We start from the raw sequence: 56760 nt of genomic DNA, 5'->3' as shown, positions 1-56760 counted from the left end.
AGCCCGGTCACCCGCAGGTCGCCCCGCACGGTGCGGACCCGGCCGCCTAGCGCGTGCAGCAGCGCGGAGGTGTCCGCGTCGTCGCCCTCCACCGCGAGCACGCCGCCGGGCCGCAGGTTGATCCGAATCCTGCCGAGCACCTGGTCACCGCGGTCGTCGTGGATGCTCAGGTCGCGGGCGCTGACCACCTCGTCGTTGCCCGGCCAGTCGGACAGCCGCAGCTCGTGCTGCAGCGCCTCGCCCTCCACGTCCAGCGCGGGAAGTCGGCGGGCCAGCCAGCGCGGCAGCCACCAGGCCTTGTCGCCGAGCAGCGCCATCACCGCGGGCACCAGCGTCATCCGCACCACGAAGGCGTCGACGAACACGCCGACGGCGAGCCCGAACGCGATGGGCTTGATGTTGGAGTCACCGTGCGGGACGAACGCGGCGAACACCGAGATCATGATGACCGCGGCGGCCACCACCACCGGGGCGACGTTGGTGAAGCCGGACTCGATGGCCCGCTTGGCGTCGCCGTGGTGGGTGTACTCCTCGCGCATCCGGGAGACCAGGAAGACCTCGTAGTCCATGGCCAGCCCGAACAGGATCGCCATCAGCAGGATCGGCATGAAGCTGATGACCCCGCCGACGTGCGACACGTTCAGCGGACCGGCCAGGTGCCCTTCGTTGAACACGAACGCGACCGCGCCGAAGGTGGCGCCGACCGACAGCAGATAGCCGAGCGCGGCCTTGACCGGCACCCACACCGACCGGAACACCATCGCCAGCAGCACCAGCGTCAGGCCCACCACGATGATCGCGAACGGCAGCAGCGCGTCGAAGAGCTTCTCGGACAGGTCGATGCCGATCGCGGTCACGCCGGTCACCGCGATGCCGGAGCCGTACACCTCCTCGAAGTGCGGGCTCATGTCGCGCAGCCGGTGCACCAGGTCGGCGGTCTCCTCGGCCTCGCCGCCGGTGGTCGGGACCACCTGGATGATGCCGGTGTCGATGGTCGGGTTCGGGGTGGCCATCGGCACCGCGGCGACGCCGGGCATCGCCCGGATCTCGTCGGCGATGCCGTTGACCACGCCCAGCGGGTCCTGGCTGCCGATGATGTCGGTGGTGATCATCAGCGGGCTGTTGAAGCCGGGGCCGAAGGTCTCGGCGATGTGGTCGTAGGTGTCGCGCGCCGGGGTGCCCACGGCCTGCGCGCCCGCGTCGGGCACCGACAGCTTCAGGTTCGCCATCGGCAGCGTGCACACGCCGAGACCGGCGATGACCACGACGATGGTGACCAGCGGCGCCTTGGTGACCGCCCGCACCCAGGTCAGGGCGAACGGGCGGCGCTCCCGCCGCGGCTTGGCGGCGCGGCGGCGCCGCACCTTGACCGGCCGCAGCCGCTCGCCGGCGAAGCTGAGCAGCGCCGGGATCATGGTCAGCGCCACCGCGACGCCGATCGCGATCGCGACCCCGGCCAGCACGCCCATCGTGGTCAGGAAGGTGATGCCGGGAACCGCCAGCGCCAGCAGCGCGATGATCACGGTGACCCCGGCGAAGATCACCGCCGAACCCGCGGTGGCCACCGAGCGCGCGATCGACTCGGTGACACCGACTCCGGCGGCCAGCTGCTCGCGGTGCCGCGACACGATGAACAGCGAGTAGTCGATGCCGACGGCCAGGCCCAGCATCATGCCGAGCATCGGCGCGGCGGAGGAGACCTCGGTGAGCGCGGTGGTCAGCAGCACGATCGTCATCGAAACGCCGACGCCTACCAGCGCGGTGACCAGCGGCATCACTGCGGCGACCAGCGAGCGCAGCAACAGCAGCAGCACGAGCAGCGCGACGACCACGCCGACCGCCTCGGTGGCGCCGAGCTCGGGCATGGCGTTGGCGAAGATGTCCCCGCCGACGTCCACCGAAGCACCCGCGCCGAGCTGCTGCTCCAGCGCGTCGGCCTCGCTGAGCAAATCGTCCTTGACCTGGTCGGGGACGTCCAGCGGCGGGAAGTCGAACTGCATGTTGATCAGGCCGGTGCGGCGGTCCTCGGTGACCTGGTTGCCGACCATCTCGTCCAGCGGGCTCATCGCCGCCTGCACGCCGTCCCACTCCGAGACGCGGTCGATGAGCCCCTCGAAGGCCTCCCGGGCCTGCGGCGAGTCCACCTGCTGGCCCTCGGGCACGGTGAACACCAGCTGCGCGCGCGAGCCGGTCATCTGCGGGAAGACGTTGTTGAGGTGGTCCAGCGCCTCCTGCGACTCGGCGCCGGGGATCTCGAGGGTGGTCTCCATGCCCTGCTGCAGGAAGAACGCGCCCCCACCCAGCACGGCGAGCAGTGCCAGCCACGCGACCAGCACCCATGCCCTGGCGCGGACCACGGCCCGCCCGAGTCGGTACAGCAAAGACGACAACCGGAACACTCCCGCAACGAAGACTCGATACACGGCGCATGCGATACGCGGCGCATGCGATACACGATGTATTCGATGCACACTGTATATTTCCCGAGATCCCCGGCGGCCACCTCGCGGGGGAAACTGTGAGGCGAAACACTGGGCAGGAGACTCGAGGTCATGACCGAGCAGCCACCACGACGCGAGACCCGTCGCCGAGCGGAGACCCGCCGACGGCTGGTCGCCGCTGCCCGGGACGTGTTCCTCGAACACAGCATCCGGGACACGCCGGTGGAGCTGATCTGCGAAGCGGCCGGGTTCAGCCGCGGCGCCTTCTACTCCAACTTCGCGACGAAGGAGGACCTGTTCCTCGCCGTCTACGAGGAGGAGATGGCCGCCCGCATCGACCAAACCCGCGAGATCATCGAGAAGGCCGTCGCCCCCACCGGGGAGCAGCGCTCGGTGCACGAGGCGATCGTGACGATCGGCGCGGCATGCGCGGAGTCGCTGGTGGCGGACAAGACCTGGTACCTCCTGCTGACGGAGTTCCGCGCGCACGCCCTGCGCAGCTCGGAACTGCGCCTGCGCGCGGGCGAGTACCTGGAGCAGGTCCACGAAGAGGTGGCGGCCCTGATGCAGCACGCCCTGGACGAGATGGGCATGCGCTCCGAGGTCGACACCCGGGACGCGGTCCGAGCCCTGATCGCGATCTACGACGCGGAACTGGAGAGGGCGGTCTTCAGCAACACCGACCCCAACATGGGCACCCTGTTCACGGAGATCTTCCCCCGAGTAGCAGCAGCCCTCATCGCCCCCCAGGAAACCTGAGCAACCAGCGAGCTGTCTCCCCGCGAGCGCACCCGTGCATGCGGGGCCGACCGCCCACGTGATGCCAGTGGGGATCGCACACCTGGTTCCACGGTGTGATCCCGCTGAGACCACACGACCTCCCGGCGTGCCACCGGTGTGTCGGGCACGCGACACGCCGGTGACGGCGCAGTTTCAATTGAAACTGCGCCCTTTGCCCACTCATGTTCGAGGTTTCAATTGAAACTGCGGTCCCGTCGCCCGGGACTACAGTTTCAACTGAAACTGTGAACCCTCGTGGTCACCGGGTGCGGAGGTAGGTGGTGAGCATGGTGACCAGTTCTTCTTCCAGGTGAGTGGGGTTGATCTCGCCGGGGGTGGCGATGAGGGGGTGGACCGTGTACTCCACTGTGGACGCCACCAGGTGGGTTGCGGTGTGCTTGTCCTGGACGTGTACCTCGGGGTGGTTGTTGAGCAGGTCGTGGAGGTTGGTGTGGATCTCCCGCTGGTGCTGGGCCATGAGCTCCAGGAGTTCGGTGGAGCGGGGGGCCTGGTCGGACAGGATGCGGAGGAGACGGGGGTCGTCGTGGTGGTTGTCGATCACCGCTCGGACGAAGGCGCGGATGATGTCCTCCAGCGGTTCCTCCTGGTGGCGGAGGGTTTCGGCGGACCGGTCGGCCTCCAGGTGGCGGGTCAGGAGTTCGGCCAGGATCGCGTCCTTGTTCGGGTAGTACTGGTACAGCGAGCCGATCGAGATCCCCGCGCGCTCGGCGATCCGGTTCGTGGTGCCCGCGGCGTAGCCGTGCTCGGCGAAAACGCGAGCAGCCGCGGTGAGGATGCGCTGCCGGGTCAGCTCCGCGCGGACCTGGCGCGGCTGTTTGCGCGGTTGGAGGCGGCGTTGCTCCGCGGCCATGGGACCCCCTGCGAATCGATGTGAAAGCGAGTAGCGAACAAGCCGAGCAATTGCTCATGATTGTGTCATGACCAGCAACAACACCGTCACGCGGACGCGTCCGCGGCGGATCTCCGCGGCCGCCGTCCGGGCTCGGCTCGGGGAGCCCGAGGCGATGATCGAGGCGAAGGTCCTGGACCACGTCGACCGGCACTCGCACCGCTTCATCGCGCACTCCCCGTTCCTGTCGATGGCCACCTCGGACGCCACCGGCCTGCCCGACTGCTCCCCGCGCGGCGACTACCCGGGGTTCGTCAAGGTCCTCGACGAGCGCACGCTCGCGATCCCCGACCGGCCGGGCAACAAGCTCGCCGACTCGTTCCGCAACCTCGCCGAGAACGACGGCATCGGCCTGATGTTCGTCGTCCCCGGCGTGCGGGAGGTGCTGCGCGTCAACGGTCGCGCGTACCCCACCGACGAACCGGACGTGCTCGCCCGGATGCGGATCGAGGGCAGGGACGCGGAGCTGGCCATCGTGGTGGAGGTGGCGGAGGTCTTCTTCCACTGCGGTCGGGCGCTGATCCGGTCCCGGCTGTGGGATCCCGCCAGCCAGTCCTTGGCCGACGAGTTGCCGCCCGCGGCCGAGGTGGCCGCCGAGCAGATGGGCGGGGTCGTCGACCGGGCGGCGATGGAGCAGGTCCTGGAAGCCGGTTACCGGCAGCTGTACTGAGGAGGCCCGACCATGCAGCGAACCATCCTCGAGGAGCTGGAGCCGGTCGCCGATGGCGTCGTCTCGCTCGTCCTGCGCGGTGCCGACGGCCCGCTGGCGCCCTGGGAGCCGGGCGCGCACGTCGACCTGGCCTTGCCCAACTGGCTGACCAGGCAGTACTCGCTGTGCGGGGACCCGGCCGACCGCGACCGCTACCGCGTAGCCGTCCGCCACGACCGGCTCAGCCGGGGCGGCTCGGAGTACGTCCACCTGTTCCTGCGCACCGGCCGCGCACTCGGGGTGTCGTTGCCGCGCAACAACTTCCCGCTGCTGCCCGCGCCGGACTACCTGTTCCTGGCCGGGGGCATCGGCATCACGCCGATCGTGCCGATGCTGACGGCGGCGGTTGAGGCGGGAGCCTCGGCGACGCTGGTGTACGTGGGCCGGGACGTGGCCACCATGCCGTTCGTGGCGGAACTCCGGGCGGCGCACGGAGATCGGGTGCGGATCCACGCCACCGAGCAGCACGGCAGGCCCGTCTTCGCCGAGCTGGCAAGCGCGCTCAGCCCGGAATCGCTTGTGTACTGCTGCGGGCCCGCGCCGATGCTCGACGCGGCCGAGGCGGCGTTCCCCGCGCAGCAGCTGCACATCGAGCGCTTCCGGCCGGAGCCGAAGCAGTTCGCCCCGAACGAACCGTTCGAGGTGCACTGCGCGCGCTCTGGGCGGACAGTGCTGGTCGGTGCCGAGGAGTCCGTGCTCAACGCGTTGCACCACGCGGGCCACCCGGTGCCGTCGGGTTGCCGCGAGGGGGTGTGCGGCAGCTGCGAGATCACCGTCCTGGACGGGGAGCCGGAGCACCGCGACGACATCGGGGCCGCGCCTGGTCGCATGTACTGCTGCGTCTCGCGCGCCCTCTCGCCCCGGCTGGTCGTCGACCTCTGAATCGTGCCCGTTGCCGTGGGTGATGGCGCGGTCGCCCTCGGAATTCGTTGCCAGAACTGGATTTCGGTCGGGGCGGAGGTATTGGAAACTTACTTCGGATGACGTATAAAGTAGCGCATGTCCGAGGTCATCGAGCGTTCCGCGCCCACTGGGAACGAGGCCCTGCGGCGCATCCGCACCGATGCCGTGCTCGCCGCGCTGCGGGAGCACGGGCCGGTTTCGCGCACTGAGCTCGCCGGGTTGACCGGTTACCGTCCGTCGTCGTTGACCGAGATCGTGCGCGAGCTGATGGGCAGCGGGCACGTCGTCGAGGTCGGTGCCGGGGACTCCTCCGGTGGGCGTCGGCCGCGGATGCTCGCGTTCAACCCCGCCGCCGAGTCGCTCATCGCCGTTTCCCTGGAGGGGGAGCAGGCGCGCGTTTCGGTGGTCGACCTCGCCGGGGAACTGCTCGGCGGGTACAGCCGGGTCATCGAGCCGGACGCGCCGCTGGACGGGCTGACCGACGTCATCCAGCTCGCGCTGGAGAAGCACCCCAAGCCCCGGCCCGGCCGCGTCGTGTTCTCGCTGCCTGGCGTGGCCACCGCGGAGGGGGCCGTGGCGCTGTCACCGGTGCTGGAGTCGTTGGGGGAGCGGTCGCTCACCGAGGAGTTGACCGAGCGGGTCGGGTTGCCCGTGCAGGCCTCCAACGACGTCAACCTGATCGCGCTGGGGGAGTGCGAGCGCGGTGCTGCGGCCGATGTGGACGACCTCGTGCTCATCTACGTCGGGTACGGCATCGGCGCCGCCATCCTCAGCGGTGGAACGCTCTGCCGCGGCGCCGCCGGGTTCGCCGGTGAGATCGGCTTCCTGCCCGCCGGGCTGCCGCCCGCGCCGCACAGCGGCGGGCGCGGCGAGTTCGAGCGGCGGTGGAGCGTCCCCGGGATCCGGCAGGCGCTGTCCGAACTGGACGGTCGGGCCACCGCCGCCCCGGTCGCCGAGCTGGCCGCTCGGGCCGGTGAACCTGCCGTAGCCGCGCTGCGCAGGCAGGTCATCGAGGCGTGGGCCTACGCCGCCATCGTCTGCGCGTGCGTGGTCAACCCGGCACGCGTGGTCTTCGCCGGAGCCGCCACCGAACTCGGGCCGGACGGGTTGGCCGAACTGGCCGCGCTCGTCGGTTCGGCGGCCCCGTCGGCACCCGAGGTCGTGTTCGCCGAGCTCGGGACCCGCGCGCTGCACATCGGCGCGGTTTCCCCATCCCTGATCACCCTGGCTGCCGACGCGCAGCCCACGCGCGAAGGATGACCATGCGCAGAATCCTCTCCCTCCTGGCCAGCGTGCTGGCGCTGGCCGTCCTGGCCACCGGGTGCGGGCTGAACGCCGCCGGTGGCGACTCCGGCCTGACCATCTACACCGCCCGCGACAAGGCGCTCGCCGAAGCCGTGGTCAAGGACTTCGAGGCCGCCTACCCCGAGTACCAGGGCAAGGTCCGGCTCCTCACGCTCGGCGCGCAGGAAGCCGCCGAGCGGGTCGCGGCCGAGCGCGGCCGCCCGCAGGCCGACATCTGGTGGGGCGGTTCCCAGCAGCAGTTCTCCCAGGCCGCCAACGACGGCCTGCTCGCCCCGGTGCCCGACCAGGTGCGCGACCGGATCCCGGAGCGCTACCGGGACCCCGAGGGCCGCTGGGTCGGCGAGATGATCCTCGCCGAGGTCGTCTTCTACAACGACCAGATGCTCACCCCGGAGCAGGCCCCCAAGGACTGGGACGACCTGATCAAGCCGGAGTACGAGGACAAGGTCGTCGTCCGCGACGTCGCCGCCTCCGGCACGATGCGCAGCATCTACTCGGCGATGATCAGCCGCAACAGCACGCCGGAGGACCCCGAGCCCGGCTACGACTGGCTGCGCGCGCTGGACGCCAACACCAAGATCTACGCGGCCAACCCGACCGACCTCTACCTGCGCATCCAGCGGCAGGAGGCGCCGATCAGCGTGTGGAACCTGCAGGACGTCATGCTGCAGCAGAAGAAGACCGGCGCCCCGTTCAAGCCGGTGGCCACCACCTCCGGCGTGCCGCAGCTGATCGACGGCGTGGCCAAGGTCAAGGACGGCCCGAACGCGGCCGCCGCCGACAAGTTCCTCGACTTCCTGCTCGGCGTGGACAAGCAGCAGCAGCTGGCCGAGGAGTACTACCAGATCCCGACCGTCGAGCAGGCCGGTGAGCCGAGCTGGCTGGCCCCGCTCGGACTGCACGAGATGCCGGTGGACTGGGAGCTCGCCGCGGCCAAGGAGTCCGAGTGGATCTCCTACTGGAGCGAGCACATCAAGAACCAGAACTGACGCTCGACCCGGCGGTGCGGGCGCCCCGGCCCGCACCGCCCGCCGACCCAGCCCCCCAGTCGTCCCGCCGCAGTTGCGGCAGAGCACGGAGCGACCAGCATGATCCCCGTTCGCCTCGATCGCGTCGGCAAGAGCTACGGCTCCGCCGCGCCGGTCGTGCACGACATCGACGTGACGATCGAGTCCGGTGAGTTCTTCACGCTCCTGGGCCCGTCCGGTTGCGGCAAGTCGACCACGCTGCGCATGATCGCCGGTTTCGTCACGCCCACCAGCGGCCGAATCCTGTTCGGCGGGCGCGACATCACCACCACCCCGCCGAACAAGCGGGGCACCGGCATGGTGTTCCAGAACTACGCGCTGTTCCCGCACTACGACGTCGCGCAGAACGTCGCCTACGGGCTGGTGACCCGCAAGGTCGCCAAGGCCGAGCGCGCCGAGCGGGTCGCCGCCGCGCTAGCCGCGGTGGGCCTGGAGGGCTACGCGGACCGGCGCATCGACCAGCTCTCCGGCGGCCAGCAGCAGCGCGTCGCGCTGGCCCGCGCGCTGGTCATCTCGCCGTCGGTGCTGCTGCTCGACGAGCCGTTGTCCAACTTGGACGCCAAGCTGCGCGAGGAGACCCGGGTGCAGATCCGGCGTGCGCAGCGGGACGCGGGAATCACCAGCGTCTACGTCACGCACGACCAGGCCGAGGCGATGGCCATGAGCGACCGGATCGCCGTGCTGGAGTCCGGCAAGCTGCACCAGGTCGGCACCCCGCGCGAGGTCTACCACCAGCCCGCGACCGCCTTCGTGGCCAAGTTCATCGGCGGCAGCAACGTGCTGGACGCCGAGGTCGTGGAGGTCTCCGGCGACCGGGCCGTGGTGGAGCTGGCCGGGTCCGGCGCGAAGCTGTCCGCCGGTGGCGCCGAGGGGACCAGCAGCGGCGAGCGGGTCGCGGTGTCGGTCCGGCCCGAGCACTTCGAGCTCACCGAGCCGGGGGAGGGCAGCTTCGACGCCGTGGTGCGCGCCGTGGAGTTCACCGGCGCGACCTGCCAGTTCGAGCTGCAGGCGGAGGACCTGGCGCTGTCGGTCGCGGTGCCGGACCGGCCCGGCCTGCCGCGGCCCGGTGACGGCGTGGGCCTGCGCCCCGACGCCGAGCACGCCTGGCTGGTGCAGCCGTGAGCGCCCCGACCGCGGCCCCGAAGGCGCGGCGCAGGCTGCCCGCGACCGACGGCGACCGGTTCGTCTACGTGCTGGCCATCCCGGTCGTGCTGGTGCTGCTGTTCCTGGTCGTCATCCCGATGGCGACCACGGCGGTCACCTCGGCGGGCGGCAACGGCTTCGCCACCAACTACGGCAGCCTGTTCGGCGGCAGCTCCGGGCAGGCGCTGCTGCTGTCGCTGGTGACCTCGCTGCTCTCGGTCTTCTTCTGCGGCGTGCTCGGCACGCTGCTCGCGGTGCTGCTGCACCGCTTCGACTTTCCCGGCCGCCGGGCCCTCTCGGTGTTCGCGGTGCTGCCGATGGCCCTGCCGCCGCTGATCGGCGCGGTGTCCTTCGTGCTGCTCTACAGCGAGACCGGCATCCTGCCGCGCACCCTCAGCGCGCTGCTCGGCATCGACCCGGCGACCACCTCGGTCAGCGGCCTGGCGGGCGTGGTCCTGGTGCACGCCTTCACCATGTACCCGTACTTCTACCTGTCGGTGTCGGCCGCGCTGGCCGGGATGGACGGGTCGCTGGAGGAAGCCGCGACCAACCTCGGCGCCGGTCGGGTCCGGGTGTGGCGCACGGTGCTGCTGCCGATGCTCACCCCGGCGCTGGTGTCCGGTGCGCTGCTGACGTTCATGATGTCGATGGCGTCGTTCACCGCGCCGCAGCTGTACAACGTGCAGACGCTGACGATGGAGATCGTCTCGGCGCGCACCTCCGGCAACGCCGCGCTCGCCGCCGCCCAGTCCACCGCGCTGTCGCTGGTGTCCATCGCGTTCCTGATGAGCATGCGCTGGTACCAGGGCCGCCGCGTGCACCGCAGCCTCTCCAAGGGCACCCCGAGCGCACGGCGGGCACCGGCCTCCGCGCTGGCGAAGGTCGCCGCCGCGCTGGGCAGCCTGCTGCTGACCGTCGTGCTGCTGGCGCCGGTGCTGGTGATCGTGCTGGTGTCGTTCTCCGTCGACGGGGCGTGGACCACGCAGGTGCTGCCGTCCGAGTACACGGTGGACAACTACCTGCGGATCTTCGCCGAGCCGCAGAGCCTGCTGCCGATCTCGGTCAGCGTGCAGACCAGCCTGCTGGCCACCGCGTTCGCGATCGTCATCGGCGCGGCCGCCGCGTGGGTGGTGGCCCGGTGGCGCAAGCCCGGCCGGGGCGTGCTGGACGTGGTCATCATGCTGCCGTGGGCGCTGCCCGGCACGGTCATCGGCGTCAACCTGGTGACCGCGTTCAACGAGCCCGGCCCGGGGAACCTCGGGTTGACGCTGGTCGGCACGCTGTGGATCCTGCCGGTCGCCTACTTCGTGCGGTTCGTGCCGCTGGTGTTCCGCTCCACCAGCGCCTCCCTGGAGCAGCTCGACCCGTCGCTGGAGGAAGCCGCGCGCAACCTCGGCGCGGGGCCCATGCGGGTGCTGCGCACCATCACGCTGCCGCTGGTGCTGCGCGGGGTGCTCGCGGGCGCGCTGCTGGCCTTCGTCGACGGGGTCGGCGAGTACGTGGCCTCGGTGGTGATCTACCCGCCCGGCCTGCCGCCGATGTCGGTGGAGATCTACAACCGGATCTACTCCTCGGAGTTCGGCACCGCGGCGGCCTACGGCGCGCTGCAGATCGTGCTGATCCTGATCGTCCTGGCGGTGTCCAACCGGCTCGGCCAGGGGCCGCGCCAGAAGCGGCCCGGTTCCGCGGTCGTGCCCGCCGCGTGACACATCCACAGTGGAAAGAGTTGCTCAGATGACCCAGCCCCCGGAGAACCTGTCCACCTACTGGCAGAACCACCTGCGGGTGGCCTTCGAGAAGTCCGCGCCGCAGCTGTACCGGCCGATGCTGCGGGCCAGCCTCGCGCACGTGGTGATGCTCGCCGAGCAGGAGCTGCTCCCGGCCGAGCGCGCCCGGCAGCTGCTGGGCGGGCTGCGCGAGCTGCTCGCCGCCGACGACGACCGGTTCGCCTTCGACGGCTCCGTCGAGGACGTCTACTACCTCGTCGAGCAGCGGCTCGCCGCGGCCGCCGGGATCCGGCAGTCCGAACTGGACGTCCAGCTGGCCCGCTCCCGCAACGACCTCGACGCCGGGGTGTTCCGGATGGTGCTGCGCGATGACGTCCTCGCGCTGGCGGGGCAGCTCTGCGGCGCGGCCGAGGCCGCCGCGGCGCAGGCCGACCGCTGGGCCGACGTGCTGATCACCGGGTTCACCCACCGCAGACCCGCGCAGCCGACCACGCTCGGGCACGTGCTGGCCGGGTACGCCGAGGCGCTGCTCAGCCAGGCCGACGAGCTGCTGTCGGTCTACGACGAGCTGGACGTCAACCCGCTCGGTTCCTGCGCGTTCGCCGGGACCGACCTGCCCATCGCCGCGCCGCGGTTGGGTGAGCTGCTCGGCTTCCGCGCGAACTTCACCTCCAGCTACGAGGCGGTCGCCGGGGCCGAGCACCTGATGCGCACCGCGGCCGTGCAGGCCCGCGTCCTGGCGACCGGTGCCCGGATGGCCCGCACCATGCTGGACTGGATGACCTTCGGCTGGATCGCCACGCCGGACGCCTACTGCCAGGGCTCCAGCATCATGCCGCAGAAGAAGAACCCGGTGGTGCTGGAGCACATGTGCTCCATGGCGGGCGCGGCGGCGGCCGACCTGGCCGCGACGATGAACAACGTCGGCGCCGCCTGGTACGAGGACTCCAACAACGCGACCACGGACGTCCAGGAGCACCTGTGGCGGGCAGGGGACCGCGCCGCGCGGTTCATGACCATGATGCGCGGGCTGCTCCAGGAGCTGCGGCCGCAGGACCCGCCGTCGCCGGAGCAGGTGGTGGCCACCGGCGCGACGACCACCGCGATCGCGGAGGCGCTGGCCGGGGCCGGGGTCCCGTGGCGCGGCGCGCACTCCGTGGTCGGCGCGCTCGTCCGGCAGGCGCCGCCTGCGGAGTGGACCAGCTCGGTGGTCGCCGCCGCGATCGCGGAGGCCGGTCTGGGCGAGGTGGACGACTCGGTGGTCGAGGCCGCGCTCAACGCCGGGCTCCGGCCGCAGCGGGTGCTCGACCGCGCCCAGGAGGGCGGTCCCGGCGCCGCGGCCGTGCGCCGCACGGCCGAACTGGCGCTCGGCCGGGCGCGCTCGCTGGCCGCCGAGTTCGCCGCCCGCCGCACGGCCCTCGACGAGGCCGCCACCGCACTGGACGAGGCGGTCGACGGCGTGCTGGCCGGGGGCCGCGGGTGAACCAGCCAGCTGACCGCGTCACGGTCGTCGGCAACGTCAACCTCGACGTGCTGGTCGCCGGTGCGGCGGAGCTGCCGCCGCCCGGCACCGAGCAGATCGTGCCCTCCATCGTGCTGCGGCCCGGCGGCTCGGCCGCCAACACCGCCATCGTGCTCGCGCGGCTGGGCCGGTCGACGGTGCTGACAGGGCGGGTCGGCGACGACGGCACCGCGCGGCTGCTCACCGACCAGCTCGACCTGCCCGGGCTGCGGCTGGACCTGGTGCGGGTCCCCGACGAGCCCACCGGGGTGACCGTGGCGGCCGAGGCGCCGGGCCGGGACCGGTCGTTCCTGTCCGCGCTCGGCGCGATGGCCGACCTCGACGCGGCGGCCGTCCCCGACGACTCGCTGGCCGCCCGGTTCGTGCTGCTGTCCGGCTACTTTCTGCTGCCCGCGTTGCAGGGCGAGGACGCGCAGGACCTGCTGGCCCGCGCCCGGCGGGCCGGGGCGCGCACCGCGCTGGACACCGGGTGGGACCCCGCGGGCTGGTCCGCGGGCACCCGCGCCGAGGTGCTCCGGTTGCTGCGCGGGGTCGACGTGTTCCTGCCCAACGCCGACGAACTGCGCGCCCTGCGCGGGGACGACCGGAGCACCGACGAGGCCGCGGCCCGCGGCATCGCCGACGAGACCGGCGCGACCGTCGTGGTCAAGCGCGGTGCGCTCGGCGCCCTCGTCGCGCGGCCGGGCCAGGAGCACAGCGCGCACCCGGCGCCGGAAGTCCAGGTGCGCGATTCCACCGGCGCCGGGGACGCCTTCAACGCGGGCCTGCTGCACCGGCTCGCCGACGGCGCGGACTTCGCCGACGCCGCCGACTACGCGGTGCGCGTCGCCGCCACCGTGATCGTCCGGCCCTCGCACGACCGCGCTTTCACCCCTGAGGACGTGATGACATGAGCGAGCACCCCACCGTGCAGGGGGTCCCCGTCCTCGACTTCCACCTGCACTTCCGCATCGAGCACGACCCGGCCACCAAGGACCTCTCCGGTGGCCAGTTCAGCTGCGCCGACCACGACGAGCAGGCGCACCGCCGCCGCGCCGAGCAGGTCGCCGAGCAGTCGCGGCGCTGGCGCCGGGCCTGGGACTTCCCCGACCCGCAGCCGGATCCCGCGCGCACCTGGCAGGACGAGGCCGACCTGTGGTTGGCCGAGCTCGACCGGCACGGGATCGCGCACGCGGCGTTCGTCACCGGCTGCGGCGACGAGCAGGTGGCGGAGCTGGTGGCCCGCGCGCCGCAGCGGTTCTCCGGCATGGCGAACCTGCGCGACCTCACCGCCCCGGACGCCGCCGAGCGCCTGGCGCGGGCGGTCGACGAGTTCGGGCTGCGCGGGCTCAAGCTGTTCGCGCCGCTGCTGCCGCACCGCATCGACGACCCGGCCGCCGACCCGGTGTGGCGGGTGGCCGCCGACCGCGGCATCCCGGTGCTCATCCACTTCGGGCACTGCGGGTCCAGCGGCGGCGTGGCGCACAACGCGCACATCGAACCGGCGTGGCTGGAGCCGGTCGCCAAGCGCTTCCCCGGGATCCCGTTCGTGATCCCGCACTTCGGCGTGCAGCACGTGCAGCAGGTGCTGTTCCTGTGCTGGGCCTGCCCGAACGTCCTGGTGGACACCTCCGGGTCGAACCAGTGGGTGCGCTGGATGCCCTACAAGCTCACGCTCGAGGACCTGTTCCGCCGCTGCTACGAGACCATCGGCCCGGAGCGCATCGTCTTCGGCAGCGACTCCTCCTGGTTCCCGCGCGGCTACTGCTACCGCTACCTGGCCGACCAGCTGCGGGTGTGCCACGAGATGGGCATGCCGGAGACGGACCTGCGCAAGGTCTTCGGCGGCAACGCCGCACGGCTGCTGGCAATCCCGGACTTCGCTGGAGGAAGCGCATGACCACGACGGAAGCGGCCCCGGGCACCTCGATGGCCGCCGAGATCGCCGAGCAACCGCAGGTGCTGGCCGACCTGGTGCGCCGGGCGGCGGAGTTCCGGGCGGTCGCCGAGCAGCTCGCCCGGGCCCGGCCGCGGTTCGTGCTGTTCGCGGCGCGCGGCTCCAGCGACAACGCCGCGCTGTACGGAAAGTACCTGGCGGAAGTGCTGCTCGGGCTGCCCGCCGGGCTGGTGTCGCCGTCCACCACCACGCTGTACGGGGCCGCGCCGGACCTCACCGACGTCGCGCTGGTCGCGGTCAGCCAGAGCGGTGGTTCGCCCGACCTGGTGGAGGTGACCGAGCAGGCGGCTCGGCGCGGGGCGGTCACGGTCGCGGTGACGAACACACCGGACTCCCCGCTCGGGGCGGTCGCTCGGCACACTCTGGACATCGGGGCAGGTGCGGAGCGCGCGGTCGCGGCCACCAAGACCTACTCCGCGACCCTGCTGGCCCTGCACCTGCTGGTCGCCGGGATGCGCGGCGAGCACTCGGCCGACCGGATCGGCGACCTCGCGCAGTCCTGCCTGGACGCCAACGCGGAGCGGGTCGTCGATGCCGCGCACCGGCTCCGCTTCGCGGACCGGATCATCACCACGGCGCGCGGGTACTCGCTGTCCACCGCGCACGAGGCGGCGCTGAAGCTGGCGGAGACCAGCTACCTGGTGACCCGCGCCTACAGCGGCGCTGACCTGCTGCACGGCCCGATCGCCGCAGTCGGGCCCGAGACGGCCGTGCTCGCGGTGACGGGCACCGGCCCGGGCGGCGCGGCGATGGCGGAACCGCTGTCCCGGCTCGCCGCACAGCGCGCCGAGGTCCTGCGGGTCGGGGCGGGTGACGGTGCCCAGCTGCTGGTCCCGGAGCTCCCGGAGGAGCTGTCCCCGGTCCTGGAGGTGCTGCCGCTGCAGCAGCTGGCGTGGCAGCTGGCGACCTCCCGCGGGTACGACCCGGACCGCCCGGCGGGCCTGCGGAAGGTCACCGAAACCCGTTGAGAGCCCCGTGCCGCCGGGCCCGCCGCACACACCGGCCCGGCGGCACGGTTGCACCTCAGCGCAGCGCCGGGACGGGCTGCGGCTGCACCGGCTCGGGTGCGGCGCTGCGCTTCTCGCGGTGCACGGCCAGCAGGACCAGCGCGACGACGGCCTGCACCCCCACGACCAGTGCCTGCGGCAGCAGTTCGCTGATCCCCACCAGGGACATCGTCGCGTTGGTGCCGAAGTGGACGATGACCGCGCCGAGGACGCCGGCGCGCTCGTAGCCGTAGGCGGCGAGCACCGCCATCGGGATCACGCTGACCAGGTAGGTCAGGCCGCTGAAGCTGAACAGGCCGAAGGCGTTCTGGACGGTTCCGGCGACGAAGAACAGCGGCAGGTGCCACACCGACCAGACGACGCCCAGCAGCAGCCCGGCGAGCAGGCGGCCCATCTTCGCGCGCAGCCGCGGGTGCATCGTGCCCCGCCAGCCGAACTCCTCGCTCAGCGGGCCGACGACGAGCATCACGGCCGCGAAGGCGATCGGGCCACCGGACATCTCCAGGAGGGTCAGCGCCGCGGGCAGGCTCACCACCGGGCCACCCAGCTGCTGCCCGAGCAGCGCGCCGCCCACGACGGTTCCCGCGGCGACCACCAGCAGGACCGGCAACCAGAGCAGCCCCGTCAGCGGGAACCGCACGGTGTGCTCGGGTGCGGGCTGGCGTCGCGCGGCGCGGCGCACGCGGACTGCGATCGCGCCGATCATCGGGCCGAAGGCGCCGAGCAGGTAGGGGATGACGGTGGGGAAGCTCATCGCGGGCTGCCCGAGCGCGATCGCGACGCCCCAGGACGCCCAAGCGGTCGCGAACGTGACGGCGAGGAAGAGGACGAGGCCGCTCTTCTGGCGAGCGGGGTTTTCCGTGGTCACAGCGGAGTTCCCTTCGTGGAGTGGAGAGGTCAGCGGAGCCGGTGGGCGAGCCAGCCGGTCACCTGGGCCAGCAGCTCGGCGTCGACCGGGCGGCGCAGGAGCCTGCGGTAGGAGCGCACCGACGGCCGCCCGGGGTCGCGGCGCAGCAGGTGGGTGAGGTCGGGGATCTGGTGCACCTCGACGTCGCCGGGCACGAGCCGCCGGATCTCGGCGAGGTCGGCCGGGTCGACCTGGACGTCCTTGCCGCCGGTGATCGCCAGCACCGGCACGTCGACATCCCGCAGGACCGCCCGCGGGTCGTGCGCGAGCATCTCCCGGAACCACCGGGTGTTCACCGGCAACCCGTGGACGCGCGCCGCGTCCACGGTGGTCGCCTTGATCCGGTCCAGGTGCCGGTTCCCCAGGCGCCGCAGCAGGGGCCGGACCGGAGCGGGCAGCTCGCCGACGACCGACCGGGCCTGCCAGCGCAGGGCGTCCTCGCCGAGGCGGGCGTACCCGGCCAGCAGCACCACCGCCCGGACCAGCGGGTCCGAGCCGAGCGACATGGCGTGCACCGCGCCCTCGCTGTGCCCGACCACGCCCACGGCGTCCTCGCGGACTTCGGGGCGTGCGGCCAGGGCGCGCAGCGCGGCGGCGGCGTCGCGGGCGGTGTCGGCGAAACCGGTCGTGCGCCAGGTGCCCGGGGTGGCGCCGACACCGCGCCGGTCGTAGCGCAGCGCGGCGATTCCCGCCTCGGCGAGCGCGGCGGCCAGCGGCGGGCCGAGCTCCAGGCGGAGGCCGCGGGCGTTGGAGTCGCGGTCCACCTGCCCGGAGCCGTGCAGCAGCAGGACCGCCGGGTGCGGGCCCGGGCCGGTGGGCAGCGTCAGCGTGCCCGCCAGCGGGAGCCCGTCGTCCGCCGTGGCCGTCATCTCTACTTCCCGCACGTTCACCCTTCCATTGTTATCAGCTTTGAGAACGTTATCAGTTGTGAGATCGTAGGTCCATGGCATCCGCGGATCTCCTCCTGCACCCGGTCCGGGCGCGCATCCTGCAGACGCTGTTCGGCGCCGACCCGCTGACCACCGCTCAACTGCGCGAACGCCTCCCGGACGTCGCGCCCGCGACGATGTACCGGCACGTCGCGGTGCTCGCCGAAGCGGGCGTGCTGGAGGTGGTGGAGGAGAAGCGGGTGCGCGGCACGGTGGAGCGCAGCTACCGGGTGCGCCAGGAACAGGCGGTGGTCGACCCGGCGGCCCGGCGGACGATGTCGCTGGAGGACCACCGGCGCGCCTTCACCGCCTTCTCGGCCTCCCTCATGGCGGACTTCGAGCGCTACCTCAACAGCGACGACGCGAAGCCCGCCGAGGACGGCGTCGCCTACCGGCAGGGCGCGGTGTGGCTGACCCCGGCGGAGTACGCCGAGCTGATCGAGGAGCTCACCGCGGCCGTGGTCGCGCGGACCGGCAACCAGCCGAGCCCCGACCGGGTCCGCCACGTGGTGAGCCTCGTCGTCGTGCCGGACAACGCGGCGGAACCGTGATCCCCGCCTCGCGGTGTGGAAGGGTTGCCCCGTGATAACGACTCCCGCGAGGTTGTTCCAGCGCTTCGGCGTGGTGCTGGTCGGTGCCTCGGTGCTCACCGGTTGCACCGGCCCCGAGCCCGCGCCACCGCCGCCGGTCGCTCCGACGCCCGAGGAGGCGTCGGGCTGCCCGGAATCCGGGGTGCAGATCACCGCTGGCCCGGTGGACGCCGCGAGCGGCCTGCGGGCGATGGGCGTCGTCCTGACCAACTGCGGCACCAGCGACCGCACCGTGCACGGGTTCCCGGTGGTCCGGGTGCTGGACGAGGACCGGAAGCCGCTGGGCGTCGTGGTGGGCAACGGATCGGAGCCGGTCAGCGCACCGGACAGCTACGACGCGCCGCCGGAGCCGATCACCCTGCGCCCCGGCGACCGGGCCGCCGCCAGGGTCCTGTGGCGCAGCGAGGTGACGGACTCGACCAACCCCGCCCTCAACGGCACCTACCTGGAGGTCGCCCCGGCCGCGGGCGAACCGGCGCAGGTCGTCGAACCGGACGGCGGCATCGACCTGGGCACCACCGGTCGACTCGCGGTCAACCCCTGGGCCGTCCGCTCCTGACGCAGGTCGCAAGGCTGTTCGGGGGAACTGTGGTGCGCACCACGGGTGGTGGCGGGGGGTGGGGGTTGGCCACCGGGGTGATCACCCGAGACAATGCGCGGCCATGGCCAATGAGCGTGCAGAGCCTCCAGCTGGTCGGCAGGGCCCCGGACCGTCCGGGCCGCCGCCGGGGCGTCCGCAGGACGGACCGCCGCAGGGACCGGTGCCGCCGGGTCGGCCGCCGCAGGCGCCGCCCGGACCGCCCCGCCAGGGCCCGGTGCCACCCGAGGGGCAACCGCCGCAGGCCCCGGAGACGCGGAAGCTGGGCGCGGTCGGGCCGCCGCCCGGCGCAGGCCCGAACCCGGCAGGCCCGCCGCCCGGCGCAGCGCCGCCGGGACCACCACCCGGCGCGGGGCCGGTGCCTCCCGGCGCTCCCCGCCCCGGTGGCCCCGGAGCACCTCCGCCGGGCGCGGCTCCGCAAGGACCGCCGCCCGGTGCGCCTCCGCAGGCTCCGCCGCCTGGTGCTCAGCAGGGCCCGCCACCTGGTGCGCCTCCGCAGGCTCCGCCGCCTAATGCTCAGCAGGGCCCACGGCCCGGCGCAGCTCCGCAAGGACCGCCGCCTGGCGCAGCCCAGCAAGGGCCGCCACCCGGTGTGGCTCCACAGGGGCCGCCGCCCGGCGCTCCGCCGAACCAGTACCCGGCGACGCGGGTCCAGCAGCGCTTGGACGGGCTCGACGAGCCCGCCTCCTACCGCGAGTCCGGCACCCTGCGCGACCCGGACGCCGACCGCCGGAGCAGCCGCGAACCGGACCCGTACGTCGACGGGCGCCGCGACGAGGCGCGCTACCGCGACGCCTACGACGAGGGCTACCGGGACGCCTACTACGACCACTACGACCACTACGACCAGCGGCGCGACGACCGTCACCAGGACGACTACGACGACCGCCACCGGGCCGAACCAGCCCGCGAGCGCCGTCGGGAGCGGCCGCCCCGGGAAGACCGGCACGACGACCGCGAACCCCGGTTCCGGGGCCCCAGCGCGGACACCGTCGGCCGCCTGATCGGCGTGTTCACCGGCCTGATCGCGCTGATCTTCGTGCTGCACATCATCTTCGTGGTCAGCGGCGCCAACCAGGAGAACGGCTTCGTGTCGTTCACCTACGGGACCGCGAAGTTCTTCGTGTTCGGCCTGGGTGACGTGTTCCAGCCCGGGGACGCGACGATCGGCGTGGTGCTCAACTACGGCCTCGCCGCGCTGATCTACCTCTTCGGCGGCCGGATCGTCGCCCGCGCGCTGAAGCGCTGACCGCCGGTGAGCACCCCGCGGCCCGGCGGGGTGCTCACCGCTGGCGCCCGCACCGCGCGGCCGAGAGGCCAGCTCCGACCTCCTGAGATGGCGGCCACGCCAGGCGGGGGCAGCGTGATCCACCCCGTGACTCCCTGTGCTATATGTCCCCCTTTCGGGGGGCGGCGGTTGCTGCGCGATCCGGCATGGCACCCTTGGGAAGGCCGATCCTGCGCGGTTCGGCTGGGCGCGTACGCCCCGGTAGCGCCGGACAGGCGGGCCATGTCCAGGAGTGGCCCAAGATCAGGAGTGACTGAGTGGAAAGCTTCTTCTCCTTCATCCTCTACCCGGTGTCGGCGATCTTGTGGTTCTGGCACAAGATCTTCGGCGCCGTGCTCGGCGAGGACAACGGGTTCGCCTGGGCGCTCGCGGTGTTCTTCCTGGTCTTCACGCTGCGCACGGTGCTGATCAAGCCCGCCATCAGCCAGATGCGGGCCGGGCGCAAGATGGCGAAGTTCGCCCCGCACATCCAGAAGCTGCGCGAGAAGTACAAGAACGACCGCCAGCGCATGGCGCAGGAGATGCAGAAGCTGCAGTCCGAGCACGGGGTGAACCCGCTCGGCGGCTGCCTGCCCGCGCTGCTGCAGATCCCGGTCTTCCTGAGCCTGTTCCACGTGCTCCGCAACTTCCACCCGGGTGCGGAGAGCAACTTCATCTTCGACAAGGCCGGCGTCGACTCGTTCATCAACGCCTCCATCTTCGGCGCGAAGCTGTCGAACTGGATCACCCAGCCCGAGGCCGAGCTGGCGGTGTTCGGCACTGACCGCGCCGCGATGATGACCGTCGGCATCCCGCTGATGATCATCGCGTCGGTGGCCACCTTCTTCACCATGCGCCTGTCGGTGAAGAAGCAGACCGACGCGGCGATGGCCAACCCGCAGTCCGCGGTGATGGCCAAGTTCATGATGTACATCGCGCCGATCGGCGCGATCATCTCCGGTTGGTTCCTGCCGATCGCGGTCCTGCTGTACTGGCTGGCCAACAACGTCTGGACGCTGGGCCAGCAGCACTTCCTGACCAAGAAGATCGACCGCGAGCAGGAGCGGGAGAAGGCCAAGGAGATCGAGGCCAAGAAGGCCGCCCCGCGGCCGAAGCCGGGCCAGAAGCCGGTGCGCCAGGACGGCAGGAGCGCCGACGAGGAGACCGCCTCCACCGCCACCGCCACGGCGACCTCCGGCAAGCCGAAGAACAGCAACGGCCAGCGGCCGGGCGGGCGCCAGGGGGCCAAGAAGAACCGGCCGGGCAAGCAGGCGGCTTCGGCCAAGAAGGGCAAGAAACGACGGTAGACCCGCGAAGAAGGGGCCGGTGGAGAGGATCCACCGGCCCCTTCTCGTTGCTGCCGATCAGGCGGGCGTGGCGATGACGATGCGGTTCTCGTCGTAACCCAGGTCGCCGCCGACGTAGCGGCCACCGCAGGTCACCAGCACCAGTCGGTGCTCACCGCCCTGGCCGAACAGGTCGCTGGCGCGGGCGGGCAGGTCGTCCTTGTCCACCGTGATGACCTCGGACACCTGGTAGCGCCACTCCTTGCCGCCGTCGTCGACGACGGTCACCGGCTGGCCGGGTTCGGACCGCCACAGCTCCTCGAACGGTCCGACCGAGCCCTTCCAGTTGACGTGCCCGGCCAGCACCGTCGCGCCCTTGGGGGCGTCGAGCCCGGCGCCCCACCAGGTCGCCTCGTCGATGCCGTCGGGCACCGGCAGCGTGCCGGACCGGTCGATCTCCGCGCGCACCAGCTCGGCCGTGCCGCCCTGCGGCAGCCGGACGGTGCCCGGTGGCTGACCGGCCGGGACGTGCACCGGCTGGGCGGGCAGTGCTTGCGCTGGCGGAGCCGCCGCGGCCGCTTCGCGCGGCGGCGCGGGCTGGTCCGCGGCGGTGCTGGTGGCGGGCGCGGTGAGCAGGTTGCTGGTGACCACGACGGCCACCGCGACCAGGGCGATCACCGCGACCGCCACCACGATGAGCAGGGAACGGCGCCGGGTCACTGCTTCCGCGCTCCGATCCGCCGGTGCAGCGCGAACCCGGCTCCGCCGATCACGGTCACCGCAGCGAGCCCGGCCAGGCCGAGCAGCCCGGCGGGCACGCCCTCCTGGGTCGGGTCACCGGCCGGGATGCGGATCGGCACGGTCGGCGTGTTCGGCGTGTTGACCAGGCTCAGCTCCAGCACCTGCCCGGCCTCCACGGTGCCGGTCACCGACGGCGGGTTGGCCTCGTCGAACGCCTCCTCGTAGCCGGGGGCGGGCGCCACCTCGGTGATCTCGACCTCCTGCGGCGTGCGCAGGTCCGGGACCTCGACGGTGCCGTCCTCGCCGGTCACCACGACCAGAGGCTCGCCGTCCTCGCCGACCAGCGGGGTGCCGTCCTGGCGCACGGCGGGCGAACCGTCCGCGGCCGTCACGCGCAGCGAGACGCCCGCGATGCCCGCCTGGCTCTCCGCGTCGGTCTTGCCGATCCGCACCACGCCGGGCGCGGTCACCGCGGTGGTCGCGGCCTCGACGGAGAGCTCCTGCTCGCCGCCGGTGGACACCACGCGCTGGGTGCTGTCGGGCTGGTTGACGGCCTGCCGCACGTACGGCCGCTCGGCCGGGGCGGACAGCGTGCCGGTGATCTTCGGGTTCGGACCGGTCGGGGTCACCTGGAGCGCCAGCGGGCTGCCGTCCTCCGGTGTGGTGGCGGTGCCGTCCTCGGCGACGCCCTCGACCTCGACGTCGGTCAGGTCCAGCTGGACCGGCACCCCGCCGATGCCCTGGCCGTCGGTGCGCCGCACGGTCAGGGTCCACTCGGCGGCCTGGCCGATGGTCTGCTCGCCCTCCGGGGCGGTCAGCTCGGCCTGCCACGGGCCGCGGTTCTTGCTGGCCTCGGCCTCCAGCGAGGCCACGGCGTCCTTGGCGCCCTGCGGGAGCTTCGCGTAGTGGGCGTCGACGTCGTAGGCGATCCGCTTGAAGTCGTTGCTCGGGTCCAGGTCGGCCGCGCTGCGCGGGGCGGCGGTCCACGAGTGCAGCAGGTGCGCGAGCGCGGCGGCCTCGTCGGCGGACTGCGTGTTGCCGTAGCGCAGCAGCAGGTAGGAGATGTCGGCGGCGGTGTCGTCGGGGATCGGCGTGCCCCACTTGGTCCTGAGCTCGTCGCCCGGCTGGTACTCCTCGCCGCTGTCCGGTGCGGTCAGCGCGAACTGCACGCACCACACCTGCTGGCCGTTGACCAGGTAGGAGCCGAGCCAGTCGCGGTCCGGCTCCGGGTTGCCCCGGTACGGCTGCCCGGGCCGGGTCTCGTGGCCGACCGCTTCCTGCGGGTCGGCGCTGGCGGCACCGGGGACGGCCAACAGGCTCCCCCCGGCGAGCACGGCGGTGCCCAGCACCGCCGTGACCCATTTCTTGAACATGCGCATGCGAGCTCCAGTTCCGGTGGTGGAGTGGTGCGGCGCCGCGTGTTCGTTCTGCTGAACCCCGACCAGGAACCGCGCGCGCCCCACGCGATACTTCCGATCACGGAGCGTGTCAACAAGAGGTCATCCGGTTGACGTTGTTGATCACTCCTCGTTGATGATCGCGGACCCAGGGCTTGTGTTGATCATCCGTTCGGCCGAATCAGGTGGCTGCGCTCACGAGATCTCGGTCACCCGGTGCAGGGGAGCGGAAAGGTTGGCGACAGGACGTGATCGTTATCGCCGGAAATCGACATCGGGTAGTTTGCAGGGGAGATGGGGGTTGCCCGGATCGACGGGTAAAGTCGCTTTTACCGAACCGGGAACCGGTCAGCGCTGCCGAGCGTTGTTCCGAGAGACGGCGCAAGCACGCCCAGGAGGATGAGTTGCGCACAACGAGCAACCCCGCGTTCCGCAACCTGCCGACGACCGGCGGTTACGCGAACTTCAACTACGGCCAGGGGCAGCCCGCTTCGCCCTTCGGCGAGGCGCAGGCCGCCCCGCCGCAGACCGCCCGCCCGATGACGATCGACGACGTGGTCACCAAGACCGCGATCACCCTGGGCCTGGCGGTCATCACCGGCACGCTGACCTACCTGGTCGGCCCGTCCGCCGTCGCGCTGGCGCTGCCCGCGGCGCTCATCGGCCTGGTCATCTCGCTGGTGATCATCTTCAAGAAGAAGGTCAGCCCCGGGCTGGTCATCGCCTACTCCGCGGTCGAGGGCGTGTTCCTCGGCGGCATCAGCTACGTGTTCGCCACGTGGGTCGGCAACTCCGGCATAATCCTGCAGGCGATCGCGGGCACCATCGGTGTGTTCGCGGCCATGCTGGTGGTCTACAAGACCGGTGCGATCCGCGTCACCCCGAAGCTGACCAAGTGGATCATCGGTGCCGCCGCCGGTGTCGCGGTGCTGATGCTGGTGAACCTCATCGCCAGCTTCTTCACCCAGGGCGGCCTCGGCCTGCGGGACGGCGGTGCGCTGGCCATCGGCTTCAGCCTGCTGTGCATCGGCATCGCGGCGTTCAGCTTCCTGCTGGACTTCGACGCGGCCGACCAGGCGATCAAGAGCGGGGTGGACGCCAAGTTCTCCTGGTACATCGCCTTCGGCCTGATGACCACCCTGGTCTGGCTCTACCTGGAGATCCTCCGCCTGCTCTCCTACTTCCAGCGGGACTGACCGCCAAGCACCGCAAACGGGGCCCTGTCGAATCGCCGACAGGGCCCCGTTCCACGTCTGGAGCAGGCGGCTTCCCCTCGAACTCGTGGGCGCCGCCGAAGCGGCTTCCGGTGGTGAACAGCTACCGCGAAGTGCAACCGGTACCGAGGGCCAGTGGCCGCAGGCGCATGTCCCCACCCCGCAACCGGCACCGCCGCGGGTGTTCTCAGCGGCCGCCCGGCCAGGACAGCCCGCCTGCCGTGTACTTGGCACGCACAAGAACGGGTTCCCGCAGCCAGGCGGCCGCTGAGGTCCCGCTACCCGCACCGCCACGCAGGGCGAGCCGGGACCAGCCAGAAGGGTCAGCTCAGGCGTTCGAGGACCATGGCCATGCCCTGCCCACCGCCGACGCACATCGTCTCCAGGCCGAACTGCTTGTCGTGCCACTGGAGGGAGTTGATCAGCGTGGTGGTGATGCGGGCACCGGTCATGCCGAACGGGTGGCCGACCGCGATCGCGCCGCCGTTGACGTTCAGCTTCTCCAGCGGGATGCCCAGGTCCTTGTAGGACGGGATCACCTGGGCGGCGAACGCCTCGTTGATCTCCACCAGGTCGATGTCGTCGATGCTCATGCCCGCGCGCTTGAGCGCCTGCCTCGACGCCTCGACCGGGCCGAGGCCCATGACCTCCGGCGACAGGCCGGACACCCCGGTGGACACGATCCGGGCCAGCGGGGTCAGGCCCAGCTGCTTGGCCTTGGTGTCGCTCATGATCACCAGGGCGGCGGCGCCGTCGTTGAGCGGGCAGCAGTTGCCCGCGGTGATCAGGCCGTCCGGGCGGAACACCGGCTTGAGCCCGGACACGCCCTCCTTGGTCACGCCCGCGCGCGGACCGTCGTCGGCGTCCACGACCTTGCCGTCCGGGGTGGTGACCGGGGTGATCTCGCGGTTCCAGAAGCCGTTGGCGATCGCCTTCTCCGCCAGGTTCTGCGAGCGGACCCCGAAGTCGTCCATCTCGTCGCGGCTGACGCCCTTGACCCGCGCCAGGTTCTCCGCGGTTTGGCCCATCGGGATGTAGACGTCCGGGAGCAGGCCCAGGGTGCGCGGGTCGGACCAGGATTCCGCGCCCTGCTCGGCGACCTGCTGGGTGCGGGCCTGGGCGTCGGCGAACAGCGGGTTGCGGGTGCCCTCGAGCGAGTCGGAGTTGCCCTTGGCGAACCGGGAGACCATCTCCACGCCGGCGCTGATGAACACGTCGCCCTCGCCCGCCTTGATGGCGTGCAGCGCCATCCGGGTGGTCTGCAGGCTCGACGAGCAGTAGCGGGTGACGGTGGTGCCGGGCAGCTGGTCGTAGCCGAGCAGCACCGCGACCACGCGCGCCATGTTGTAGCCCTGCTCGCCGCCGGGCAGGCCGCAGCCGAGCATCAGGTCGTCGATCTCGGCCGGGTCGAGCTCGGGCACCTTGTCCAGCGCGGCGCCGATGATCTGGGCGGTGAGGTCGTCCGGGCGGAGGTCCTTCAGCGACCCCTTGCCGGCCCGGCCGATGGGGGATCGCGCGGTGGCGACGATGACTGCTTCGGGCATGGGAACTCCTTCGTTCGCGGTCGTGGGCGCGCGAAGCGGCGGTGCGCCGCGCACGGCCCGCGCGACCTGACCTACTGGTCGGTCACCTTAAAGCCGGTGACCCCATCTTGGCGGTGACAGCAGTCACGGGACAAGGGTCAAACCGACCAGTTGGTACGTCACCTGGGGGTCGTGAGTGCGTAACAGTGTTCGAACACTGTTACGCACTCACGACCCCGGTCAGCCCAGGTCGGGTTCGGAGCGGAGCTCGACCTCCGCGCCCGGCTCGTGGAGTTCGAGCACGACCAGCTCGTTGGCCCCTTGCCTCCACAGCGGACCCGGGGCGTACAGGGTGCGCTGCGGGCCGATCGACCAGTAGCGGCCGAGCAGGAAGCCGTTCAGCCACACCAGGCCCTTCGTCCAGCCCGGCAGCGCGAGGAACCCGTCCGCGGGTTCGCCGATCCGCAGCGTCGCGCGGTGGAAGGCCGGACCGGCGGCCCTGCCGGGGGAGAAGCGCAGGCCGGAGAGGTCGTCGAGCGGCAGCGGGCGGACCTCCCAGCCGAACAGCGCTTGCGCGCCGTGCAGCACGCGGTCGGTGATGCCCTTGGGGTCGTTGAGGCGGTGGCCGAAGTTGATCCGGCCGCCGGGGTCGACCAGCAGGTCCAGCTGCACGGACTCGCCCGGTACCGGCACCTGCACCGACCCCCGCGGGTCGTTGCGGTCGAGCGTGCCGAGCAGCGCGCCGTCGGCGAACACCAGCGCCCGGTCCGCCAGCCCGCGCACCGCCAGCCCGGCAGTCTCGCGCGGCCCCTGGATGCGCGTCCGGTAGTGGATCAGCCCGTGCGGCTGGCCCAGCGCCTCCATGTGCACCGGCGCCGAGCGCTGCGTGGGTGCGCTGAGCACGTCGAGGGAGTCCAGCAGGCCAACGGAGGCGTCCGGGCGGACGCGCTGCGCGGGCAGGCGGGGCGGTAGCGGGGGCAGCGGTTCGTCCGGCACCGGGGCGTGCTCGGCGATCGCCTCGCGGATCCGGTGGAACTTCTCGGTCAGCTCACCGGCCTCGCCGATCGGGGAGTCGTAGTCGTAGCTGGTGATCGTCGGCTGGTACTGGTCCGCGGCGTCGTCGTAGTTCGCGCCCGCCCACCAGCCGAAGTTGGTGCCGCCGACCGCCATGTACAGCGTCACCGAGGCGTTGGCCGCCAACATCTCCGCCACGTCCGCCGCGGTCTGCGCGGGATCGGTGGTGTGGTGCGCCTCTCCCCAGTGGTCGAACCAGCCGTCCCAGAACTCCGTGCACCAGATCGGGCCCTCCGGCTGGTAGCGGCGCAGCGCGGCGAACGGCTCGGTCGGGTCGCCGCTGAAGTTCACCGTGGCCAGCACGTCCGGCAGGTTCCCGCCGCGCAGCATGTACTCCGACGGTCCGTTCGAGCAGAACAGCAGGCTGTCGATCTCGTTGCGGCGCAACGTGTCCCGTAGGTGCGCGAGGTGCTGCTGCTCGTTGCCGTAGCTGCCGTACTCGTTCTCCACCTGGAAGGCGATCACCGGCCCGCCGCGGGTGGCCTGCAGCGGCGCCAGCCGCGGCAGCAGCTCGCCGAACCACCCGTCGACCAGGTCGCGGTAGGCGGGGTCGTCGCAGCGCAGCGGCTGGTCGGGGTCGGCCAGCAGCCAGGCGGGCAGACCACCGAAGTCCCACTCCGCGCAGACGTACGGGCCGGGGCGGATGGCGACCTTCAACCCCACCTCGTCCGCGATCTCCACGAACCGCACGACGTCGCGCCAGCCGGTGAAGTCCAGCTCGCCGCGCCGCGGTTCGTGGAAGTTCCACGCCACGTAGGTGTCCACGGTGTTCAACCCGAGCGCGCGCATCCGGGTCAACCGGTCCCGCCACTGGTCCGGGTGGGTGCGGAAGTAGTGGAACTCCCCGGCGATGATCCGGAACGGTTCGCCGTCGAGCAGGAACTCGTCGCCGCGCACGGTCAACCCGGACCGCTGCTGCGCCTGCGCGACCACCCGGTTCGTCCCGGCCGACATGCTGAGGGCGAGGCCGCCGACGCCGAGCGCGCCCAGGAAGCCCCGTCTGCTGACGCTTGCCATGTCCCCACCTGTCTGCTCGATGATGTGTGAAATGGCGACTATTCTTGCGGTTTCGAGCAAAGATGGGCCAGTGCTGCCACCGGAACGGACCAGCAGGCGGGTCTGAATCCCCTGGTAGGCGGCTCGGGGTGCGGCGCATGCTGCGGCCATGACCCGGCAGGTCCGCGCGGTGCGCGTCCGATGCCAATACAAGCGCGCGGGTTCCGCCGCGCCAGTCGAGATGCTCCACCGGTTCCGCGCCCTGACCGGCAAGCGGGCTACTGGCCAGGTGCTCGACATCGGCGCCTTCGCCCCCGAGGACCTGCTCGGCTACCGCCACATCCGTTACTTGGCGCTGATCGGAGCGCCCGCCGAGGTGGAGCGCGCCCGCGCGGACTTGGTGGTGGACCCGGTCGACGCCGACCCCGCGCAGCTGCCGTTCCCGGCCGCCGCCTTCGACGTGGTCGTCAGCCGGTTCGCGCTGTGCTGCGCGGCTAAACCGCGCGCGGTGCTGCAGGAGGTCAGCCGGGTGCTGAGGCCCCTCGGGCAGCTGCTGTTCCTCGAGCACACCAGGGCTCCCGGCGTGATCGGCCGAGCTCAGGACGAGGCGCAGGAGATGCTGCGGGGCACCTCGCACTGCCGCCTCAACGTCGAAGTCCTGCTCCACGTCCAGCTGTCCGGGCTGGTGGTGCACCGAGCCGACTGGTTCTGGCCCGCCGGGCAGGTGCGCGTCCCGCTGGTGCAGGGCGTCGCCACCCACCCCGACCCGCAGTACGAGCGCGAACTGGGGTGGCTGCGCGGCTCCACCGGTAGAACAGGAGATCCACCATGGCCAGGAAGGTAGCGGACTGCCGCAGGTTCCCGAGCGGGTCCGGCTGCACACTCACCCTCGTCGGCGAGGAGGACGAGGTGCTCCGCGCTGCGGTCGAGCACGCGGTGTCGGTGCACCAGCACGAGGACACCCCGCAGCTGCGCGAACAGCTCCGCGGACTGCTGGAGGACGAGCACGCCGGGCCCGAGGGCGTGAACTTCGTGCAGCTCATCGAATTCCGGACCAGCAAGCGCGACCAGCTGGACGAGCTGCTCAACGAGTGGCAGGAGGTCACCGACGGCAAGCGCACCGCGACCCGCGCGGTGCTCGCCCAGGAGCACGAGCAGCCGGGGACCTACTACGAGTTCGTGGAGTTCCCCTCCTACGACGCGGCGATGCGCAACTCACGGCTCCCGGAGACCGACGCCCTGTCCCGCAGGATGCGCGACCTCTGCGAGGGGGAACCCGAGTTCCACAACCTCGACGTCGTCCGAGCCGAAGCCCTCTGAGTCGAGCCGCAGTCCCCGTTGCGGTGATCGAGTTCGACACACCACCGGCGTGTCGGGCCCCGACACGCCTAAAACCCGCAGTTTCAATTGAAACTGCGCCCGTCCGCACTCACCCGGCGACTCGCGTCATCCCCCTTGCCCAACCCGAGGTGAAGAGCACCTCCACCGACGCAGTCGGCGAAAGGTGCCCTCCACCAACGCCCGTGATCGGCGCTGGGTACCGCTGGAAGCGACTGCGGCGTTCACCCGGCACCACAGTTTCAGTTGAAACTGTGGTCCACCCGGGGTCAGCCCAGGCCGACGGCGCGGCGGGCGAAGTGGATCTCCGCCGCCACCTGGCGCAGCGTCTCGGCCACCACCAGTGAACCGTGGCCCGCGTCGTAGCGGTAGAACTCGAACGGGATGTCCCGCTGCCCCAGGCGGTCCAGGTAGTTCAGAATCTGCTGGATCGGGCAGCGCGGGTCGTTGTCCCCGGCCAGCACCAGCGTCGGCACCCGCACCTGGTCCACGTAGGTGATCGGCGAGGCCTTCTCGTACACCTCCGGCACGTCCTCCGGCGAACCGCCGAACAGCGCCCGGTCGTAGGCCCGCAGCGGCTCCATCTCGTCGGCGTAGGCGGAGACGTAGTCGGCCACCGGGACCCCGGCGACACCACCCGCCCACCGCTCCGGCTGGGTGCCCAGCGCCAGCAGAGTCAGGTACCCGCCCCAGGACGCACCCGCGACGACGCTCTGCGCCGGGGTCGTCAGCCCGGCCTCGACGGCCCAGTCGTGCACCCGCGCGACGTCCTCGAGCTCGGTCAACCCGGGCCGGCCCTCGATCGCGTCGCGCCACGCCGAGCCGTACCCGGTCGAACCCCGGTAGTTGATCTCCACCACGGCGAACCCGGCGTCCAGCCACGCCGCGCGGTAGGCCGAAAACCGGTCCTCGTCCGCCGCGTGCGGCCCGCCGTGCAGGTTGAACACCGTCGGCAGCGGCCCGTCCTCGGCCCCGGCCGGGCGGGCCACCAGCGCGTGCACCGTGTCGTTCGGGCCGTACGGCACCTCCACGAACACGTCGGTGACGGCCTCCGACCCCGGCGCCCGCTCCCCGGGTGGGGACAGCAGGACCTGGTCGTCGCCGTCCGCGGAGACCGTGCGCACCAGCGACGGCGTCGCCGCCGACGACCACACGTACTCCACGGCGTGGTCCGGCCGCACCGTCGCGCCCACCACCGTGCCCGGCGGCGTGGCCAGCTCGCTGAGCTGCTTGGTGGTCAGGTCGTAGCGGTGCATGGTGGTCCGCGCGTGGTGGGTGTGCGCGATCAGCAGCGCCTTGCCGTCCGGGTACCAGTCGGCCGAGACCTCGCCGGGCAGGTCCAGCTCGATCTCGGTCTCGGTGTCCGCCGCGACGTCCCAGACCAGCAGTTCCTCCTTGCCGCGGCGCTCGTGCAGCACCAGCAGCCGGGTGTCGCCGGTGACCGGCGCGAACGCCAGCGCCTCCAGCCCCTTGCCCGGGCCGTCCCACTTCTCCGCGACCTCGGAGCCGTCGGTGCGCAGCACCCGCAGCGCCGGGTGGCGGCTGTCGCCGTGCTCGGAGTGCGAGATGACCAACATCGACTCGTCCCAGGACATCGCGGACAGCCCGCCGTCCTGCTCGTGCTCGTAGAGCACCTCCGGCTTGCCGTCGCGCACCACCCAGACCGTCACGCCGTCGTCGGTGGACATCCCCATGCCGATCACCGACCGCCCGAGCTCCAGACCGGCCGGGTAGCCGGGGTGCGTGCCCGGCAGCGCGGTCCTCGCCTCGCCACCGCCGGCGAACGGCTCCACCCGCCAGCTGCCGAACTCGTCGCCGTCGGTGTCGTCGAACCACCAGATCTGCTCGCCGTCGGCGGACAGCGTGCCGTGGAACGTCCCGTTCGGGCGGTCGGTGACCTGGCGGTGCGCGTCGGTGTCGCGGTCCCAGGCGTAGAGCTCCCAGGTGCCGCTGGAGTTCGACACGTACAAGCTGCGCTGCGGCGCATCCCGCGCCCAGTCCGGCAATGACACGCGCGGCGCGCTGAACCGCGCCCGCCACCGGGCCTCCCGCTCGGGGTCGTCGAAAAGCTTCTCGGGGATCTTCGCCTCGGGGTAGGTGCTCACCCCCTCGATACTGCCCGATCCCCCCACCACCCGCGGCATCACCCGACAGGGGCTGGTGCGTCCTGACCGGGCCGGACGGGCGAGCGCCCGATCCGGCACCGGCCGAGGGCGGGGCTCAGCGCCGGACCTCGAACAGGAAGCAGCCGAACTCCACGGCCCGCACGTGGACCAGCGCGTTCTCGGGGTCCTGCAGGAGGTCGTCGGCGGTGCGCTCGGAGAGCTCGGTGTTGCCGTCGAGCAGGCACCCGCCGCGGATCTGCCCGCTGGCGTCGTAGGCGCGCAGGACCCGTCGGGTGCCGCGGACGGCTTCCGGCCACCCCAGGCCCTCCGGCCCGTCACAGGCTTCGGAGTGGATGAACACCGGCCCCACCTCTTCGTACGCGCCGGGGTCGACGCCGTGGTCCCGAGCCCACCGCCGCAGCGGGGCGTAGGAGACCAGTGCGATCCGCTCGCCCGGTCGGCTGCGCCGCAGGCAGCAGCGCAGCGGTTGGCCGTACTCGTCGTCCTCGACCTGGACCTGGGGTTCCCGCCCGGCGTCGTCGCACTTGCGCAGTTCGTCCAGCACGTCGGGCCCGATCGGCAGCACGTGGAAGGTCATGCCCCCATCGTCACCGCGCAACCCCTCGATTTCCGGCGGAAATCAGCCGTCGCCGCTGATCACTGCGGCCGCCCCAGGCCGGTGGACCAGCCGACACCGCAACTTCGCGGACGACCCGGAGGCACGACGTTCGCCGAGGGCGCGCCCTGTGGGCACCTGCCAGCATGCGCGCATAGAGAAAGGGCCTGGTCGGAACCTCTTGCGAAGTTCCGACCAGGCCCTCTCACCTGTCGGGGTGGCGGGATTTGAACCCACGACCTCTTCGACCCGAACGAAGCGCGCTCCCAAGCTGCGCCACACCCCGATCTTCCAGCGGAGGAGCATCTCGGGTGCTCGCCCCAACCGCTGGAAGATACTCTACCGGACGCCCTCACCCGCCCCGAAAGGGGTACCGGTTTTTGCGTTTCCGCTGGTGGGGGCGGGGGCCTCGGAGCGGGGCAGCAGGGTCAGCAAGGTCGCCTCCGGCGGGCACGCGAAGCGCACCGGGGCGTACGGCGAGGTGCCCAGCCCGGCCGAGACGTGCAGGTGCATCCGCTCGCCCCAGGTCGACGCCCCACGCGCGCGGTCGCGGTCGAGTTCGCAGTTGGTCACCAGCGCGCCGTAGCCCGGCACCCGCAGCTGCCCGCCGTGCGTGTGCCCGGCCAGCACCAGGTCGTAGCCGTCCTCGGCGAAGCTGTCCAGCACCCGCGGCTCGGGGGAGTGCGTCACACCGAGGCGCAGCTGCACGTCCTCCGGCAGCGGGTCGGCGATCAGGTCGTAGCGGTCCGCGTGCAGGTGCGGGTCGTCCAGGCCGGCGATGTGGATGCGCACCCCGGCGACCTCGATCTCGTGGCGGCGGTGCGTCGCGTCCAGCCAGCCGCGCTCGGCCATCGCCGCGCGCAGGTCCCGCCACGGCAGCGGGTCGCCGTGGATGCGCTTGGTCTTCGACGACGGGAGCAGGTAGCGGGCCGGGTTCTTCGCGGTCGGCCCGAAGTAGTCGTTGCTGCCGAACACGAACACGCCCGGCCGGTCCAGCAGCGGACCCATCGCGCGCAGCGCCGCGGGCACCGCCTGCGGGTGGGCGAGGTTGTCGCCGGTGTTGACCACCAGGTCCGGGTCGAGGTCCACCAGCTCGGACACCCACCGCTGCTTGGACCGCTGGTTCGGCGTCATGTGCAGGTCGGAGATGTGCAGCACGCGCAGCGGGGCAGCGCCCTCGTCGAGCACCGGCAGCGAGACCTGTCGCAGCGTCCAGTGCCGCCGTTCGATCGCGGCCGAGTAGGTGACCGCCGCGGCGCCGAGAGCGCCCGCGCTGAGCAGAAGTCGCCCGAACTTGTTCACCCCACCAACCCTACGTCGGCAGCGGTCCCCCCGGCGGACCGCGTGCCCCGCCTGCGCGCCCGCCGGGATAATCAGCACATGGCCGAGCTCAAGGACAAGCTGCGGGCGGACCTCTCCGCCGCGATGAAGGAACGCGACACCGCCGTCACCGGCGTGCTGCGGATGGCGCTGGCGGCGGTCGGCAAGGAGGAGGTGGCTGGCAAGCAGGCGCGCGAGCTCACCGACGAAGAGGTGCAGCGCGTGCTGAGCAAGGAGGCCAAGAAGCGCGACGAGGCGGCGGAGGCGTTCCGCGGCGCCGGGCGCGCGGAGCAGGCCGAAGCCGAGGTCCGTGAGGCGGAGATCCTGCGCCGCTACCTGCCGAAGCCGCTGGGCGACGACGAGCTGGCGAAGCTGGTCAAGGACGCCGTCAGCGAGGTCGAGGCGGAGCTCGGCGAGCGCCCGGGCATGAAGCAGATGGGCCAGGTCATGAAGGCGGCGAACGCGAAGGTCGCGGGCCGCGCCGAAGGCGGCAAGGTCGCCTCCCTGGTCAAGGCCGAACTCGCCAGCTGACCCGTCCGTCGAACCGCAGTTTCAATTGAAACTGCGGAACCCCGTGCGCGTGAGTCGCAGTTTCAATTGAAACTGCGATCCGGTGTGCCTGGAGGTCGCAGTTTCAATTGAAACTGCGGTCTCCAGGCCGGGGGTCAGCTGCCCGTGGTGTTGCGGCGCCAGTAGGCGAGGGCGTAGAGGCGGCGGCGGTCCAGGCCGAGTTCTCGCTGGCAGTGCTCGCGGAGCTGGTGGACCACGTCCGCCTCGGCGCCGATCCACACGTGCGGGTTCCGGCCGAGGTCCGCCGCGCGGACCGCGTCGACGAGCAGCGTGCTGTCCTCGGTGGGGACGCCGTCGCGGTGCAGCCAGTGCCACTCCACCTGCGCCGCGGAGTCGATCGACTGCTCCTCCGCGGCGTCGGCGACCTCCGCGAAGACCTGCACGACCGCCGCCGCGGGCAGCTCCTCCAGGATCGCCGACATCGCGGGCAGCGCCGTCTCGTCCCCGACCAGCACCAGCGGGTCGGCGTCGGGCTGCGGCTGGTACGCGGGGCTCGGGCCGACCGTCACGATCTGGTCGCCCGGTGCCGCCTGCGCGGCCCAGGCGCTGCCCGGGCCGTCGTGGTCGTGCACCACGAAGTCGATCGCCAGCTCCCGCCGCTGCGGGTCGAACCGGCGGACGGTGTAGGTGCGCTGCCGGGGCTGCTGCTCGCGGGGCAGCGCGAACACCTCGGCGCGGGTCCGGCCCAGCGGCATCGGCTGGCCCGGCTGCGCCAGGCACAACTTGATCCGCTGGTCGCTGCCGTTGCTGGCGAAGTCGGCGAGCTCGTCGCCGCCGAGCGTGACCCGCACCATCCGCGGGGTGACCCGCTCCGCGGCCCGCACCTCCAGCAGCCGGTACCGGGATCGCGCGCGTCTGGTGCTCACCTGCGTGTTCGTCACGCAATCGAGTCTAGGAACCCGCACCCGCGCCTCGTCCCCGGCTCCGTCCCCACCGCGAGGTCGCGGGTGGCACAGCAGTGCGGGCGCCTCCGGTGGGAGACGCCCGCACTGGTCCGGTCACGGTGGGAAGATCCCCGGCGGGATGCCGGGCAGGTCCGGCCGTTCCGGTGGCCGTTCCGGTGGTCGCTGCGGTGGTGGCGGGGGCCGCTCCGGGGAGGGCGGCGGGACGTAGCCGGTGCTCACCGAGATCGTCACCGTCTCGCCCGGCAGCGCGAACCCGCGCGGCGTCTGGCTGACCACCCGGCCCCGCTTGCGCTGGCTGTTCACCGAGCGCTCCTGGACCTTGTAACCCGCCCGCTCCAGCGTCTCGGTGGCCTGCTTCGAGGACAGGCCGACCACGTTGGGCACCTGGAACTCGTCGCCGCCGTTCTCGTAGCGCTTGGTGGTCGGCGGCAGCGGGGCGACGGGCAGGCCCTCGTGGATGACCTTCATCGCGTCGAAGAAGGTCCGCGCGGGCACCTTGCCGCCGTAGATGTTGCCGCCGTTGACCCCGCAGAGCCGCGGCGGGTCGCTGTCGCAGATGCCCTGCGGCGAGGTGCCGTCGCTGAAGGTCAGCACCGCCCCGGCGTACTGCGGGGTGGCGCCGATGAACCCGGCGGACTGGTGCGCCTCGGTGGTCCCGGTCTTGGCCGCCAGTGGCCGGGTCCAGCCCGCCCCGGCGGCGGCTGCGGCGGCGGTGCCGCCCGGCTGGTCGTCGCGGCTCATGCCGACCGCCAGCGCGTTCGCCAGCCCCTCGTCGACGGCCTGCTCGCACGGGTCCTCGGTGATCGACACCGGGTTGCCGTTGCGGTCCAGGATCTGCTCGATCGGCGTCGGCGGGCACCAGGTGCCGCCGCTCATGATGGTGGCGGCGACGTTGCTGAGCTCCAGCGGGCTGGTCGGCGCGTATCCGAGGGTGAACGCGCCGATGTTGCGCTCCTTGACGTGGTCGGCCTGCGAGACGCCGTTGACGGCCACCGGGTCCCCGGCGGCGGTGTGGTTCTGCAGCGTCTGCCGCATACCGAGCCGCACGGCCATGTCCACGGTCTGGTCCAGTCCGGCGCGCTCCTGTAGCGCGACGAACGCGGTGTTCGGCGAGGTCGCCAGGGCCATCTGCAGGGTCCGCGGGCCCGGCCGCACGCCTTCGGCGTTGCCCACGGTGTAGGGCGCGGTGCCGTTCTTGTACACCGACGAGGTGTAGGAGCCGGGGGACTGGATGGTGTTGTAGATCCCCATCCCCTTCTCCAGCGCGGCGGCCGCGGTGAACACCTTGTAGACCGACCCGGCGCCGAACTTGACCACCCCGCTGGGCAGCGCGTACGCGGTCTGCCCCTGCGAGGCGTCCAGGCCGAAGTCCCGGTTGGCCACCAGCGCCCGGACTCGGTGCTTCTCCTTGCCGGGCTCGACCACGCTCATCACGTTGGCGATGCCCTCGGTCGTCTTCGGCACGCCCTTCTCGGCGGCGGCCTTGGCGGCGTCGGTGGCGCGCTTGTCCAGCGTGGTGCGGATCGTGTAGCCGCCGGTCCTGAGCTGCTCCTCGGTGAACCCGGCGCGTTCCAGGTAGTCGATGACGTACTTGCAGAAGAACCCGTCGGACGGCCCGGCGCCGACGCAGCCGTTGGGGATGCCCTGCAGCGGCTCGGCCAGGCCGAGCGGCGCGTTGCGCGCCTCCTCGGCGGCGTCCGGGGTGATCCGCCGCTGGTCCTCCATCGCCTTGATCACCAGGTTGCGGCGGTGCAGCGCCTCGGTGGGATTGTTCTGCGGGTTCAGCGCGCTGGGGCTGTTGACCATGCCCGCCAGCAGCGCGGCCTGCGCGATGGTCAGCTGGTCCGGGGTGGTGTTGAAGTAGGTGCGGGAGGCGGCCGCGATGCCGTACGCGTGGTTGCCGTAGGGCACCACGTTGAGGTAGCGGGTGAGGACCTCCTCCTTGGAGAGCTGCTTCTCCAGCTGCAGCGCGATGCGGATCTCGCGCAGTTTGCGCGCCGGGGTCTGCTCGATGGCCTTGTGCTGCTTGATCGGGTCCCCGGCGGCGACCACGTGCACCAGGTAGTTCTTCACGTACTGCTGGGTGAGGGTGGAACCGCCCTGGGCGATCTCGCCGGACACCTGGTTGGTCACCGCGGCGCGCACGGTGCCCGCCCAGTCGACGCCCTGGTGGTCGAAGAACCGCCGGTCCTCGATGGCCACGATGGCGGCCTTCATGGTGTCGGCGATCTGGTCCGGGGCGGCCGGGGTCCGGTTCTGGTCGAACAGGTACGCGATCGGCCGCCCGTCCTTGTCTGTGACAGTCGTCACAAGAGGAGGTTCCTTGGTCATCAGGTCGGCGGAGATGCTGTTCACCGCATCGCTGGCGCGGTTGGAGACCACGCCGAGTGATCCCGCCACCGGGAACAGCAATCCGGCGACCAGTACGCCAGCCAGCACACACAGACCGAAAAGCTTCAGCAAGCCGTCCCGGACACGCACTCCGCCAGCGTAAATCCGATCCGCTTCGTGACGGAGTGTCACGGGCGAAGTCCGCCCGATGTGATGAGTTCGAAAGATAACGGAGCGACAACCCTTGGTTGGTTGTGGAACCGCGGGGCTCTACAGTCCGTCTACGTCCAGCGACAGCACTGCTGCGGCCGAAGCGTACGCCGCAGCATCCGGTGCCGGGGGGCTCCGGACGAAATACGGTCGCCGACGATCCAGTGAGGAGCTGGGGGAACTCTATGTTCGAGCAGGGGGACTGGCGGGTCAACGCCGCTTGCCGTGACCAGAATCCGGACCAATTGTTCGTCCGCGGAGCCGAGCAGCGCAAGGCGCGAATGGTCTGCTTCGGCTGCCCGGTGCGAACCGAGTGCCTGAGCGAGGCGCTCGACAACAAGATCGAATTTGGCGTGTGGGGCGGAATGACGGAGCGGGAGCGGCGCGCGTTGCTGCGCCGTCGGCCCGACGTCCGCAACTGGCGGGAATTGCTGGAGGCTGCCCGCCGGGAATACGTCGATTTCGACGAGTACCAGGTCAGCTAGTCCATTCGGGGCGGGGCTGGGCAATTCGCCACGCGGATTGCCCAGCCCCGTTACCCGTTATTCACCCGCTAGTCGCCGACCGATCTCCCGCAACCCCGCCAGATCGTGCACATCGGACGGAAGCGCGGGAACTCCGACCAGTGCGACTTCCGGGTGAGCGCGGGTGAACCGGGCCAGCAACCGCTTCTCCCGTTCCGCGACCGCCACCCGGTCGGCGTGCACCCGGAGCGCGGCGGAGGCCATCGGTGCGGAACCGGTGGCTTCGATCTCCTCGGCGACCGCGGTGGCGCGTGCCCCGGCGAGGCTGGTGAAGACCGGGTGCGTCCGGTTGGCCACCAGGCCGACCAGCGGCATCTGCTCCCCGGCCAGCCGCTCCACGAAGTAGGTGGCCTCCCGCAGCGCGTCCGGCTCGGGCGCGGCGACCACCAGGAACGCCGTGCCGGGGGAGCGCAGCAGCCGGTAGGTGTGCTCGGCGCGCTCCCGGAACCCGCCGAAGGTGGAGTCGAAGGCCTGCACGAACCGGGCGGCGTCGGCCAGCAGCTGCCCGCCGATGATCGTCGAGACGGCCTTGGCGAAGATCCCGAACCCGGCGCCGACGATCTTGCGCAGGCCCTTGCCGCCGACCCGCGCCGGGCTGGACAGCATCTTGATCAGCCGCCCGTCCAGCACGGTGGACAGCCGCTGCGGGGCGTCCAGGAAGTCCAGCGCCGACCGGCTCGGCGGGGTGTCCACCACGATCAGGTCCCACTGCCCGGAGGCGGACAGCTGGCCGAGCTTCTCCATCGCCATGTACTCCTGCGTGCCGGAGAAGGACGTGGAGATCGTCTGGTAGAAGGGGTTGTTCAGGATCTGCTCGGCGCGTTCCCGACCGGCGTGCGCCTGCACCATGTCGTCGAAGGTGCGGCGCATGTCCAGCATCATCGCGTTGAGGTCGCCCGCCGGTTCGAACCCCTCGACCACCACCTGCTTGGGCTGGTTGCCGAGTTCGCGCAGCCCGAGCGCCTGGGCGAGCCGCCGCGCCGGGTCGATGGTGAGCACCGCGGTCTTGCGGCCGCGCTCGGCCGCGCGCACCGCCAGCGCCGCCGCGGTGGTGGTCTTGCCCACCCCGCCGGAGCCGCAGCAGACGATGACGTGGGTGTTCGGGTCGTCCAGCAGGGCGTCGACGTCGACCTGCCGGGGCCGCAGCGGTTCGCTCATCGAGTGCTCCGGATGCCGTGTTCGGTGAGGATCTCCGCCAACTCGTAGAGCTCGGCGACGTCGATCCCGGCGGTCAGGTCGGGCAGCGCGACGGTGGGCAGGTCGGTCTCGCCGAGCTGGCGGCGGGCGTTCTCCTCGGCGCGCACCTGGATGGCGTGCTCGATCGTCTCGTGCACCAGGCCGTCCAGCTCGTCCTCGGCCACGCGCAGCCCGGCCGCGTCCAGCCCGGCGCGGACCTCGTCGGCGTCGAGCTGGCCCTCGGCGGCGGTGGCGACGGCAGCGGCGGGCAGCCGGTTGGGCCGGACCCGGTTGCACAGCACCCCGCCGGGGCGCAGGTCGGCGGCGTCGAGCTCGGCGACCGCGTCCAGGGTTTCCCGCACCGGCAGCTCCTCCAGCAGGGTCACCAGGTGCACGACGGTGCTGTTGGAGTGCAGCAGCCGCACCACGCCGTCGCTGTGGTCGCGGATCGGCCCGACCTTGGCCAGGTCGGCCATCGCGCGGGTGACGTCCAGGAACTTGACCACCCGCCCGGTCGGCGGCGCGTCGACCACCACGGCGTCGTAGACGTAGCGGCCGTGCTCGTCGGTGCGGCCGACGCACTCCTTGATCTTGCCGGTGAACAGCACGTCGCGCAGGCCCGGCGCCAGCGTGGTGGCGAACTCGATGGCCCCCATCTTGCGCAGCGTGCGACCGGCGAAGCCGAGGTTGTAGAACATCGAGAGGTATTCGAGCAGCGCCGCTTCGGCGTCGATGGCCAGCGCGCGCAGCTCGCCACCTCCAGGCGCGGCGGCGATCCACTCCTCGGAGTAGGGCAGCGGTGCGGTGTCGAAGAGCTGCGCGATGCCCTGGCGGCCCTCGACCTCGATCAGCAGCACCTTGTGACCGCCGGTCGCGAGCGCGAGTGCGAGCGCGGCGGCGACGGTGGTCTTCCCGGTGCCGCCCTTGCCGCTGACCACGTGCAATCGGGCACGGTTCAGTTCCCCGTTCCAGTCGGTCACGCGATCAGCGTAGGTCCCGGGGTCCCGGGATGTCTTCGGGTCGCATCCCGACCCGGGTCGGGGACCGCCACGCGGTCCGGGTTCGACGAGGGCATTTAAGCTGCCCGCATGCAGAAGTGGGAGTACGCGACCGTGCCGCTGTTGATCCACGCGACCAAGCAGATCCTCGACCAGTGGGGTGAGGACGGCTGGGAGCTGGTCTCCGTGCTGCCCGGTCCGACCGGTGAGCAGATGGTGGCTTACCTCAAGCGGCCGAAGGAGGCCTGACATGGGGCGCTGGACCGATCGCCTGGCGGAGCTGGGCGTCCCGCTGCCGGACGTGGTGGCCCCCGTCGCGGACTACGTGCCCGCGGTGCGCAGCGGGTCGCTGGTGTTCACCGCTGGCCAGGTGCCGGTGGTGGCCGGTGAGGTGGCCGCGACCGGCAAGGTCGGCGCGGAGATCAGCGGTGACGAGGCCAAGCAGTACGCCCGGATCTGCGCGCTGAACGCGCTCGCGGCGGTGGACGCCCTGGTCGGCCTGGACTCGGTGGTCCGGGTGGTCAAGGTCGTCGGCTTCGTCGCCTCGGCCGAGGGCTTCACCGGGCAGCCCGCGGTGGTCAACGGCGCGTCCGAGGTGCTCGGCGAGATCTTCGGCGAGGCGGGCAAGCACGCCCGTTCCGCGGTGGGCGTGGCGGAGCTCCCGCTCGGCGTGCCGGTCGAGGTCGAACTGGTCGTCGAGGTCGAATGAGACGTTCCGGGTCTGCGCGGCGTCGCCCAATTCGGGTGACGCCGCGTTTTCTTCTCGGCACGTCGGGTGATCCGCGGCGCCTTTTGGTGGCTGGCCCGCGAACAGCAGATGACGACCAGTACGCTGTGATCACCCCGTGATTGAGTTCGCCGCAACCGGTTAGCCCAAACGGGGTAAGACCAATTCCATTGTGTTGCGGAACGGTCGTTCAAGGGCTTGATTGATCCGGCCAACGCGACCAAGGTTCACCTGGACGGGTGTAACTAGAGCCGGGGGGCGACACCCGCATCGACGGAGACGAGGCTGGAGGGGGCCGACGTTGGCGGTGCGTGAGAACGAGCTGCGGTGCCACGAGTTGCTGCTTCGACTCGCCGACCGGTTGCCCGACCGGCACCTGTGGCGCTTCCGCGACTGGCTGGCCGGGGACGCCGCGGAGGTGATCGCGCAAGTCCTCCCGGGCACGCTGGTCCGCGAGCGGATCGGCCTGGCCGACGCCGAGCACCGGCTGCTCGCCGAAGCGCTGCTCCCGCTGGGAGCCGACCCCGCCGTCATCGGCGCCGTCCTCCCCGCCGACCCCGACACCGCCCCGCAGCACGCGTTCACCGCCGAGAGCCCCGGCGACCCGGTCGCCGACTCCGCGCTCCTCGTGCTCGGCGCCACGCTGCGCGGCCGACCGGGCGTCCGGGAAGTGCGCAGCAGCTGGCGGACCACCGGGGGTTCCGGGGCCGCGAAGCTGGTGCTGCTGGTGACCGCGTCCGCCGACGACGTCATCGGCCTCGCCGGGGAGGTCCAGCGCGTCCTGCGCGCGCTCGGCGAACCGGAACCCCGCGTCGAAGCGCTCCCACCGGAGCAGGAACCGACCGCCTACCACCGCGCTGCGCTCGCCGAATCGGCGCTGGTGTGCGAGGGAGCCCAAGAACTCGTCGGTCGTCGTGGTTGAGCGACCGACATCCGAAGGAGGCAACGTGGTGCACGTGGCTGAGGGAGCTGGCCCAGCGGACCGGCTGCACAACCTCTTGCTGGCCATGGCCGGGCGGGTGGACGACGACGGGATCAACGCGGCCCGCGAACTCCTCGGCGCCGGGCTGCCGGGCGCCGCGGCGGAGTACCTCACCGGCTGCCTGGTCGCCGGCCGCATCCCGGTCAACACCACCGAGCAGTACCACCTGCGGCGCGCGCTCGACGAGTCCCGCTCCGCGCAGACCCTCGCCGACCGGCTGCACGTGGTGGACGCGGTGCCCGTCAGCGACCACCGCTTCGGCGAACCCAACGAGGTCGACGCGGACCTGATCGCGGCGCTGGCCCCGGTCACCAGCCGCCTCCAGGGCCTGCGGGGCCTGTGGTGCGCCGCCCGCACCACCCCGGCGGGCGTCAGCTACGGAGCTGTGCCGCGCCGCGTCCTGCTCGCCGAGGTCGGCACCGACGGGTCCACCTCGGCCGTCGCCTACCAGCTGCTGGACGCCCTGCGCCGAGCCGGGCTGAACTGCTCGGTGGAGGTCTTCGACAGCGGCACCGAACTGCCCGAGTACCACCGCGAAGCCCTCGCCGCCGCGCACCGCGTGCGCCTGGACGAGGCCCCGGCCGAACAACCGGCCCCGGCCCGCCCCGCAGTCGAGCAGCGTCAGGCGGTCGAGCAGCGACCGGCGGTGCCCGAGGCGAAGCCGGAACCCCCGGCGGAGCAGCGCGAAGCGCCCGCGGCCGCCGCGCCAGCGGCACCCGCCGCGGAGCCGCGCAGCGAGCAGGGCGAGCGGCGGCACAGCGCCGAACCGCAGCGCGAGGCGGAGCCGCAGCGCGAGGAGGCCCCGGCGCTCGCGCGCAGCGCCGAGGCGTCAGCCGAGGGGCCGGGGATGCGCGTGCCCGCGGCGGTCGACGCGAAGCTGACCGACCGGGAGCGCAACCTGCTGCGGAAGCTGCACGAGGAGCTGGCCCAGCGCGAGCAGGACCGGACCACCGCGCCGCCGCGCCGCCAGAACGGGGCGAACAACGGCGAGGAGTCCTGGACGTCGACCATGCCGGGCGGCACGGGCGGCTTCCCGCCGATCGGTGCGGCCCCGGTGAACAACCAGGCCTACGCCCCGCAGCAGCAGCGCTCCTGACCAGGTCAGCGGGCCGCCAGGACGGTGGCGAGGACCCGCTGCAAATGCAGGCCCCGGTGGACGCCGCACGGGTGGTCCACGCGCTCTTCGCGGATCATCACCAGCAGGTTGTCGAGCAGCTGCGCGTAGCACTCGCGGGCTGCCGTGCGGCGGCCCGTCAGCGGGGCGCACCCGTGCTCGCCGTACACCGCGATGTCCACCAGCGACGGCTGCACCGGCAGGCGCAGTGAGAGGGCCAGCGTGCTGGTCGTGCCGCCTTCGTGGCCGAACACCAGCTGCCAGAGCCCGTCGGCGCCGCGGTGGGCGAAGTGCACCTCCTCGATGTCGCCGAGCGCCGCGTCGAGCAGGTCGATCGCGTGCGGGCCCGCGTCGATCAGCGCGCCGTCGTCCTGCTGGCGCCACGCCGAGGCCGCGTAGTCGCCTGCCAGCAGACCGCCCGCGAGCCAGCGGCCGGTCGCGCCCTGCAGGTCGCCGAGCTCCGGCAGCCCGGCCAGCCACCGCTGCACCTCCGGGTCGAAGCGGCGGGTGAGCATCATCAGCGCCGCCACCCCGGACCCCGTCACGGCGTCGACGACCGCTTCCGCCCCGGCCCGGTCGTCGGCCAGCGGCTTCTCCAGGACCAGGTGCTTGCCCGCGCGAGCCGCTCGCGGCGCGAGCTCGGCCTGCACCGCTGGTGGCACCGCGAACGCGACCGCGTCGACGGCGTCGAGCAGTTCCTCGAAGCTGCCCACGGCGTTCGCGTCGTGCGCGTGGGCGAGGGCTTCGGACGCCTCGGGGCGCCGCGCCCACACCGCCGCCAACTCTGTTCCCGGGTGCGCCGCCAACCCGGGGGCGTGCACCCGGTGCGCCCAAGGTCCAGCTCCGATCACGCCAACCCGCAGTGCTTCGTCCATGCCGCCAATGGTGCCGATGCCCTGATCGGGTGGCGGCAATCGGGGGTGCCGGTGCCCGGGAATCGATCCGGTTCGAGCTGTGCGCCACGACCTGGTGGACATCGGCGTTTTCCGGCATAGGGTGACCGGCATGGTGCTAGACCCCGGAGATCGGTCCCTGCCAACGGGGTTCGTCCCCGAAACGCCCGAGGGCCGACCGGTGGCGCCGAAGGACGCGGCGACCGTGGTGCTGGTCCGGGACGGTGCCGCCGGACCCGAGGTCTTCCTGCAGAAGCGGGTGGCGGAGATGGCCTTCGCCGCCGGGATGACCGTCTTCCCCGGTGGCGGGGTCGATCCGCGCGACGCGGACGTCTCGGTGGCCTGGCACGGGCCCGGGCCGGACTGGTGGGCCCAGCGGTTCGGCTGCACGCCGCAGGTCGCGCGGGCGTTGGTGTGCGCGGCTGTGCGCGAGACGTTCGAGGAGTCCGGCGTGCTGCTCGCCGGCCCGGACGATACGACGCTGGTCGGCGACACCGGCCACTACGCGGGTGAGCGCGCCGGGCTCGTCGCCCGGGACCTGTCGCTGGCCGAGTTCCTGGCCGGTGAGCGCTTGGTGCTGCGCGCGGACCTGCTCCGCCCCTGGTCGAACTGGGTGACCCCGGTTGGCGAACCGCGCCGCTACGACACGCGCTTCTTCCTCGCCGCGATGCCCACCGGCCAGCAGGCCGACGGGGGCACGTCGGAAGCAGCCGCCGCGTACTGGGCGACGCCGCAGCAGGCGCTGGCGGACTGCGCCGAGGGCCGCACCCGCCTGCTCCCACCGACCCGCGTCACGTTGGAGGAGCTCGCCGAGCACCGCAGCGCCTCCGCCGCGCTGGCCGCCGAGCGGACCTTGTCGAAGATCATCCCGAAGCTGGTCCAGCGCGACGGTCGCTGGCACGTGCTGCTGCCCGGCGAGCCGGGGTTCGAGGAGGCGAGGTGACCGAGCACCCCGCCTACGCCACGCTGCGACCGGTCACCCGGTACGCCTCGGTGCTGCTGGCCGAGAACCCGTCGCCGATGACCCTGGAAGGCACCAACACCTGGGTGGTGGGCGAGCCCGGCGCGACCAGCCGCGCGGTGATCGACCCGGGCCCGGAGGATGCCGACCACCTGCGCCGCGTCGCCGACGAGGGCCCGGTGTCGCTGGTGCTGCTGACCCACCACCACGGCGACCACACCGACGGCGTCGAGCGCTTCGTCGAGCTCACCGGCGCCCCGGTGCGGGCCCTGGACCCGGCGCTGTGCCGAGGCGCGGAGCCACTGCGCGACGGCGAGGTCGTCGACGCGGGCGGCGTGGACCTGCGCGTGCTCGCCACGCCGGGCCACACCGCGGACTCGGTCTGCTTCGCGGTGCAGGACGACGAACCGGCGGTGTTCACCGGCGACAGCGTCCTCGGCCGCGGCACGACGGTGGTCGCCCACCCGGACGGCCACCTCGGCTCCTACCTGGAGTCCCTGCGCCGCCTGGCCGACCTCCCCGAAGGCCTGCGCGTCCTCCCCGGCCACGGCCCGGAGCTCCCGGACGTCCGAGCGGTCGCGGCGCACTACCTCCAGCACCGCCACCAACGCCTGGACCAGGTTCGAGCAGCCCTGGCCGACCTCGGCCCCGCAGCCACCCCGCGCCAAGTGGTGGAGAAGGTCTACGCCGAAGTGGACCGCGCGGTCTGGCCAGCAGCCGACCTCACGGTCCAGGCCCAACTCACCTACCTCCAGGAAACCGCGTAGCTCAGACGCCGGCGAGGGAGACTTGTTCGCGGGTGGGGAGGAGGGTGTTGCGGCGGAGCCAGAGGATCGCGGCGAGGACGGCGCCGACCGCGCTCGCCGTCAGGAAGGACGCCGCCGGGCCGCTCAGCTCGACCAGCTGGCCGCTGACCGACTGGCCGATGGCCGCGCCGAGCGTCACCGAGGTGACCACCCAGCCGAACGCCTCCGTCGCGGTGCCCTCCGGGGCGGCGATCTCGATCGCCATCGAGTGCGCCGTGGACTGCGGGGTGATCAGGCTGCCCGCGACCAGCAGCGCGAGGCACAGGCCCCACAGTGTGGCGGGCACGGCCAGCAGGGTGATCAGCGCCGCGAAGCCGAGCAGCAGCGCGGGCAGGCGCAGGTGCATCGGTCGCGGCCAGGGGCGCAGGCCGTAGAGGACGCCCACGACCACAGAGCTGACCGACAGCACGCTCAGCAGCAGGCCACCGACCGTCGGGTAACCGGCCTCGACCGCTGCGGCGGGCACGCCGACCTCGATGAAACCGATCAGGGTGCCGAAGCCCAGCGCGGCCAGTGCCACCGTCCGCATGCCCGGGGTGGCGATCGCGCCGAGCAGGCTGGTGTTCTGCTTGGGCGCCGGCCGCTGGGCGCGGGCGGCGCGCGTGCTGGCGAAGCCGACGCTGCCCAGGACCATGCACACCGCGCCGACGACCACCCCGGTCCCCGGCCACGGCATCGCGACCATCAGCCCGGCCAGGCCCGGCCCGAGGATGAAGAACGTCTCCATGCTGATCGCCTCGTAGGAGTACGCGGCGTTGCGCGCCGGGCCAGGCGGCAGCAGTTCCGCCCACAGGGCGCGGGACGCCGGGCCCACCATCGGCTCGCTGGCGCCGACCAGGAACGCCAGGCCGGTCAGCAGCGCCACCGGGGCGTGCAGCTCGATGGCCGAGACCTCGACGGCCACCAGCACCGCGAAGACCGCGGACATCACGTAGAGCGGCTTGGTCGGACCGACCCGGTCCATGATCCGGCCCTGCGCGACCGAACCGCAGGCGACGCCGATCAGCGCGCCCGCCGAGACCAGGCCAGCGGCGGCGAACGAGCCGGTCTCGCGCTGCACGTAGAGCATCAGGGCGAGGCCCACCATGGCGATCGGCAGGCGACCGAGCAGCGAGGCGATGACCGGGCCTCGGGCGCCGGGTGCGGTCAGGGCGGTGCGGTAGTCGGCGAGGGACGCGGATTGGGACACCCGTCCAGTATCGCGAAAGTGGTACCCCGGTACCAAACTGCACGTGGGTAATTCGGCTCACCTGCGCAAGAGGGGACCTTTTACCCGGTCCGAACACCGCCGGGACGCGGCACACTGGCAGTGGTTAGCCGGAACGGGTGAACTCTGCAACCGAGCTCTGGCTAGCTGCGTCCTGGAAGGTGAGAGGGCCTTGCTGGCGGCACCCGTCGTCCAGCATCGTCGAGAAAAGCTTTCCTCCGGTGTCGAGGATTCGGGGCCGACGCATCGGAGGATCGGGGGAGCGTGGTTGGTCGTCGGGGGATTAACCACGCACAGTGTGAAGGGGCTGGAGCGCCGCGTCGGGGGTGGCGCCCAGCCCCTTCACATGTCAGTCGCCGCCCCCACCGGAGTCACCCCCGCCACCGGAATCGCCGCCCCCACCGGAGTCACCGCCGCCCCAGTCGCTGCTGCCCCACCCGCCAGCGTCGTGGGAGCCATCGCTCCAGCCTGAGTCGTTGCTGCTGCGGTGTCGGACCGCAGCCTTGAGACCACTCGGCCGTTCCGTGTGCGCGGGTGCCACCCGCTCCGCACGCTCCCGCCGGGCCCTCCGTCGGTTGGCTGCGATCGTGATGAGCACCACGGCCAGCGCAGCCGCCCCGAAGTACCCGGTCCAATGCACCCCGCGCCCCTCTCCTTGGTTGATCATCGTCCTACCAGGAGGGGGGCGCGGGGCGGGGAGAACTACCGACTTCCGGGCGCGAAAAAACGCGCGTCGACTGAAGGACCCGGGAAGCGTCCCGGGTCCGTCGGCCGACGCGCGTCAGTTCACGCGCGTAGCAGCGCTGGTCAGCGGGCGCGGCGAGCGAGCCGCTCCGGGTCGAGGATGAGCACGCTCTTGCCTTCGAGCCGCAGCCAACCGCGGTGCGCGAAGTCCGCCAGCGCCTTGTTCACGGTCTCCCGGGAAGCACCGACGTACTGCGCGATCTCCTCCTGCGTCAGGTCGTGGGTGACCCGCAGCAGGCCCGCCTCCTGGCTGCCGAAGCGCTGCGCGAGCTGCAGCAGCGCCTTGGCGACGCGGCCCGGAACGTCGGTGAAGATCAAGTCCGCCAGCATGCCGTTGGTGCGCCGCAAGCGGCGGGCCACCACGCGGAGCAGCTGCTCGGCGATCTCCGGGCGGTTGCCGATCCACTGCCGCAGCGCGGAGCGGTCCATGCTCAGCGCGCGGACCTCGGTGACCGTGGTCGCCGTGGACGTCCGCGGACCCGGGTCGAAGATGGACAGCTCGCCGAACATGTCCGACGGTCCCATGATCGCCAGCAGGTTCTCCCTGCCGTCCGGGGACTTGCGCCCGAGCTTCACCTTGCCGGACTGAATGATGTAGAGCCGGTCACCCGGCTCGCCCTCGGCGAAGATCACGTGCCCTCGCGGGAACTCCACTGGTTCCAGCGACTGTGCCAGGGCCTCCGCCGCGGCCGGCTCCACTCCTTGGAAGATGCCGGCCCGGGCCAGGGTCTCGTCCACCTCGTCCCTCCATGTTGAGACGCGGCGGCCTGCTGTGGTGCCGGACCCGCGTGCGCGCGTCTGGCGGTGTGCCGCCGATCACTACCAGCAATTCTAAGACTGGTCGCGCGAACGGCGAGTACGCAGCCTACCGGCGCGTCCCACCCTGCGAAGCTGGAACAACTCCAGCGCTCGTCCAATACCTTGCCGGAACAGCGCCCGAACCTCGTCGGGACGGGCGTTCTCCAGCAGCTCTTCCACCTCGTTCTCCTGCACCGCCACGTGCCGCAGGCGGGCCTCCACGCGCTCCATGAAGAGCGTGAAGAACATGATCACGAGCGGCACGACGATGACGAACCAGGCAGCCACCATGATTTACATCCTCACGCATGCCGTCGAGCAGGGTGCAACCGGGGTGGGGTTGCTGGTGGCCGTGCTGGTGCGGCCACCGTCCGTGTCCGGCCGGATCCGTAGTCTGGTGGGGTGTCGGATCTGGCTCGAACCACGAAGTCCAAGCCCCGCGCGGGCAGTGAAACCCGGCTGGGCCTGGTGCGGCGAGCTCGCCGAATGGTGCGAGCCCTCACCGAAGCCTATCCGGACGCGCACTGCGAGCTCGACTTCGACACGCCGCTGGAGCTCGCGGTCGCGACCATCCTGTCCGCGCAGTGCACCGACAAGCGGGTCAACGAGGTCACCCCGGCGCTGTTCGCGAAGTACCCGACGGCCGCCGACTACGCGGGTGCCGACCGCACCGAGCTGGAGGAGCTGATCCGCTCCACCGGCTTCTACCGGAACAAGGCGTCGTCGCTGATGGGACTGGGTGCGGCGCTGGTGGAGCAGTACGACGGCGAGGTGCCCGCGAAGCTCGACCAGCTGGTGAAGCTGCCCGGCATCGGCCGCAAGACGGCCAACGTGATCCTGGGCAACGCCTTCGACGTGCCGGGCATCACGGTGGACACCCACTTCGGCCGGTTGGTCCGCCGCTGGGGCTGGACCACCGAGGAGGACCCGGTCAAGGTCGAGCACGCGATCGGCGAGCTCATCCCGCGCAAGGACTGGACGATGCTCTCGCACCGGGTGATCTTCCACGGCCGCCGCGTCTGCCACTCCCGCAAGCCCGCCTGCGGTGCCTGCCTGCTGGCCAAGGACTGCCCATCGTACGGGCTCGGTCCGACCGAACCGGCCGCCGCGGCCAAGCTGGTGCGCGGTCCGGAGGCGCCTCGGCTGCTGGAGCTGGCCGGGGTGGCCGAGGAAGTGCCGGAGCGCACCGTCGAGCAGGCCGCGGCCAAGGAGCCGTCCGCGTGAGCGCTTTCCGGAGCGAGATCCGCTGGACCATCGTCGTCCTGGTGCTCGCGGTGCTCGGGGTGGTCGCGCTCTGGCCGCGCGACGCCGAGCAACCGGTGGACACCGCCGCACCAGCCCCGCCACCTGCGGCGAAGCCGGTCGACCCGGCGCAGCGCGCCGCCGCCGCGCTGCAGCCCTGCCCGACCGGGGAGGGCGCTCCGGCGCAGCTGGCCGGGGTCACCGGGAGCTGCCTGGCCGACGGCGCGCCAGCGGACGTCGGCGCGGCCGTGGCCGGGGAGCCGACGTTGATCAACGTGTGGGCGACCTGGTGCGGGCCGTGCCGCACCGAGCTGCCCGCGCTCCAGGCCTACGCCGAGCAGCCCGGGGCGGTCAGGGTCCTCGGGGTGCAGGTGCAGAGCGATCCCGGTGACGGCCTTGACCTGCTCACCGAACTCGGCGTTCACTTCCCCAACGTGCATGACGGCGACAACCGCATCCGGGCCGCGCTCAAGGCGCCCACCCTGCTCCCGATCAGCTACGTCGTGACCGGCGCCGGTGAGGTCCGCCGCATCGACCCGCCGGTCGCGTTCGAGACACCGGACGAGGTCCGGGCCGCCGTCGATCGCACGCTGGGGGCGAGGTGAGCCAGGAACTGCTCGTCGACCCCGCTGAGCTGCCCGGATGGCTGCGACCGCTGGTCGAGCGCGCCGCCGAGCTGGACCCCGGGCACTTCGGTTGGCCGCGCGAGAACCCGCCCGCGGCGGCCCGGCCCGCCGCCGTCCTGGTGCTCTTCGGCGAGGGAGTCGGCGGCCCGGACGTGCTGCTGCTGCGCCGCGCCGACGGGCTGAACTCGCACCCGGGCCAGGTTGCCTTCCCCGGCGGCTCGCTCGACGATGTTGATCGCGGGCCGGTCGACGCCGCCCTCCGCGAAGCCGTCGAGGAGGTGGGGCTGCGACCGGAGGGTGTTCGCCCGCTGGTGACCCTGCCCGAGCTGCACGTCCCGCACAGCGGCTTCCGGGTGACTCCGGTGCTGGCGCACTGGGTCGAACCCTCGCCGGTCGCGCCGGTCGACCTCGGGGAGACCGCCGCGGTGGCGCGGGTGCCGATCTCCTGGCTGACCGACCCGGCCAACCGGCTGCGGGTGCAGCTGACCGGGCGGCACGCGAGCCCGGCGTTCCTGGTGCCCGGCATGTTGGTGTGGGGGTTCACCGGGGGCCTGCTGTCCGGGTTGCTCGACCTGGCGGGTTGGGCGCGCCGCTGGAACCGCGCCGACGTCCGGGAGCTCGACGAGGCGTGGCGGGCCGCGGAGGAGGCCGAGGACATCGGGTTCGGGCGAACTTGACCGGTCTGAGACCGTAGTGCGGTCTGATCGCCGGGTGGAGGGGTGAGCGGGTGAACTGGGTCGACCTGCTGGTGGTGCTGCTGGCACTGCTCGCCGCAGTGTCGGGTGCGCGGAGCGGCCTGGTCACGGCGTTCTTCTCGTTCCTCGGGGTGTTCGTCGGCGCGGTGGTCGGGTTGAAGGTGGCCCCGCTGCTGCTGGACCGGCTGGACAGCCCGGTGGCCCGCCTCGGCTTCGGCGTCGGCATCGTGGTGCTGCTGGTCGCCTTCGGCGAGACCTTCGGCATGTGGGCCGGGCGCGAGCTGCGCGACCGGATCACCTCCCGGCGGCTGACCGGGGTGGACAACGCGCTGGGCTCGGTGCTGCAGTTCGTGGCGGTGCTGGTGGTGGCGTGGCTGGTCGCGCTGCCGTTCACCTCGGCGTCCGCGCTGCCCGGCCTGGCCGCCGCGATCAGCCGGTCTAAGGTGCTCAGCGGGGTCAACTCGGTGATGCCGGACTCGGCGCGGCAGCTGCCGAACGACCTGCGGGAGATGCTCGGGGTGTCCGGGTTCCCGCAGGCCCTGGAACCGTTCTCGCAGACTCCGGTGGCCGAGATCGCACCCCCGGACCCCGCGCTGGCCAGCAGCCCGGTGGTGCGCGAGTCGCGGGCCAGCGTGGTGAAGGTCCGCGGGCGCGCGACGTCCTGCGCGCGGGCGCTGGAGGGCACCGGGTTCGTGATCTCGCCGCACCGGGTGATGACCAACGCGCACGTGGTGGCAGGCACCGACCGGGTGGCCATCGAGATCGGCCGCGGCCAGTTCGACGCCGAGGTCGTGATGTACAAGCCGGACGTGGACCTCGCGGTCCTGTCCGTGCCGGACCTGGACGCCGACGCGATGACCTTCGTGGACGGTGAGGTGGCCCCGGGCAGCGACGTGATCGCGCTGGGCTACCCGCTGGACGGTCCCTACACCGCGTCGGAGGGCCGGGTGCGGGAGCAGATCCGGTTGCGCGGGCCGGACATCTACGAGGCGCAGACGGTGGTCCGCGAGGTGTACACGGTGCGCGGCAAGGTGCAGAGCGGGAACTCCGGCGGGCCGCTGATCGACCCGAGCGGCAAGGTGGTCGGGGTGGTCTTCGGCGCTGCGGTGGACGACCCGGAGACGGGTTTCGCGCTCACCGCGCCGGAGGTCGCCGACGAAGTGGCCGCTGCGCCGCGCCTGACCACCCCGGTCTCCACCGGCTCCTGCACCAGCTGACCTCCCCCTGCGGGCTCCAGTTCCCATTGGAATCGGACGCCCAGTTGGCGAGGGGAGCACCTGCGGCGAGGGGTTCGCGACCGAGTGGTGCTGAGGGGCGGAAAGGGTGCGGACGTGCGAAACGCGCCGCACCTCCGGTGGGGTGCGGCGCGTCAGGTGCGGCTCAGGCCGCTGGGGTCGCTTCGTCGTCCTTGTGGCGCTTGGTGAGCTGGGACGTTTCCTTCAGCGACTTGATGGTGCGCTTGGGGGCCTTGATCTTGCGGACCCGCCGGTAGCCGAGGAGGGCCAGCAACCCGGCCACCACCAGCATCAGCAGGAAGACGATGCCGAACGCCGCCCACCGCCACAGGCCGAGCTGGGCCAAGCCCTCGGCCAGCGTGAAGAACAGGAAGAACATGCTGAAGCCGAGCACGGTCAGCGCGAGGGTGAAGTAGACGCTGCCCTTGACCGCCTTCTTCACCTCGCCGGCGAGCTCGGTCTTGGCCAGCTCCACCTCGGACCTGACCAGGGTGGACAGGTGCGTCGTGGCATCGCGGACCAAGGCGCCGACGGACTGGCCGTCCGGTTCAGTGCCCTCCTCGGACAGCGGGATGGACGTGACCGCGGTCCACCCCGCACCGTCACGGCTGCCGTTGGTGCTGTTCTGGGCGCTGTTCACGTGTTCCATCGTGCCACGCGCGATCAGAAGTCGACCGGGCGACTCGCGGTGCGTTACCCGTGAGTGACTTCCACCGCGGTCCTCCGGCGGGTCAGCCTTCGCCGCCCGCCTCGCCGTTCTTCACCTTGCGGCCCCGGCGGAAGAGCATCGCGGCGGCGATCAGCGAGGCGATCGCGGAGGCGATCAGCACCGCCGCCTTGGCCCGCTCGGAAGCCGCGCCCTCCAGGGAGAGGTCGGCGATCAGCAGGCTCACCGTGAAGCCGACGCCGCCGAGCATCGCCAGCGCAGCCATGTCGCTCCACTTCACGGAGGACGGCTTGGCCCCGATGCCCAGCTTCACCGCGAGGAACGAGCTGCCGAAGATGCCGACCAGCTTGCCGACCACCAGGCCGACGATGACCGCGATGGCGACCCGGTCCGCACCGATCGCCGCCAGCGCGTCGCCGTCCACCGGCACCCCGGCGGCGAAGAACGCGAACACCGGCACGACCAGACCGGCCGACCAGGGCTGCAGGCGGTGCTCCAGCCGCTCGGAGGGCGAGGCCTGCTCGTCCGGGTCGCGGCGGACGCGGGTGAGCAGGCCGAGCGCGACGCCGGCGATGGTGGCGTGGATGCCGCTGGTGTGCACCGCGACCCAGACCACCACGGCCAGCGGCACGTACAGGAACGGGCTGGTCACGCGCTTGTGCTGGAGGTACCAGTACACGGCGCACAGCACGATGGCGGCGAGCAGCGCGAGCACGCTCAGGCCGTCGGTGAACAGCACCGCGATCACGACGATCGCGCCCAGATCGTCGACCACGGCCAGGCTGAGCAGGAAGACCCGCGCGGCGGTGGGCATCCAGGACCCGGTCAGCGACAGCACGCCCAGCGCGAAGGCGATGTCGGTGGCGACGGGGATGGCCCAGGCGGCGTGCGCGCCGGGGGCGCCGTGGCCGATCGCGAAGGCGAGCACCGCTGGGACGATCATGCCGCCGAGCGCGGCGATCACCGGCAGCATCGCCTTCTTCGGGTTGGACAGCTCGCCGACCACGAGTTCGCGCTTGAGCTCCAGCCCGGCGACGAAGAAGAAGATCGCCAGCAGGCCGTCCTTGGCCCACTCGCCGATGCTCAGGCTCAGGTGCAGCGCTTCCGGCCCCAGCTCGAAGTCGCGGATGGTCCGGTAGAACTCCGACAGCGGGGAGTTGGCCATCAGCAGCGCGATCGCGGTGGCCGCGAGCAGCACCAACCCGCCGACGGTCTCGGTGCGCAGGTAGGCGCCGAAGTCGAAGTTCTTGGCAGAGGACGGCGGGGACTGGTCGGCTTTCGACACGCAGGACTCCGATCGCGGACAGCACGGACTACGACGCCGACCAGACTTCCCGGCACACCATTCGAGAAAAGCCTAACATCCGCCCGGCGGATGGTTGCGTCGCGAAACTTTCCGGGTACGCCATCGCCGCAGGTCAGAGGGGTTCTTTGGAGGTGACCTGCCAGGAACCTCACCATCCTGTTGACAACGCAGGGGCGCCCTCCCGGCGGGAGGACGCCCCTGCTCGCAGCTGTTCCGGTCAGTCGTCGCTGCCGGTCTTGAGCCCCTTGGAGATCAGGTCCATCACGCTGGAGTCGGCCAGCGTGGTCACGTCACCGACCTCGCGGTTCTCGGCGACGTCGCGCAGCAGGCGCCGCATGATCTTGCCGGAGCGGGTCTTCGGCAGCTCCGGGACGATCATGATCTGCCGCGGCTTGGCGATCGGGCCGATCTCGGTGGAGACGTGCTCGCGCAGCTCCTTCAGTGCCGCCTCGCCGGAGGCCGCGTCGCCCGCGCCACCGCGCAGGATGACGAAGGCGACGATGCCCTGGCCGGTCGTCGGGTCGGAGGCGCCGACGACGGCGGCCTCGGCCACGTTGGGGTGCGAGACCAGCGCGGACTCGACCTCGGTGGTGGAGATGCGGTGCCCGGAGACGTTCATGACGTCGTCGACCCGGCCCAGCAGCCAGATGTCGCCGTCGTCGTCGTACTTGGCGCCGTCCCCGGCGAAGTAGTAGCCCAGGTCGGCGAACTTCGACCAGTAGGTGTCCCGGTAGCGGGCGTCGTCGCCCCAGATGCCGCGCAGCATCGCCGGCCAGGGCTTGTCCAGCACCAGCAGCCCGCCGCCGCCGTTGGGCACCTGCTCACCGGTCTCGTTGACCACCTTCGCCGAGATGCCGGGCAGCGGGCGCTGCGCGGAACCGGGCTTGGTCGCGGTCGCCCCGGGCAGCGGCGAGATCATGATCGCGCCGGTCTCGGTCTGCCACCAGGTGTCCACGATCGGCGTGCGGTCGCCGCCGATGTGCTTGCGGTACCAGATCCAGGCCTCGGGGTTGATCGGCTCGCCCACGCTGCCCAGCAGCCGCAGGCTGGACAGGTCGTACTTGGCCGGGATCTCCGCGCCCCACTTCATGAAGGTGCGGATGGTGGTCGGCGCGGTGTAGTAGATCGTCACCCCGTACTTCTGGACGACCTCCCAGTGGCGGCCCTCGTGCGGGGAGTTCGGCGTGCCCTCGTAGATCACCTGCGTCGCGCCGTTGGCCAGCGGCCCGTAGACGATGTAGGTGTGGCCGGTGACCCACCCGATGTCCGCGGTGCACCAGTACACGTCCGACTCGGGCTTGAGGTCGAAGACGGTGCGGTGGGTGTATGCGGCCTGGGTCAGGTAGCCGCCGGAGGTGTGCAGGATGCCCTTCGGGCGGCCCGTGGTGCCCGAGGTGTAGAGGATGAACAGCGGCTGCTCGGAGTCGAACGCCTCCGGGGTGTGCACCTCGGACTGCCCATCGAGGACCTGGTCCCACCACTTGTCGCGGGAGTCGTCCCAGGCGACCTCGCCGCCGGTGCGCTTGACCACCACCACGTGCTCGACGCTCGGCGTCTCCGCCACCGCGGCGTCCACGTTGGCCTTCAGCGGCATCGCCTTGCCGCGCCGGTACTGCCCGTCGGCGGTGATGACCACCTTGGCCTCGGCGTCGTTGATGCGGGTGCGCAGCGCCTCCGAGGAGAACCCGCCGAACACCACGCTGTGCATCGCGCCCAGCCGGGCGCAGGCCAGCATCGCGAAGACGGCCTCGGGCAGCATCGGCAGGTAGATCGCGACCCGGTCACCGGTGCCCACGCCCAGCGCGGACAGCGCGTTGGCGGTGCGCGAGACCTCGCGCTGCAGCTCGGCGTAGGTGATCGTGCGCGAGTCGCCGGGCTCGCCTTCCCAGTGGATCGCGACCCGGTCCCCGTTGCCGGCCTCCACGTGCCGGTCCACGCAGTTGTAGGCCACGTTGAGCTTGCCGCCCACGAACCACTTCGCGAACGGCGCTCCGGACCAGTCCAGGACCTGGTCCCACCTGGTCTCCCAGTGCAGCTCACCGGCCTGCTCGGCCCAGAACGCGTCCCGATCGGCATCCGCCTGGTCGTACAGCGCGGCGGTGGCGTTCGCCTGCGCCGCGAACTCCGCCGACGGCGGGAACGTCCTGCTCTCGTTCAGCAGGTTGCTGAGCTCGTTGTTCTGCCCGTCGGGCTGGCTCATCGCCGAGAACCTCCGTGGTCGTGGGGTAGCCAGTGCTAACCCGCACCGTAATGCGATCGGGCTCACTGCAACAGAGGGTTCGCACTACTGGTTCAGACCAATCAGGCATACGGTCCGAAATTGCTGCGCTACGCAGGGCTGTCGACCACGTCACTGTGGCACACCTCGCAACCGGGGGCGGCGGTGGGGGCGCAGCTGGCCGGTAGCGTCTCCGGGCGTGAACGACAAGCCATCGCTGGCACCGCTGGTCGAGCTGGCGGGGGTCGCGGACGCCGTGGCCGCCGCTCGTGCGGCCATCGACGAGGTCCACCGGCACCCGGCCAACCGCCGCGGCTGGCCGACCACCGCCGCCGAGGCGTCGGTGCGCGCCGCCCGCGCCTCCGCGGCCATCGCCGGGGGCGCCGCGGAGATCCCGGAGTCCGGGGAGGTCACCGACCCGCTGCTGGCCGGTTCGCTGCGGATCGCGGAGGCGATGGGAGCGCTGCTGCCCACCTGGCAGCGCGCGCCGCGGCAGGCGCTGGCGCGGATGCA

At 71.9% G+C, this 56760-nt stretch carries 53 protein-coding genes and 1 tRNA gene (2 of these 54 only partly in view); 31 read left to right on the top strand and 23 right to left on the bottom strand.

Features of this window, described 5'->3' with window-relative positions; genetic code table 11:
• Positions 1 to 2390, bottom strand: the 5' portion of a protein-coding gene (locus tag ABT324_RS04635) for an MMPL family transporter (RefSeq protein ID WP_351171586.1). 337 nt of this gene lie to the left of the window's left edge; only the first 2390 of its 2727 coding nucleotides appear in the window; it begins with the start codon at positions 2388 to 2390; its stop codon lies off the left edge, out of view.
• 162 nt (positions 2391 to 2552) lie between these two features.
• Here ABT324_RS04635 and ABT324_RS04630 point away from each other — a divergent pair, with 162 nt between their 5' ends.
• Positions 2553 to 3200: a TetR/AcrR family transcriptional regulator gene (locus ABT324_RS04630; protein ID WP_351171583.1), complete on the top strand. Its 648-nt coding sequence runs from the start codon at positions 2553 to 2555 to the stop codon at positions 3198 to 3200.
• 280 nt (positions 3201 to 3480) lie between these two features.
• On the opposite strand, the gene ABT324_RS04625 is transcribed toward ABT324_RS04630, so the two are convergent.
• Entirely contained in the window at positions 3481 to 4092 is a 612-nt protein-coding gene (locus ABT324_RS04625) for a TetR/AcrR family transcriptional regulator (RefSeq protein WP_351171580.1), read from the bottom strand.
• 67 nt (positions 4093 to 4159) lie between these two features.
• On the opposite strand from ABT324_RS04625, the gene ABT324_RS04620 reads away from it, so the two are divergent.
• The 10 genes from ABT324_RS04620 to ABT324_RS04575 all read left to right on the top strand — a co-directional run bounded on the left by ABT324_RS04620 (position 4160) and on the right by ABT324_RS04575 (position 15372).
• A complete protein-coding gene (locus ABT324_RS04620; protein ID WP_351171578.1) occupies positions 4160 to 4801 on the top strand; it encodes an MSMEG_1061 family FMN-dependent PPOX-type flavoprotein in 642 nt (213 codons plus the stop codon).
• A 12-nt stretch (positions 4802 to 4813) separates the two neighbouring features.
• Positions 4814 to 5722 carry a PDR/VanB family oxidoreductase gene (locus tag ABT324_RS04615; protein WP_351171575.1) on the top strand — a complete coding sequence of 303 codons (909 nt, stop codon included), beginning with the start codon at positions 4814 to 4816 and terminating at the stop codon, positions 5720 to 5722.
• Positions 5723 to 5839: 117 nt separating this feature from the next.
• The gene (locus ABT324_RS04610) at positions 5840 to 7003 is read left to right on the top strand and encodes an ROK family transcriptional regulator (RefSeq protein ID WP_351171572.1); all 1164 of its coding nucleotides are present in this window, start codon (positions 5840 to 5842) and stop codon (positions 7001 to 7003) included.
• Between the two features lie 2 nt (positions 7004 to 7005).
• Positions 7006 to 8037, top strand: coding sequence for an extracellular solute-binding protein (locus ABT324_RS04605; RefSeq protein ID WP_351171569.1), 1032 nt, complete (start codon positions 7006 to 7008; stop codon positions 8035 to 8037).
• 99 nt (positions 8038 to 8136) lie between these two features.
• Entirely contained in the window at positions 8137 to 9198 is a 1062-nt protein-coding gene (locus tag ABT324_RS04600; protein WP_351171566.1) for an ABC transporter ATP-binding protein, read from the top strand.
• A complete protein-coding gene (locus ABT324_RS04595) occupies positions 9195 to 10925 on the top strand; it encodes an ABC transporter permease (protein WP_351171563.1) in 1731 nt (576 codons plus the stop codon). Before ABT324_RS04600 ends, ABT324_RS04595 begins: the two co-directional genes overlap by 4 nt.
• Before the next feature lie 28 nt (positions 10926 to 10953).
• Positions 10954 to 12429 (top strand): lyase family protein, encoded by a 1476-nt coding sequence (locus ABT324_RS04590; protein WP_351171560.1) that lies wholly within the window; start codon positions 10954 to 10956, stop codon positions 12427 to 12429.
• The gene (locus ABT324_RS04585; protein WP_351171557.1) at positions 12426 to 13361 is read left to right on the top strand and encodes a carbohydrate kinase family protein; all 936 of its coding nucleotides are present in this window, start codon (positions 12426 to 12428) and stop codon (positions 13359 to 13361) included. The genes ABT324_RS04590 and ABT324_RS04585 overlap by 4 nt, the downstream gene beginning before the upstream one ends.
• Complete coding sequence (locus ABT324_RS04580; protein ID WP_351171554.1) at positions 13358 to 14347, top strand: amidohydrolase family protein; 990 nt, start codon at positions 13358 to 13360, stop codon at positions 14345 to 14347. Before ABT324_RS04585 ends, ABT324_RS04580 begins: the two co-directional genes overlap by 4 nt.
• Positions 14344 to 15372 (top strand): SIS domain-containing protein, encoded by a 1029-nt coding sequence (locus ABT324_RS04575; protein WP_351171552.1) that lies wholly within the window; start codon positions 14344 to 14346, stop codon positions 15370 to 15372. Before ABT324_RS04580 ends, ABT324_RS04575 begins: the two co-directional genes overlap by 4 nt.
• 55 nt (positions 15373 to 15427) lie before the next feature.
• Here the strand turns inward: ABT324_RS04575 and ABT324_RS04570 are convergent, their stop codons facing one another.
• Both ABT324_RS04570 and ABT324_RS04565 read right to left on the bottom strand, forming a co-directional pair.
• A complete protein-coding gene (locus ABT324_RS04570) occupies positions 15428 to 16279 on the bottom strand; it encodes a CPBP family intramembrane glutamic endopeptidase (protein WP_351171549.1) in 852 nt (283 codons plus the stop codon).
• 29 nt (positions 16280 to 16308) lie between these two features.
• Complete coding sequence (locus ABT324_RS04565) at positions 16309 to 17187, bottom strand: alpha/beta hydrolase (protein ID WP_351171546.1); 879 nt, start codon at positions 17185 to 17187, stop codon at positions 16309 to 16311.
• Between the two features lie 74 nt (positions 17188 to 17261).
• On the opposite strand from ABT324_RS04565, the gene ABT324_RS04560 reads away from it, so the two are divergent.
• The 4 genes from ABT324_RS04560 (at position 17262) to yidC (ending at position 21009) form a co-directional block, all read left to right on the top strand.
• Positions 17262 to 17798: a helix-turn-helix domain-containing protein gene (locus ABT324_RS04560; protein ID WP_351171543.1), complete on the top strand. Its 537-nt coding sequence runs from the start codon at positions 17262 to 17264 to the stop codon at positions 17796 to 17798.
• Between the two features lie 31 nt (positions 17799 to 17829).
• Positions 17830 to 18396, top strand: coding sequence for a DUF4232 domain-containing protein (locus tag ABT324_RS04555; protein ID WP_351171540.1), 567 nt, complete (start codon positions 17830 to 17832; stop codon positions 18394 to 18396).
• Between the two features lie 631 nt (positions 18397 to 19027).
• The gene (locus ABT324_RS04550; protein WP_351171537.1) at positions 19028 to 19684 is read left to right on the top strand and encodes a hypothetical protein; all 657 of its coding nucleotides are present in this window, start codon (positions 19028 to 19030) and stop codon (positions 19682 to 19684) included.
• Between the two features lie 296 nt (positions 19685 to 19980).
• Complete coding sequence (gene yidC, locus ABT324_RS04545) at positions 19981 to 21009, top strand: membrane protein insertase YidC (protein ID WP_351171534.1); 1029 nt, start codon at positions 19981 to 19983, stop codon at positions 21007 to 21009.
• 57 nt (positions 21010 to 21066) lie between these two features.
• Here yidC and ABT324_RS04540 read toward each other — a convergent pair whose 3' ends face one another.
• Positions 21067 to 21708, bottom strand: a complete 642-nt coding sequence (locus tag ABT324_RS04540) for a class F sortase (RefSeq protein WP_351171531.1) — start codon at positions 21706 to 21708, stop codon at positions 21067 to 21069.
• A complete protein-coding gene (locus ABT324_RS04535) occupies positions 21705 to 23108 on the bottom strand; it encodes an MSCRAMM family protein (protein ID WP_351171528.1) in 1404 nt (467 codons plus the stop codon). The genes ABT324_RS04540 and ABT324_RS04535 overlap by 4 nt, the downstream gene beginning before the upstream one ends.
• 422 nt (positions 23109 to 23530) lie before the next feature.
• On the opposite strand from ABT324_RS04535, the gene ABT324_RS04530 reads away from it, so the two are divergent.
• Complete coding sequence (locus ABT324_RS04530) at positions 23531 to 24322, top strand: Bax inhibitor-1/YccA family protein (RefSeq protein WP_351171525.1); 792 nt, start codon at positions 23531 to 23533, stop codon at positions 24320 to 24322.
• A 341-nt stretch (positions 24323 to 24663) separates the two neighbouring features.
• On the opposite strand, the gene ABT324_RS04525 is transcribed toward ABT324_RS04530, so the two are convergent.
• Complete coding sequence (locus ABT324_RS04525) at positions 24664 to 25884, bottom strand: acetyl-CoA C-acetyltransferase (protein ID WP_351171522.1); 1221 nt, start codon at positions 25882 to 25884, stop codon at positions 24664 to 24666.
• Between the two features lie 219 nt (positions 25885 to 26103).
• Positions 26104 to 27954 carry a glycoside hydrolase family 35 protein gene (locus ABT324_RS04520; RefSeq protein ID WP_351171519.1) on the bottom strand — a complete coding sequence of 617 codons (1851 nt, stop codon included), beginning with the start codon at positions 27952 to 27954 and terminating at the stop codon, positions 26104 to 26106.
• Between the two features lie 148 nt (positions 27955 to 28102).
• On the opposite strand from ABT324_RS04520, the gene ABT324_RS04515 reads away from it, so the two are divergent.
• Complete coding sequence (locus ABT324_RS04515) at positions 28103 to 28777, top strand: class I SAM-dependent methyltransferase (protein ID WP_351171516.1); 675 nt, start codon at positions 28103 to 28105, stop codon at positions 28775 to 28777.
• Positions 28762 to 29253 (top strand): DUF1059 domain-containing protein, encoded by a 492-nt coding sequence (locus tag ABT324_RS04510; protein ID WP_351171513.1) that lies wholly within the window; start codon positions 28762 to 28764, stop codon positions 29251 to 29253. Before ABT324_RS04515 ends, ABT324_RS04510 begins: the two co-directional genes overlap by 16 nt.
• Positions 29254 to 29540: 287 nt before the next feature.
• Here ABT324_RS04510 and ABT324_RS04505 read toward each other — a convergent pair whose 3' ends face one another.
• The 4 genes from ABT324_RS04505 to ABT324_RS04490 all read right to left on the bottom strand — a co-directional run bounded on the left by ABT324_RS04505 (position 29541) and on the right by ABT324_RS04490 (position 33294).
• Positions 29541 to 31415 (bottom strand): S9 family peptidase, encoded by a 1875-nt coding sequence (locus ABT324_RS04505; protein ID WP_351171510.1) that lies wholly within the window; start codon positions 31413 to 31415, stop codon positions 29541 to 29543.
• A 76-nt stretch (positions 31416 to 31491) separates the two neighbouring features.
• Positions 31492 to 31974 (bottom strand): DUF1203 domain-containing protein, encoded by a 483-nt coding sequence (locus ABT324_RS04500; protein WP_351171507.1) that lies wholly within the window; start codon positions 31972 to 31974, stop codon positions 31492 to 31494.
• 230 nt (positions 31975 to 32204) lie between these two features.
• A tRNA-Pro gene (locus tag ABT324_RS04495) sits at positions 32205 to 32278 on the bottom strand.
• Positions 32279 to 32331: 53 nt separating this feature from the next.
• Positions 32332 to 33294: a metallophosphoesterase gene (locus ABT324_RS04490; RefSeq protein ID WP_351171504.1), complete on the bottom strand. Its 963-nt coding sequence runs from the start codon at positions 33292 to 33294 to the stop codon at positions 32332 to 32334.
• Positions 33295 to 33372: 78 nt separating this feature from the next.
• Here ABT324_RS04490 and ABT324_RS04485 point away from each other — a divergent pair, with 78 nt between their 5' ends.
• Positions 33373 to 33843: a GatB/YqeY domain-containing protein gene (locus tag ABT324_RS04485; protein ID WP_351171501.1), complete on the top strand. Its 471-nt coding sequence runs from the start codon at positions 33373 to 33375 to the stop codon at positions 33841 to 33843.
• 134 nt (positions 33844 to 33977) lie between these two features.
• Here ABT324_RS04485 and ABT324_RS04480 read toward each other — a convergent pair whose 3' ends face one another.
• Complete coding sequence (locus ABT324_RS04480; protein WP_351171498.1) at positions 33978 to 34763, bottom strand: siderophore-interacting protein; 786 nt, start codon at positions 34761 to 34763, stop codon at positions 33978 to 33980.
• Between the two features lie 117 nt (positions 34764 to 34880).
• Positions 34881 to 37097 carry a transglycosylase domain-containing protein gene (locus tag ABT324_RS04475; protein ID WP_502949691.1) on the bottom strand — a complete coding sequence of 739 codons (2217 nt, stop codon included), beginning with the start codon at positions 37095 to 37097 and terminating at the stop codon, positions 34881 to 34883.
• Positions 37098 to 37513: 416 nt separating this feature from the next.
• Between ABT324_RS04475 and ABT324_RS04470 the strand changes: the two genes are divergently transcribed.
• Complete coding sequence (locus tag ABT324_RS04470) at positions 37514 to 37813, top strand: WhiB family transcriptional regulator (RefSeq protein ID WP_150065600.1); 300 nt, start codon at positions 37514 to 37516, stop codon at positions 37811 to 37813.
• Between the two features lie 57 nt (positions 37814 to 37870).
• Here ABT324_RS04470 and bagB read toward each other — a convergent pair whose 3' ends face one another.
• Together bagB and bagA are read right to left on the bottom strand one after the other, a co-directional pair.
• The gene (bagB, locus tag ABT324_RS04465) at positions 37871 to 39010 is read right to left on the bottom strand and encodes an ATPase BagB (protein ID WP_351171492.1); all 1140 of its coding nucleotides are present in this window, start codon (positions 39008 to 39010) and stop codon (positions 37871 to 37873) included.
• On the bottom strand, positions 39007 to 40008 hold the full coding sequence (bagA, locus tag ABT324_RS04460; protein ID WP_351171489.1) for an ATPase BagA: 1002 nt from the start codon (positions 40006 to 40008) through the stop codon (positions 39007 to 39009). Before bagA ends, bagB begins: the two co-directional genes overlap by 4 nt.
• Positions 40009 to 40116: 108 nt before the next feature.
• Between bagA and sp36 the strand changes: the two genes are divergently transcribed.
• The 4 genes from sp36 to ABT324_RS04440 all read left to right on the top strand — a co-directional run bounded on the left by sp36 (position 40117) and on the right by ABT324_RS04440 (position 42831).
• Positions 40117 to 40275, top strand: coding sequence for a Sp36 family protein (sp36, locus tag ABT324_RS04455; protein ID WP_093157991.1), 159 nt, complete (start codon positions 40117 to 40119; stop codon positions 40273 to 40275).
• A 1-nt stretch (position 40276) separates the two neighbouring features.
• Positions 40277 to 40735: a RidA family protein gene (locus ABT324_RS04450; protein ID WP_351171486.1), complete on the top strand. Its 459-nt coding sequence runs from the start codon at positions 40277 to 40279 to the stop codon at positions 40733 to 40735.
• 319 nt (positions 40736 to 41054) lie between these two features.
• Positions 41055 to 41675 carry a hypothetical protein gene (locus ABT324_RS04445; RefSeq protein WP_351171483.1) on the top strand — a complete coding sequence of 207 codons (621 nt, stop codon included), beginning with the start codon at positions 41055 to 41057 and terminating at the stop codon, positions 41673 to 41675.
• A gap of 34 nt (positions 41676 to 41709) precedes the next feature.
• Positions 41710 to 42831: a hypothetical protein gene (locus ABT324_RS04440; RefSeq protein ID WP_351171480.1), complete on the top strand. Its 1122-nt coding sequence runs from the start codon at positions 41710 to 41712 to the stop codon at positions 42829 to 42831.
• Positions 42832 to 42836: 5 nt separating this feature from the next.
• Here ABT324_RS04440 and ABT324_RS04435 read toward each other — a convergent pair whose 3' ends face one another.
• Positions 42837 to 43724 carry a Gfo/Idh/MocA family protein gene (locus tag ABT324_RS04435; RefSeq protein WP_351171477.1) on the bottom strand — a complete coding sequence of 296 codons (888 nt, stop codon included), beginning with the start codon at positions 43722 to 43724 and terminating at the stop codon, positions 42837 to 42839.
• 130 nt (positions 43725 to 43854) lie between these two features.
• Between ABT324_RS04435 and ABT324_RS04430 the strand changes: the two genes are divergently transcribed.
• A complete protein-coding gene (locus tag ABT324_RS04430) occupies positions 43855 to 44685 on the top strand; it encodes an NUDIX hydrolase (protein WP_351171474.1) in 831 nt (276 codons plus the stop codon).
• Positions 44682 to 45470 (top strand): MBL fold metallo-hydrolase, encoded by a 789-nt coding sequence (locus ABT324_RS04425; RefSeq protein WP_351171471.1) that lies wholly within the window; start codon positions 44682 to 44684, stop codon positions 45468 to 45470. Before ABT324_RS04430 ends, ABT324_RS04425 begins: the two co-directional genes overlap by 4 nt.
• A gap of 1 nt (position 45471) precedes the next feature.
• Here the strand turns inward: ABT324_RS04425 and ABT324_RS04420 are convergent, their stop codons facing one another.
• The 3 genes from ABT324_RS04420 to ABT324_RS04410 form a co-directional block, all read right to left on the bottom strand.
• On the bottom strand, positions 45472 to 46698 hold the full coding sequence (locus tag ABT324_RS04420; protein WP_351171468.1) for an MFS transporter: 1227 nt from the start codon (positions 46696 to 46698) through the stop codon (positions 45472 to 45474).
• Positions 46699 to 47523: 825 nt separating this feature from the next.
• Positions 47524 to 48198, bottom strand: a complete 675-nt coding sequence (locus ABT324_RS04415; RefSeq protein ID WP_351171465.1) for a Crp/Fnr family transcriptional regulator — start codon at positions 48196 to 48198, stop codon at positions 47524 to 47526.
• Positions 48199 to 48291: 93 nt separating this feature from the next.
• A complete protein-coding gene (locus ABT324_RS04410) occupies positions 48292 to 48546 on the bottom strand; it encodes a hypothetical protein (RefSeq protein ID WP_029535541.1) in 255 nt (84 codons plus the stop codon).
• Between the two features lie 114 nt (positions 48547 to 48660).
• Between ABT324_RS04410 and nth the strand changes: the two genes are divergently transcribed.
• The 4 genes from nth to ABT324_RS04390 are packed head-to-tail and all read left to right on the top strand — an operon-like array spanning position 48661 to position 52038.
• Positions 48661 to 49482, top strand: a complete 822-nt coding sequence (nth, locus tag ABT324_RS04405; protein ID WP_351171462.1) for an endonuclease III — start codon at positions 48661 to 48663, stop codon at positions 49480 to 49482.
• Positions 49479 to 50105 (top strand): TlpA family protein disulfide reductase, encoded by a 627-nt coding sequence (locus ABT324_RS04400; protein WP_351171459.1) that lies wholly within the window; start codon positions 49479 to 49481, stop codon positions 50103 to 50105. The genes nth and ABT324_RS04400 overlap by 4 nt, the downstream gene beginning before the upstream one ends.
• Positions 50102 to 50803 (top strand): NUDIX hydrolase, encoded by a 702-nt coding sequence (locus ABT324_RS04395; RefSeq protein ID WP_351171456.1) that lies wholly within the window; start codon positions 50102 to 50104, stop codon positions 50801 to 50803. The genes ABT324_RS04400 and ABT324_RS04395 overlap by 4 nt, the downstream gene beginning before the upstream one ends.
• A gap of 50 nt (positions 50804 to 50853) precedes the next feature.
• On the top strand, positions 50854 to 52038 hold the full coding sequence (locus ABT324_RS04390; protein ID WP_351171453.1) for a MarP family serine protease: 1185 nt from the start codon (positions 50854 to 50856) through the stop codon (positions 52036 to 52038).
• Positions 52039 to 52201: 163 nt separating this feature from the next.
• Here the strand turns inward: ABT324_RS04390 and ABT324_RS04385 are convergent, their stop codons facing one another.
• The 3 genes from ABT324_RS04385 to acs form a co-directional block, all read right to left on the bottom strand.
• Positions 52202 to 52705 carry a phage holin family protein gene (locus ABT324_RS04385; RefSeq protein WP_351171450.1) on the bottom strand — a complete coding sequence of 168 codons (504 nt, stop codon included), beginning with the start codon at positions 52703 to 52705 and terminating at the stop codon, positions 52202 to 52204.
• Positions 52706 to 52787: 82 nt separating this feature from the next.
• A complete protein-coding gene (gene nhaA / locus ABT324_RS04380; protein ID WP_351171447.1) occupies positions 52788 to 54008 on the bottom strand; it encodes a Na+/H+ antiporter NhaA in 1221 nt (406 codons plus the stop codon).
• A 238-nt stretch (positions 54009 to 54246) separates the two neighbouring features.
• Positions 54247 to 56229, bottom strand: a complete 1983-nt coding sequence (acs, locus tag ABT324_RS04375; RefSeq protein ID WP_351171444.1) for an acetate--CoA ligase — start codon at positions 56227 to 56229, stop codon at positions 54247 to 54249.
• 217 nt (positions 56230 to 56446) lie between these two features.
• On the opposite strand from acs, the gene ABT324_RS04370 reads away from it, so the two are divergent.
• Positions 56447 to 56760 carry the 5' end (the start) of a Fic family protein gene (locus ABT324_RS04370; RefSeq protein WP_351171443.1) on the top strand. The gene runs 433 nt beyond the window's last position, so only the first 314 of its 747 coding nucleotides appear in the window; the start codon lies at positions 56447 to 56449; its stop codon lies off the right edge, out of view.

The organism is Saccharopolyspora sp. NPDC000359, from assembly GCF_040300525.1.
Lineage (GTDB): Bacteria > Actinomycetota > Actinomycetes > Mycobacteriales > Pseudonocardiaceae > Saccharopolyspora.
This window is presented reverse-complemented; position numbering and strand designations above follow the sequence as displayed.

What these genes read in the sequence shown, in the direction of transcription:
- ABT324_RS04435 (WP_351171477.1), bottom strand. Translation starts at nt 43,724, where the DNA reads ATGGACGAAGCACTGCGGGTTGGCGTGATCGGAGCTGGACCTTGGGCG.
- ABT324_RS04510 (WP_351171513.1), top strand. Translation starts at nt 28,762, where the DNA reads ATGGCCAGGAAGGTAGCGGACTGCCGCAGGTTCCCGAGCGGGTCCGGC.
- ABT324_RS04520 (WP_351171519.1), bottom strand. Translation starts at nt 27,954, where the DNA reads ATGGCAAGCGTCAGCAGACGGGGCTTCCTGGGCGCGCTCGGCGTCGGC.
- ABT324_RS04600 (WP_351171566.1), top strand. Translation starts at nt 8,137, where the DNA reads ATGATCCCCGTTCGCCTCGATCGCGTCGGCAAGAGCTACGGCTCCGCC.
- bagB (WP_351171492.1), bottom strand. Translation starts at nt 39,010, where the DNA reads ATGAGCGAACCGCTGCGGCCCCGGCAGGTCGACGTCGACGCCCTGCTG.
- ABT324_RS04625 (WP_351171580.1), bottom strand. Translation starts at nt 4,092, where the DNA reads ATGGCCGCGGAGCAACGCCGCCTCCAACCGCGCAAACAGCCGCGCCAG.
- ABT324_RS04580 (WP_351171554.1), top strand. Translation starts at nt 13,358, where the DNA reads ATGAGCGAGCACCCCACCGTGCAGGGGGTCCCCGTCCTCGACTTCCAC.
- ABT324_RS04590 (WP_351171560.1), top strand. Translation starts at nt 10,954, where the DNA reads ATGACCCAGCCCCCGGAGAACCTGTCCACCTACTGGCAGAACCACCTG.
- ABT324_RS04500 (WP_351171507.1), bottom strand. Translation starts at nt 31,974, where the DNA reads ATGACCTTCCACGTGCTGCCGATCGGGCCCGACGTGCTGGACGAACTG.
- ABT324_RS04525 (WP_351171522.1), bottom strand. Translation starts at nt 25,884, where the DNA reads ATGCCCGAAGCAGTCATCGTCGCCACCGCGCGATCCCCCATCGGCCGG.
- ABT324_RS04515 (WP_351171516.1), top strand. Translation starts at nt 28,103, where the DNA reads ATGACCCGGCAGGTCCGCGCGGTGCGCGTCCGATGCCAATACAAGCGC.
- ABT324_RS04430 (WP_351171474.1), top strand. Translation starts at nt 43,855, where the DNA reads ATGGTGCTAGACCCCGGAGATCGGTCCCTGCCAACGGGGTTCGTCCCC.
- ABT324_RS04630 (WP_351171583.1), top strand. Translation starts at nt 2,553, where the DNA reads ATGACCGAGCAGCCACCACGACGCGAGACCCGTCGCCGAGCGGAGACC.
- ABT324_RS04615 (WP_351171575.1), top strand. Translation starts at nt 4,814, where the DNA reads ATGCAGCGAACCATCCTCGAGGAGCTGGAGCCGGTCGCCGATGGCGTC.
- ABT324_RS04450 (WP_351171486.1), top strand. Translation starts at nt 40,277, where the DNA reads ATGGGGCGCTGGACCGATCGCCTGGCGGAGCTGGGCGTCCCGCTGCCG.
- ABT324_RS04610 (WP_351171572.1), top strand. Translation starts at nt 5,840, where the DNA reads ATGTCCGAGGTCATCGAGCGTTCCGCGCCCACTGGGAACGAGGCCCTG.
- ABT324_RS04575 (WP_351171552.1), top strand. Translation starts at nt 14,344, where the DNA reads ATGACCACGACGGAAGCGGCCCCGGGCACCTCGATGGCCGCCGAGATC.
- ABT324_RS04560 (WP_351171543.1), top strand. Translation starts at nt 17,262, where the DNA reads ATGGCATCCGCGGATCTCCTCCTGCACCCGGTCCGGGCGCGCATCCTG.
- ABT324_RS04535 (WP_351171528.1), bottom strand. Translation starts at nt 23,108, where the DNA reads ATGCGCATGTTCAAGAAATGGGTCACGGCGGTGCTGGGCACCGCCGTG.
- ABT324_RS04565 (WP_351171546.1), bottom strand. Translation starts at nt 17,187, where the DNA reads ATGACGGCCACGGCGGACGACGGGCTCCCGCTGGCGGGCACGCTGACG.
- ABT324_RS04385 (WP_351171450.1), bottom strand. Translation starts at nt 52,705, where the DNA reads ATGGAACACGTGAACAGCGCCCAGAACAGCACCAACGGCAGCCGTGAC.
- sp36 (WP_093157991.1), top strand. Translation starts at nt 40,117, where the DNA reads ATGCAGAAGTGGGAGTACGCGACCGTGCCGCTGTTGATCCACGCGACC.
- ABT324_RS04505 (WP_351171510.1), bottom strand. Translation starts at nt 31,415, where the DNA reads ATGCCGCGGGTGGTGGGGGGATCGGGCAGTATCGAGGGGGTGAGCACC.
- ABT324_RS04470 (WP_150065600.1), top strand. Translation starts at nt 37,514, where the DNA reads ATGTTCGAGCAGGGGGACTGGCGGGTCAACGCCGCTTGCCGTGACCAG.
- ABT324_RS04620 (WP_351171578.1), top strand. Translation starts at nt 4,160, where the DNA reads ATGACCAGCAACAACACCGTCACGCGGACGCGTCCGCGGCGGATCTCC.
- ABT324_RS04485 (WP_351171501.1), top strand. Translation starts at nt 33,373, where the DNA reads ATGGCCGAGCTCAAGGACAAGCTGCGGGCGGACCTCTCCGCCGCGATG.
- ABT324_RS04605 (WP_351171569.1), top strand. Translation starts at nt 7,006, where the DNA reads ATGCGCAGAATCCTCTCCCTCCTGGCCAGCGTGCTGGCGCTGGCCGTC.
- acs (WP_351171444.1), bottom strand. Translation starts at nt 56,229, where the DNA reads ATGAGCCAGCCCGACGGGCAGAACAACGAGCTCAGCAACCTGCTGAAC.